Consider the following 57,671-nt stretch of genomic DNA (forward strand, 5'->3'; position numbering starts at 1 on the left):
GAATCCTTGGCGTGGCTGCGGTAGTTGACCATCTGGGCGACCACCCGGCAGGGGGTGGTGACCGGGGGCAGTGCCACCAGGTCGGCGACCGGCGTGCCGCTTTCGCCGGAGGCGGCGGCCTCGCGGACCGCCTCCCGGTCGGCGAGCAGCTCGGCGGTGGTGACAGCCTTGGTGTCGACGCGGACGGCGCGCTCGTCGCGTACGGTCCACCAGCCGTCCAGGGTGCGCAGAACGTTGGTGCTCATGAGCTCATCGCTTTCAGCAGGCCCAGCAGGCGGGCGGGGTCGAGTTCGTTTTCGCCGCGCAGGGCACGCATGACGTCGCGCAGCTTGGCGGGGGACGGGTTGGCGCCGAGGAAGTCACGGGTGACGGGCGGGCCCCACTGGGCCAGGCCGCTCGCCGACATCGGAGCCCAGCCGGGTTCGAGGTCGCAGGAGAACAGGTCGCCGTCGGCGAAGTGCTCCAGCATGAGGCGGTCGGGGTCGCGCCAGTAGTCGAAGAGCTGGCTGCCCTGGATGTGCCGGCCGATGCCCCAGCTGCGGCGGTAGCCGCGCTCGGCCAGGTACGCGCCGCCCGCGGCGATCGCGTCGAGGTCGGTGACCTGGTAGGCGGAGTGGACGTACCCGGTGCCGGGCCCCAGGTGCAGGGCGAGGGTGTGGTGGTCCACGGGCAGGCTGCCCTGGTCGCAGCGGATGAAGGCCATGGTCGGCCCGCGGCCGCGCTGCCCGTCCAGGAACAGGAAGTCGGACACGATCATCCCGAGGGTGTCCAGGTACCAGTCCAGGGCCCGCATGAACACCCGCGTCTCCAGCACCACGTGCCCGAGCCGCTGTATACGCGACGGTTCGCGGGGCGGTCGCTGGGCGGCGTTCGTACGGCGACGCCCGGTGCCGGTGTTGAGGATCAGCGGCTGCTGCTCGGGCAGAGCGGGCAGCGGCTCGGCGCAGTGCACGACCCGCACCGGGAGACCCGCGGGATCGAGCAGGGCGACCGACCGTCCGCCGCCGGGTACGTCGAGGTCGCGGACGTCACTGCCGGTCGCGCGGGCGAGCCGGTCCAGATCGGCCCGTTCGGCCGCGCGGAACGCCGGCCCGAGGAAGCGGGACGCCTGCCCGCGCCGGATGACCACGCACGGTGGGCCCGCGAAGGTACCGCGCAGCCACAGCTCCCGCTCGGTGCGGGCGGCGATCGCGAACCCGAAGTCCCGGGCGAACACCTCGGCCCGGTCCAGGTCCGGCTTCTCGAACTCCAGCCAGGCCAGGTCCGCCACCTTGATGACGGGGTTCCGGGACCGGCCGGGATGCTCACCGCGCAGGGCGCCGAGCTCACTGTGGAGATCTTGATGGGGCGTTCGGAGATCGGCCCTGTCAACGGGGGAGTGGGACATGGTGCCCTCCAAGCAACACTGCCGTAATGAGGAAATCATCAACTTTGCCGTTGCTCATCGTCAATAGAGCAGGCCCAAAGAACTGAGGAAATCATCAGTCGTGCGGGTGTCATCGGTCCGGTTGTTAGACTCGGTCGTATGCCGACGTCAGCCCCGCCCCGCAACCGCTTCGAACGGCGCCGCGCCGAGACCCGTCAGGCACTCATCCGTGCGGCCCGGCAGATCCTCGCGGAGACCGGGGACAACAGCGCCAGCATCCAGGCCATCGCCGAGCGGGCGGACGTCGGTTTCGGCTCCTTCTACAACCACTTCGAGTCCAAGACGGAGCTGTTCGACGCGGCAGTGACGGACGCCCTGGAGGAGTTCGGGCAGGTCATCGACGAGCGTGTGGAAAGGATCGAGGACCCCGCCGAGCTCGTCGCGGCAGGTTTCCGGCTCGCAGCCCGGATGGCGGACTCACACCCCGAGCTCATGCGAATCCTGCGCGACCGCGGCCTGGCCCACGTCCACTCCGACCGCGGCCTGTCCCCACGAGCGCTCCGCGACCTGGAGCGCGGCATCGCTTCGGGCCGCTTCACCGGCGCCGACCCGACCACGGCCCTGTCCGCTCTGGGCGGGACCCTGCTGTCCCTCGTGGCGCTGAGGCTGGCCCGCCCCGACCTCGACGGCGACGAGACCGCCTCCGACATGGCCGCCATGGTCCTGCGCATGCTCGGCCTCTCCGCGGACGAGGCGCACGAGGTCACCCGTCGCCCGCTGCCCGGCCTCGACTGACCGTCGACGGCTCCTCTCCTCTCCGCGCATTCTGGCTGGGTGAAAACCGTGGGCGCCGGTGCTCCCTCACGCACCGGCGCCCACTCACCCCTGCCCAGGGTGGCTGTTGTCCTGCTGACGGGGCGTCAGGGGACGAGGATGAGGCGGATCGGGTCGCCGATCTTGTTCTCCAGACGGCTGACCGCGTCGGCCGCGTCGACGAGCGGGATGTGGTCCGTGATGGAGGGGGCCAGATCGAGGCGTCCGCCCGCGGCGAGCCGCACCAGCTCGTAGACGCCTTCGGGCGTGCCGCCGTAGTGGCCGCGGACCTGCTTCTGCAGGTAGTTGAAGGTCAGTCCCTCGGTGATGGTCAGCGGTCTGGGGGTGATGCCGACCAGGATCAGGGAGCCGCCCAGGCCGAGGACGGAGGCGGCCTGCTCGCGGACGGTGGGTACGCCGGCGCAGTCGAAGGCGAAGTCGAGGCCGCGACCGCCGGTGGCCGCGCGGACCTGATCGGCGAAGTCCGGGGCGGCCGGGTCCAGGGCGAAGTCCGCGCCGAAGGCGAGAGCACGCTCACGCGCGCTGGGCAGCGGGTCGACGGCGATGACGGGCGCCGCGCCGACCAGACGGGCGAGGCGCACGTTGTGCGCGCCGACTCCGCCCACGCCCCAGATGCCGACGGACTGGGCGGGTCGGACGCCCGCGGTGGCGACGACGGCGGCGTAGGGCGTGGAGACCGCGTCGGGGATGATCGCGGCCTGGTCGAAGGGCAGGCTGTCGGGGATGGGGACGACGGTCTCCTCGGGGGTGACCATGTACTCGGCCCAGCCGCCGTCGTAGTCGATGCCGGCGGTGCGGACCTGGGTGCAGGGGCGATGGCGCACACAGCCCTCGCACTCGCCGCACGCCTTGCCCGCCTCCAGGGTGACGCGGGTGCCGACGGTCAGGCCCCGCTTGAGGCCGGGGCCGAGGGCGTGGACGACACCGGAGACCTCGTGGCCCACGGTGACCGTGTCGGAGTCCAGGAAGAGCGGAGGCAGGGAGCCGTCGAGGAGGTGGACGTCGGAGAGGCAGACGCCTGCGGCCTTCACCTCGATGAGGACCTCGCCAGGTCCGGGTACGGGGATGGGGACCTCCTCCACGGCGAACTTCTTGCTGTCCACGTGGAAGCGTCCGGCGAGCATGGTGTCCATGAGGATCTGCTTTCTGTGAGCGGCACCGATCATGGGGGTTCAGCGGTGCCCTGAGGTGTGCGAGGGCTTGTGGGGGCCGGGGGGCGTACGGCCGGCAGCGGGGGAGTGCCGCACGCCTCCCGGCGTCGGGAGGTCACACGCCTTGACGACGAGGGTCAGGCGAAGACGTCCTGCTGGTAGCGCTCGTCCGCTTCGAGCCGCGCGAGCCACTGCCGGGCGGACTCGTCGTCGCTGCCGGTCTTCTGACGGTGGATGGCGGCGAGGGCCTCGCGGACGGCGGGCGCCATACGGCGGCCGTCACCGCAGACGTAGAGGTACGCGCCGTCCTCGATGGCCTGCCACACCGTGTCGGCGGCATGTGCGATGGCGTTCTGCACGAACCGGGCCGGGTGGCCGGTCACCGCGGAGTAGGCGGTGTGGATCTGCGCGATGCCGGCCTGCTCCCAGTCCCGCATCTCCTGACGGTAGAGGTAGTCGTGCTCGGGGTGGCGGCAGCCGACGAAGACCTGCGCCAGGCCGACCTGGATGCCGTGCTCGTGCTGCCAGGCCCGCTCCTCCAGGAAGCCGCGCAGGGGCGCGATGCCGGTGCCGGGGCCGATGAGGATCAGCGGCGTGGCGGGGTCGGCGGGTGGGGCGAACGTCGGGGAGGGCACGCGGACGTAGCCGTAGACGACGTCCCCGGGCTCCAGGCCCGCGATGTAGGAGGAGCAGGTGCCGCGGTAGTGGCCGTCGCCGGACAGGGCCGGGCCCTCCAGCAGGCCGACGGTCAGGCGCACCTGCCGTGGGTTGGCCGACGGGGCGGAGGAGATGGAGTAGAAGCGCGGGCGGATGGGGCCCATCATCTCCAGGAACACGGCCAGCGGCAGTTCGACGGCCGGGAAGCGCTCCAGCAGGCCCAGCACCGAGACGCGCTTGCCGAGGATCTCCTTCTGGTAGCGCTCCTCGGCCTCCCCGGTGTCGGCGGTGTACGCCTGGAGCTGCGGCCGGGTCCACGGGCACTGGGTGTACCCGGCCAGGGTCTGGATCTGGGAGCGGGTGGCCACGTCCTGCAGTTCCAGGAACTCGGTGAGCAGGATCCCCGCGGTGACGGGGACGCCGACCGGCAGGTGCGTGCGGCCGCCTGCGGGCAGGTCCAGGCGCAGCACCTGGTCGTACGGGACACCGAGCCGCTTCAGCGCGCGGTTCACCAGGGCGGGCTCGTTCTTGGCGAAGACGGCCAGGTGGTTGCCGGTGTCGTAGGTGACGCCCTCGGGAAGCTCGAAGGTGATGGACCTCGCGGACGGGCGCGGCGGCTCGATCCGGAAGTCCCACAGGCCGGTCGCGTCGGCCACCAGCTCCTCGTTGGCCACCACCTTGAGCGGATGTGCCTGCCCGGAGACGATCGCGGGACGCACGTCGGACTCGGTGAGCAACTGGACCTCGTAGCGCGGGCCGCTCGCCTCGGAGGTGTCGGCGGCGTACTCCTCGGCCAGGGTGGCCCACAGCGTGTCCGTCCAGCGACTGGCCATGCCGTCGAAGTCACCTGCGGCGTCCGCGATGCCGCGCTCGACGACCGCAGTGGCGCCGGCGGCCAGCAGCCCTTCCTCGATCCGCTTGGGGAACGCCTGGTAGGTGGCCACCCACTGGGTGTTGCCGGCGCCCAGCAGCGCGAACCGCACGTTCGACAGTGAGCCCTCCGGCAGTCCGGCGGCGAGCAGGTCGTCGAAGTGCTGGGCGTTGTCGGGGGCTTTGCCGTTGTAGCTGGCGGCCACGACCACGAGCAGGCCCTCCGTGGGCAGGTTGTCACCGAGCTCGTCCAGGCTCATCAGCGTGGTGCCGAACCCGGAGCGCTCACCGCGGTCGGCGATGGTGCGCGCCAGGTCCTCGCACGAACCCAGGCTCGATCCGTAGGCGACGGTCAGATTCACCCCGACGCCGCTCACCGCGGTCTGCTGCCGCTCGTCGTCGCTCTGCTGGTCGACGGCGCCGAACACGGCCCGCTCGTGCTCCTGACGCCTGCGGATGACGAGTTCGAAGTCGCCGGGCTTGCGCGTCAGGGCTTCCCGCACGTCCATCCTGTAGTCGGTGGTGTCGGAGAACTTGAACTTCTGCAGCACCAGCGCCAGCGCCAGGCGGGCCTCGGTGAGGGCGAACTGGCGGCCGATGCACGCGCGCCGGCCGTTGCCGAACGGCTTGTAGGCGTGCTGGTGGTGCCGGGCGCGGTTCTCCGGCAGCCAGCGGTCGATGTCGAACTCGTGCGGCCTCTCCCATGCCTTGGGGTGGGTGTGCAGCGGCCCCATCAGCAGGTTCGTCTTCGTGCCCTGCTTCAGTTCGTACCGGCCTCCGATGACGGTGTCCTCCAGCGGCGCCTTCATGATCTGCGGGATGGGGGCCCACAGGCGCAGGGTCTCCTCCAGGATCCGCGGGATCACGTCCATTTTCATGATCGTGTCGTAGTCCGGGACCGTGTCACCGGGCATGAGGCGGTCCACCTCGGCGTACGCCTGTGCCAGCACGTGCGGGTTGCGCATCAGCGAGTACGTGGCGAACGACAGCAGACCGCTGGTGGTCTCGTGACCGGCGATCAGGAACGTCACCACCTGGTCGCGGACGTTGTCGTCGGTCAGCGGCCTGCCCGTCTCCGGGTCGGTGGCCTGGAGCATCAGGCCCAGCAGGTCGTCCTCGCCGTTGCTCCTGCCCTGACGACGCTCCTTGATCACGCTCTCGACCAGGTCCCGCATCAGCTGGATGTTCGTGCGGTATCGCTCGTCGTCGTCCGTGCGCTGGGCGGTCATCTCCGGTAGTTCCTGGGTGCGCCGCATCGACTCCACCAGCGCCTCCAACAGGGCGTTGAGGAAGGGGTGCAGCTCCTCCTCGGCGAAGGAGTCGAACCGGTAGCCGAAGCCGGACAGGGCGATGGTGTCCAGCGTCAGCCGGGTGTAGTCGTCGGTGATCCTGACCGGCTGCCCCTCCTTGCTCTCCCACTTGCCCACGAGGTTCTGGGCGACCTCCAGCATCTGTCCGTAGTAGTTCTTCATGGCGCGCTGGCTGAAGGCCGGCATGAGGATCCGGTGGGCCATGCCCCAGGCGTCACCGTCCTCCACCTCGTGGGCCGTGAACAGGCCCGCGCCCGTGTAGTCCCGGACGTGGCTCAGCGGCGCGAAGATCGGCTTCCCGAAGCGGGTCTCGTCGCTGACCTCGGTGACCAGGTCCGGGTCGTAGACGAAGACGTTCTCCTGGCCCGCGATGTCCAGGCTGAAGATGCCCTCGGGGAACTGCCTGGACAGCTCGCCGAAGAACGCGACCGGGTTGGTGTCCGGAAGCGGCGGTGCGGGCTTGAGGACCGGGATCCCGTGCGAGGGCCCGGTGGAGGCAAGGTCATCCGCGGCGTGCGTGGTCATGGACGTGCTCCTCTGCGTGGAGGGGAGGGGAGGGGAGGGGATGAGCAAGGGCGCGCTTGCGCTGAGCGGTGCCGCACTGCACCACAGAAACATACGTCGTATGGATTGGTACCATACGTCGTATGGAAACTCGACGCAACCCTGGGCCACGGGAGGGGTGCCGTGAGCGGAGTCATTTTCCGTACGCCGTATGGGCGCTGATACCGTACGAGGTATGGAAAAAAAGGTGAGACGTCCCCCGCGGGGAACGAGGAAGCGAGACGTGCCTCTGACCGAGGCCGGGATCTACGCCGCCGCCCTGCGGCTCATCGACGAGGACGGGGCCGAGGCGCTCACCATGCGCAAGCTGGCGACCGTGCTCGACGCGAACCCGATGTCGCTGTACCACCACGTGCCGAACAAGGAAGCCGTCCTGCGCGGCGTGACGAGGATGGTCGGAGCCCAGTTCCGCACCGTGACGCTTCAGGACGCTCCCTGGCAGGAGCGCCTCCGTCTGCTCGCCACGGACTTCCGGACGCTGGCGCACCGGCACCCCGAGCTGATGGCGTACTCGTTCAGCCACCAGCCCGACTTCATCCAGCCCGACGACCCGTTCTGGACGGCCCTCACCGCGATCGTGGCCGCTGCCGGTGTGCCGCTGTCAGAGGTCCCGGAGACCGCCGCACTGATCGTCGCCGTCGTCATCGGTGTCCTCAGCGCCGAACTCAACGGAGCGCTCCACCAGTGGGCGAACCTCAAACCCCCCGGCCCTGATGCCGACGGCGGAGACGGGCCCACGGGTGCGGGGACCGCGGGCCCTGATCGGGACCGCATGTTCCGTCTCGTGATGGACACGCTGATCACGGGCCTGGAAAGCCGGCTCACCGCAGGCCGCGACGGCCAGGACGCCGGCCGTCGCTGAGTTCGTGGACTTGAGGTGTTACGGACCGTGGCCGGACGGGATCGAACTTCGTCCGGGCCCTGTGGAGTGGCGTGCGCCTTGGCAAGGTGACGCACGCCGTACGCCGGCGGGTGGGCATCGGCGGCATCTCGTCGAGGCCGACGGTCCGGCCGGTGTCGGAACCGCCCATGGTTCCTTGACGTCGAGCGTGGATGGTCGGCGGTCAGGTACCGGCGACCGCGACGGAGGCCAGGCTGAGGGCGATGCGCTTGGCATCACACACGTCACTCGTCACAGACTTCATCGCGCCGCCCTGTGATGCGGCCTACGCTGGAGGTACGTGCCGCCCTCGAAGGAATCCGGGAGGTGCGCCGTGTCCCGCGCCCACTGCTTCCACCTCGAAGTGGACGGCCACTCGGTGACGGTCCAGACCCGCCCCGCCGCACGGGAGACCGAGCTGCTCGTGGACGGCAAGGTGGTCGGATACCAGCGGGCCCCCACACGACACCGCCCGTCCGTGACCGCACTCACCGCCGAACTCCCGGGTGACCCGCCGCAGCCGTTCGCCGTCACTGTCCACACCAGTGGAAGCGCCGCCGAGGATGCCTCGACGTGTGTGCTGGAGATGGCTGGACGCAGTCATGCCATGTCCGAATCGCCACTGATCCGACCCTGCACCACCCCTTCCGCAGCGGGCCGTACCCCGCTTCGGACGGCCCGCAGGCGGTTGCGCCGCACCCTGCGGAGGTGGGGTTGACGGATCAAGGCACGCACGGCGGCCGGGACCAGCGCACGGCGTGACGGAGTCAGGCCGGTGGCCGTGGGTTCAAGCTCCTGCACGGGGCGCCCGGCGAAGACGGGCTGTCCTGGTCGCCGTGCGGCAGGCGGGCCGACGGATCAGATCATGTGCGACGCCGTGTGACGTCGCGCGGCGCGGTGTACGGCGACCAAGGCGGCGTCGTCGCCCAGGCGGCCCCCGGTGTGCGTGAGCAGGTCACGGCGCAGGTGCCGGACCAGTGCGGTCGGAGGGCAGTGGGCCCAACGGGCGGCACGCTCGGCCAGCGGATAGAAGGCACCCGAGGTGTCGCGGGCCTCGATCACGCCGTCGGTGTACAGCAGCAGGGTGTCCCCGATGTCGAAGGGCACGGTGGTCTCGGCATACGGGTTGTGCGAGGTGAGGCGGACGCCCAAGGGAGGGGCCGCGTCGGCGGCGACCGGCCAAGGCTCCTGCCCCGGCCGCAGGAGCAGGGGTGGTGGGTGCCCGCAGTTGGTCACTCGGGCCAGGGGTTCGTCGTCGGGCAGGTCCAGGAAGAGCGCGGTGATGAAGTGCTCGCCCGTTTCGTCGTCGGTGGCGGAGAAGTCGGTGAGGTAGCGGTGGACGTGGTTGTCCAGGGTGGTGGCCAGGCCGGTCAGGCTGGGGTGGCCGGCGGCGGTGAGGCGGAAGGCGCTGAGCAGGAGAGCGGCTTCGCCGACCGCGGCCAGTCCTTTGCCGCGTACGTCACCGATCAGCAGGCGGGTGGTGTCGTCGGCGCGCGTGGCGGTGTAGAGGTCGCCGCCGATCTGGGTCTCCTCCTCGGCGGCCAGGTAGCGGCAAGCGATGTGCAGGGCTCCGATACGCTCCGGCAGCGGGCGCAGGAGGGCGCGTTGGGCTGCCTCGGACACCGACTGCGCGCGGGCCAGCAGGTGGCGGCGGCGTTCGCGGACCATGGTGATCAGCACGATCAGCACGGAGAGCACGGTCAGCGCGGCGATCTGGGCCAGATGGTTACTGGTGGTCAGCCCGCCGTGCAGGACAGCGATGAGGACCTGGGCGGCGACGGCGAGGGCACCGACCGCCGCGGTGGTCCTCGGCCCGGCGAAGGACGGCGCGAGAGCCGGAGCGATCACCAGGAGCGGCCCCAGGTGGATGCTGGTGGGGGAGTGGACGTCGACGACCGTGATCACCACGATCAGCGCAACCGGGATCGACACCAGCCATCGGTTCTGCTGGTCCTCGTCCACCCATCGCGCTCGCACGACCATGCATTTCACTGTGCGGTCATTTCATCCCGCCCGCATATCACGGTCGCTTCGGCCGTCCTCGGCTCGACATGCCGTGCAGCGCAAGCCGGACTAGGCTTCTTGAGCGAAGGCCGCAGTGAACGACACGTGCCGTGCGCTCCGTTCCGTATCGCTACGGTGACACCTGAAGACCGCGCCGCACCCCGCTTGTCGAGCCCGGCGACGCTTCGGGCGTGCTGCCGGCCGGTGCGGCGGCGACCTGCACGGTCGGCAGCGTCTTCGCCACGGAACACGGCGACGACAGTTCCTACAGCAGCGACCCCGGTGGCGGCGGCCACTGATCCTGGTATCCGCTGAGCGCGACGATGTGTGGTCCATCACGGGACGGCACGTCGCGGGCGCCTCCCGCCTCCTGAGGAGCGCGCCTGCCGGAAGGAGTCTGCCCATGCGAATCGTGCCGGTACGCGAGTTCCGGGCGAGCGGCCGGATCGTCATCGTGGGTGCGTCCCTGGCTGGACTGCGGGCCGCGGAGACTCTGCGCGAGGAGGGCTGCACCGGTTCCCCGACCGTCATCGGGGACGGACCGTACGAGCCCTGTGACCGTCCCCCGCTGTCCGAGCAGGTGCGTCCGGCCGATGGTGAGCAGGTGCCGTACGACCGGTTGCCGATCGCCACGGGCACCCGCGCGCGGCAGTGGCCGGACCCGGACGAGGCCGCCCCGCACGGGGTCCACACGATTCGCTCGCGGGACGACGCCGCACGGTTGCAGAAGGATCTGGCCGAGCCGCCGTCGCGGGTCCTGGTCATCGGGGCCGGATTCATCGGCTCCGAGGTGACCCCGGTCTGCCGGGAACCCGACATCCCGGTGACCGTCGTCGAGCGGGGTTCGGCGCCGCTGGTCGGTGCGCTGGGCGGGGTGATCGGGCAGATCGCCGAGGGATCGCTATGCGGGCTTTCCAACTGGTCGGGTGGCGTCATCCGCCGGAGCTGCGCGAGGTGCCGGTACCCGAGCCCGGACCGGGGCAGGTCCTGGTGAAGGTCGCGGGTGCGGGTGCGTGCCACTCCGATCCGCACATCATGGAGGCACCGGCGCCACCACCCGGGCTCGTCACCGAACTGCCCTTCACGCTCGGCCACGAGAACGCGGGATGGGTGGAGAGCCCGGGTCCGGGCGTCACCGGGTCCACGCTCGGGGACCCGGTGATCGTCTACGGCTCCTGGGGTTGCGGTGTGTGCGCCAACTGCCGCCAGGGCAGGGAGAACTACTGCCGGACGCTCGGGGGGCAGGGCCCGGGACCGGGAGGTGGTCACGACGGCGGAATGGCCGAGTACCTGCTCGTCCCGGCGCCGCGCCACCTCATTCCGCTCGGCACCCTCGACCCCCGCCGAGCCGCCCCGCTCAGCGACGCCGGACTGACCGGCTATCACGCCGTCAAACGGTCGCTGCACCTGTTGGGGCCGGGGTCGACCGCGGTCGTGATCGGGGCGGGCGGTCTGGGTCGGATGACCCTCCAGATCCTGCGCGCGCTCACCACGGCGACCACTGTCGTCGCCGTGGACACCGACGACCGCAAGCTGGAAACCGCCCGGCGCATGGGAGCCGACGAAGCGCTTGCCCCGGGCGACGAGGCGATCACGCGGATCAAGGACCTGACGGCAGCAGGGCGCCGAGCTCGTGCTGGACATGGTCGGGATCGACCCGACGCTGCGGATGGCCGCCCAGGTGGCCAGGGTGCTCGGCCACCTGACCATCGTCGGCCTCGGCGGCGGAGCCCTGCCCGTCAACTTCGCCGGCCCGCCGCACGAGTGCTCGGTCGCCTCGCCCTACTGGGGCACCCTCCCCGAACTGATGGAGGTGATCACCCTCGCCCAGCAGGAGAAGATCAGGACGCTGGTCGAGCAGTTCCCCTTGGAAGGCGCCCACGAGGCGTACCAGCTCCTGCACCTCGGCAAGATCCAAGGACGCGCCGTCATCACCCCCCACACATGAGTACCGACGTCAACGCGCCACAACGCAGTCGGGACCGGTCGGGTGACGACATGCACCGACGAGACAACGCTGCTCCACGGAGGAGGCAGACGTCATGACATCCCCCACCGATTCTGCGGGCCACGTTCCCCCGCGCGGCACCGAACCGGAAGAGAACCCCCTGGCCGAAGGCATGGCCGCCCTGGCGAACGTCGGCTGGCAGATCCTGCTCACGATGGGCCTCGCCACCATCGCCCTGGGCGTCGTCGCCCTGGTCTGGCCGGGCGCGACACTGCGCGTCGTCGGCATCCTCTTCGGCGTCTACCTACTGGCCACCGGCGTCTTCCAACTCGCCGCCGCCTTCGGCACCCACGTCCCACGGCACCTTCGCGTGCTGCACTTCATCACCGGCGCCGCGTCCATCCTGCTGGGACTGATCTGCTTCCGGGGCACCCTCGAGTCGCTCCTGCTGCTCGCCCTGTGGATCGGCTTCAGCTGGCTGCTGCGCGGCACCACGGAGACGGCCGCGGCGGCCTCCGCCCCGGCCATGCCGGGCCGCGGCTGGCATGTCGCCTTCGGGATCATCGGCGCTCTGGCCGGCATCGTGATGATCGTCATGCCGTTCGCCTCGATCGCCACACTCACCCTGGTGGTGGGCGTCATGGCCATCATCCTCGGCCTGACCGAAGTGGTCCGGGCCATCAGGACGCGCGTCGAGATCGGCCAGCTCGCTTCGGGTACGGCCACCCAGCGGCGCCCCCTGTTCCACGCGCGTCCGCGCCCCCAGCACTGACCGGCTGCAAACGGTGAACGGTGTTCTGGTCAGTCGGTGTGAGGACCCCGGGCCCGTCCGACAAGTGAGGCCGCCCGCCGGACGACGGCCCATCCCGGCGGCCGCCGTCCGGTGGGCGCGGCACCCGGTCGATGACGGGGCACCCAGACCCGCAGCCTCCGCGGACTGATCCGGCACCGTACGGGAGCGGGCAGGGTCACGGCTTCGCCGTCGAGCCCGACGGGGACGACCGGGGCGTCGGCGTGGACGACGACGTCGTCGGGTGTCGCGAGACGGGTCAGGCCATGCGTCGGCCCGCTTCGCAGCCTGGCGGCCGTCTCCGCGGGCGTCTCCGCCCTGGCGGCCAGTACTCCCAGGAGCCCGGAGTCGAGCTGCGCCCGCCTGCCGAGTCCGGCCGGGTCGTCGACCTGGTAGGGGTTGTTGCTCACCAGCACGGCATCCGGCCGGTCCACCGTGAGCGGTCCTGCGCGTACCACCAGCTCCGGACCCTCGTGGCGGGCCAGGAACTCCGGGAGGATCCTCACCATCGTGCCGATCTTGTCGTCCCGGTAGGCAGGATCCCGCACCAGGGCGGCATACGCTCCGAACGACACGTTGTTGACGAACGCCCGTTCGCCCGCGTAGCCGAGGTCCACGCGCAGCTCGACGCCGTCCGTGAGGGCCTCCAGCGCGGCCGAAGGGTCCTCACGGTCCAGGCCGAGATCCATGGCGAAGTGGTTGCGGGTACCCGCCGGAACGACGACGAAGGGCAGGCCGCTTTCCGCGGCCACCGCGGCGACGAGCGCCTGCGTGCCGTCCCCGCCGGCCACCCCCAGCAGATCCGCACCCTCCTCCACCGCGCGTCGGGCGACAGCCACCAGGTCCTGGGGCCGGGAGGGGTCGATCAGGAACACCTGAGCTCCGAACGCACGGGCTCGTTCCGCGATCCGGAAGCGGCCTGCCTTCCCTCCCCCCGAACGCGGATTCACGATCAGACAGGGATGCCGCGCGCCGGTCACCGGCCGTGACGCGCTCCCGGTCACGGTACGTACCGCCACGCCGTGTGCGTCGGCTGGGCGCACATCACCGCCGAGAGCAGGACCGGGGCGATCACACCCGCAACCGGTGCCCTCGCCCCCCACCGGGCCCACGGTCCGGCGATCGGACCTGCGGCCACCGTCACCATGACGCTCCTCCGACAGTCGCCGGCCTATGGCACCAGCGTGCGGCTCGGTCCGAGCGTCCGCACCTGGGACATACGAGCACCGCTTGGCCAACGACGATCCCGCGACCCGCGTGCGCCGTGGCGGAGGGGGCCGCTGTCCAGGACGTGACCGTCGCCGGCCGCCACAGGAGTAGGCGGACCCAGCCGGCGGATGCCTCCACCGTCTGCACGGATCGCCCCGAGGTGGCCGTGCAGGGATACGGCGGCACCGGCCGCCGGGGCCGCCGACTTGCCGCCAACCAGTGGCAGAGGGGGCGGTGGTGGGGGCGCAGGACACCAGGGCTCACCGGGCGGGGAGCTCACCTCGTTTCCGAGGGCGGGGGCTGGGCACCCAGTGCCCATGGCGTCGCGTCCGGTTCCGGTGCGAACCATCCTCGCCACCATCGGCCTGGTCCTCGCCACCTACGTCGTACTCGAACTGGTGGTGCATGCTCGCCGGGTCTTGATCTGGGCGGTCATCGCGTTGTTGCTGGCCGTCTCCCTTCATCCGGCGGTCGAGGCGCTGCGGCGACGGGTGCCGCGATGCCGACGGTCGGTGGCGACCTTGCTGGTCTTCCTGGCTGCCGCCGTGGCCGTCGGCGCGGTGGTCGCCCTGTTCGTGATCCCCCTGGCCCAGGAGGGAAGCCGGCTCGCCGGTCGTCTGCCCGCCATGATCAGGGACGCCCAGGCCGGTCGCGGGCCGGTCGGCAACCTGCTGGAGCGGACGCACGCGCTGCAGTACGTCCAGCGGCATCAGGCACAGATCCGCGCGTTCGCCACCGGACTGAGTACGCCCGTCTTGAAGTTCATCCGCGGTGCAGCGACCACGGCGACAGGCGCTCTCACCATCTTCGTCCTGGCCTATCTGATGGTCCTGGAGGGCCCCAAGGCCATAGACCGGTCCCTGGCCCTCGTGGACTCGGCGTCCGCGGCCCGTATACGCCGCGTCGGAGGCGCGTGCGCCCGTACCGTCAACGGCTACCTGACCGGAAACTTGCTGATCAGCTGTGTCTGCGGGGTCCTGACCTACCTCATGCTGCTCGTTTCCGGAGTGCCGTTCGCCGGCCTGCTGGCCCTCTTCGTCGCCTTGACGGACCTCATTCCCCTGGTGGGCGCCACCATAGGGGCCGTCGTCGCCTCCGCGGTGGCCTTCGTCCACTCCATGCCGGCCGGCATCGGCGCCATCGTCTTCTTCGTCGTCTATCAGCAGGCGGAGAACCACCTACTGCAACCGCTCATCCTGTCCCGGACGGTGAAACTCAACCCCCTCACCGTGCTGCTGGCCATCCTGATCGCCGCGGAAGTCGCCGGGATCCTCGGTGCCCTGCTGGCCATTCCGGTCACCGGCGTCCTTCAGGTCGTCCTCGGGGACGTCTGGGCCCACCGCAAGAGCCGGCGGCTTCGGTTGCCGATGAGCGCAGACAACAGCCCTGAGAACGCCGACGGGGCTGGCGGCCCCGAATGACCGCTCCGTGACACCCGGCCGCCGTCAGCGCCCGGCCGAGGTGCTGCGGCCGCGTGAGGTGCTTGACGATGAGCGCCCCTATCTATGATGATTTCATCATAAGTGGGCAGAATATCCGATTTGACCCCTGCCTTCCGTGTGCCGCTCAACCGGACAACGCCGTTCACCACCGCTGCACACAGAGCGCGACACGCCACGTGCGGACGCTCTCTTCACCACCGCACCGATGGGACGAACAGCGAATGACGAACACCGACCCCACACCCGCAGCCGAACCGGCGGGCGACCATGAGATGCCCGACGCCGCGATAGCCATGACCGACGCGGAGGGCACCGTGACGGGGTGGACACAGGCCGCGCAACAGCTCGTCGGGTACACCGCCGCGGAGGTGGTGGGCCGATCCGTCGCCCACATGCTGCCGCTCGAGGATCCCCGGAGGGCTTCCGCGTTCGCCGAGCAGTGCCGTACGCGGGGTGGCTGGTCGGGGACCGCGGCGGTCCGCCACCGCGACGGCCACACGCTCAGGATGACGCTGCGGGTCTCGCTGCTGCGGGGGCAGGACACCGGCATCCGGTGGCTGGTGTCCGTCACGGACATAGGTTCCCTGTCCTCGGGGACGGCCAACGGACCGGTGCGCGACTCGCTCCTGGTCCGCGCACCGATCGGCATCGTCGTCTACGACCCGCGGCTGCGCTGTGTCTGGGTGAACGACGCCATGGAGCGTCATGACGGCATGCCCCGGCACCAGCGCTTCGGACGCGGCCTGAAGGACTCGCTGCCCGCCGTCGAGGCCGAAGCACTCGAGGTGGTGATGCGGCAGGTGCTGGAGAGCGGAACCACGAGGGTGCACGAGTACCGGGCATGGCCGCCGGCCGACCGGCGCCGCGAGCACGCCTTCTCGGCCTCGTTCTTCTGCCTCCAGGGCGCGGACGGCACACCCCTGGGCGTGTGCTCCATGACGGTGGACGTCACCGGGAACACGCGGGCGCGCGAGCGCCTCGCCATCCTCAGCGAGGCCGGTACGCACATCGGGAGCACCCTCGACGTGATGCGGACCGGTCAGGAACTGGCCGAGCTCGCCGTGCCGCTGCTGGCCGACCACGCCCTCGTCGACCTGGTGGAGACGGTCCCGTCCGGCGTCGAGCCGCCGGCTCGCAGCGGCATGGCGAGAGGCCGCCCGCCGCTGCTGCGCCGTGCCGGTGTGGCCTCCGTCGACCTGGGTGCCCTCGAGTCGCCCTGGGTGCGCGAGGAAGTGGTCCACGCCCATCCGGACTCGCCGTTCACCGCCGCCGTACGCACGGGCCGGTCCCACCTGGAACCCGTGCTGGACACCCGTTCCGGCCCCTGGGTCGACCACGACCCGGTACGGGCGCAGAAGGTACGGGACAGCGGCGTCCACTCCTTGATGGTCGTACCCATCCGCGCGCGACGGCGCGTGCTGGGACTGGCGCTCTTCGGCCGCTCCGCGGAGCAGACGCCCTTCCAGGAGGACGACCTGCTCCTCGCCGAGGAACTGGTCACCCGGGCGGCACTCTGCCTCGACAACGCGCTCCAGTACGCCCGTGAACGCACCGCCGCCCTCACGCTGCAACGCGACCTGCTGCCCCGTCGAGTGCGGGGCGGTGCTGCCGTCGAGGTTGCCTCGCGCTACGTACCGGCCGACATGGACCACGGGGTGGGAGGCGACTGGTTCGACGTGATCGAGCTGTCCGGCGCCCGCGTGGCCCTGGTCGTCGGCGACGTGGTCGGACACGGCATCAACGCCGCGGTGACCATGGGAAGGCTGCGCACCGCCGTGCGCACCCTCGCGGACCTCGACCTGCCCCCCGACGAACTGCTGTCACACCTCGACGACACGGTCCGGCGGCTGAACGACGAGGACGCCGATGACTCCGGCCAGGCCCCGGCGCTGGTGGGCGCCACCTGTCTGTACGTCGTCTACGACCCGGTCACCCGACGGTGCACGATGGCGCGTGCCGGGCATCCTCCGCCCCTCGTCGTCGCCCCGCAGGGCGGGGTCACCGTCCCCGACCTGCCCCCCGGAGCTCCGCTCGGCCTCGGCCTCGGCCTGGTGCCCTTCGAGTCGGTGGAACTGGAGCTGGCCGAGGGCAGCACGCTCGCCTTCTACTCCGACGGCCTGGTCGAATCCCGCGACGAGGACATCGACGTCGGCCTGCGCCGCCTGGGCGCCGCCCTGGCCCAGCCGGGCCCCTCCCTGGAGGACGTGTGCTCTCGGGTGGTGGAGACCTTGCGGAGTCACACACCGGCCGACGACGTCACCTTGCTCCTTGCCCGCACCCGTGCGCTGGAGCCCGCCCGGGTTGCCTCCTGGGACCTGCCGAACGAACCGGTCAGCGTCACGACCGCCCGGCACCTGGCCGCCCGCCGGCTCAGGGAATGGGGTCTGGAGCCGCTCGTGACGTCCGTGGAGTCGATCGTCAGCGAACTGGTCGCCAACGCCGTCCGCCACGGCGACGGCCCCAGCCGTCTGCGGCTCATCCGGCACCGGGTGCTGACGTGTGAGGTCTCCGACAGCGTCACCGGCCGGCCGCGCCCCGGCCGTCCCCATGCGCTCGACGAGCACGGCCGGGGCCTCCACCTGGTCGCACAGCTCTCGCGGAGGTGGGGTACCCGCTCCGCGACGGACGGCAAGATCGTCTGGGCCGAACACGACCTGCCCTCCACGGCGGGCGCCTTGTGACCCGCCGGAGAGCCGGGGGACGGCAGTGAGTGTTCGCGCATACTCCGGGGCCTTGCCGAATCCAGGCGCCATCACGGTTCAGACCGCCCGAGCGGGCCGGTGCCAGCACGGACCCGTCCGTTCGGCGCGAGGGCGTCCTGGGTGTGGACACGCACGGCGAGGTGCATGTCGCCGCCGTGATCTCCCCGCTCGGGAGGATCCTGGGAACGGAGTCCTTTCCGGCGCCGGCGGCCGGCCACCGACAGATGCTTGTCTGGAAGTGAACCGGCCCGACCGCTCGGCCCCCCGGCTGCTGGGGAAGTCGGACCCGCTCGACGCTCAGGCTGCCGCGCGGATCGTGCTCAGCGGTCGTGCCCGGGCCCGGGCCAAGTCCGGCGACGGTCCGGTGCACAGCGCCCGGATCTTCGAGCTCGCCAAGGACTCCGCGGTCACCCCAGGCGATCAACCATGTGAGCATGCTCGCCGAGCGCGTTGAACAGCTCACCGGGCAGATCGATGAGCTGAACCGGCGCCTGACCCGGTTCGTCGAACGTCACGCCCCGCGACTGCTCGTACCGGTGGGCATGGGCCCGGACAGCGCCGTCACTCTCCTGATCACCACGGGAGACATCCCCGAGCCGGAACGTCCTCCTCGGCGGCAGCGCGGTCGGGCATGAGCTCGGCGACGGCCGTGCGGATCACGCCGCGGCTGACGCCGTGCTCGCGGGCGAGGGAGGCGATCGCGGCCCTCCAGGTAGGCGCAGGTCTGCAGCGGTCTGTACCGAGCGCAGCAGCTCGTCCGATGCCTCGTACCCCTCAGCGAGCTGAGCACGATGGTGCCGCACCAGCTCGTCGACACCCCCAGCTCCACCGAGGTGATGAGCGCCGTCCGCTCCGCCGCCCCGTGTCTCGGCGTCATGGCGGAGGCCGACCCTCACGACGTGCTGGCCGAGGACCTGCTGGCGGTCCTCACCCGGCGAGACCTCGACTCCTCGGAGCAACGACCTCGTCCAGCAGGAACGCGAACACCGCGCATCCTGGCCGGCCGCCGCCAACCGCCTCGGACCGGAGAAACGGCAGTCCGCCGAGTCCTCGCCCAGTGACGCGAGCATCAGCCGATAGTCGGGGAACTCCTCGGGCCCGGCAGTCGCACCAGCCCGCTGCGGCGGATATCGGCTACCGCGGCCCACATCTCATCACCGTCGACCGTGCCGGCCCCATGTCTGCCTCGGTGGTTCGGTCGGCACCAGGGGTCAGGGTGACCGCCTCATGACTCGCCTCGATACGCATGCCGGAAAGCACCGGCATGCCGGGCTCGCGTGCGGTCGCGGACAGGACCTGCTCGACCGCATCCGCCAGCAGCATCTGCGGGCCGGCGGGGTGCACGCCGAGGCCCTGCACAGGGATACCTCGGCAGGCCTAAAATGGTCGGCATCGGGCCGGACGGCGTCCGGCTTGCCGGCCTGCGCCCGCAGCAGGGGTCTGCTGCCCCGCCCAGCGCCCCGGTCGTAAGGCTCGATGGGTGGCTCGACAGCTCGCCCGTGGGCTGGGGCCGTTCTTCAAGGGCCGCAGAGCCCGTATCCACGGAAGGTTCGGAGCCGGCTGCCCCCGAGACGTCCCCTCTGGAGCCGGACAGCGACGGCAACTACGACCTCAAGCGCAAGTTCCGCGAAGCCCTGGCGCGCAAGCGCGGTGCGCAGGCGGATACCGCCGATGCTGCCAAGTCGGATGCGTCGAAGGTCCGTTCGGCGTACGGCCCGGCTGCCAGCCAGCGGTCGTTCAGGCGCGCTGTCCACTCGCGCGTGCCGTGCAGTGGCCCGCGACGTGCGCATGTCCGTGCGTGCGTTGTGGGCGGGGCGTAGCCGGCGGACTCGCCTGGGCAATGGCCCAGATGCGGTTGGCTCGGGTCGGTGGCGCCGCCGAACTGGAATTCCGGGATGAGGGCACGGCCTTGTCCGAGGGTGCGCGGCCGATGTTGCGCGCCTTGCGTGCCCCCGTACCGCTGTGGAAAAACGACTGCGGCTGTCGTCAGTTCCTCGCCGTCCGGGCCTGAGGCTCGTACGGCGGGCCACAGCACCGTCTCTCGTTCTCGCTGGTGAAGGTCGTCGAGGGTCAGGTACTGATCCGTCAGCCGCCGTTCCCTCGCACGGCGTTGCCGCACCAACGCCGCTGTTTCCACCGACCTGATCGACGGTCTGGTCCTTGATGGTCTTCGACATGGCCGCTCCCGTGCGTGCGCCGGAGACGGGCCGTGCCCTTACGCCGGGCGCGCCCCCAAAGCTTCCCGAAACGTTGCGCTTCGGCTGGGTCAAAACCTGTTCCCGCGAGCTGAGGTTTCAACGGGACAGGCAGACAGATTCTCTACCGCATTAAGTGGGGTGGGATTCTTCACCGTACACAGGCCGCTTCGGCGTGCTACTGTCGATCTCAGTTGCAGTTGTGGTTCCCAAAACTTCAAGTGCCCTCCGGCCGGCGCCTGTGCCACTGGAAGCGCTTTTGTTATCCGGTTTTTTTCCGGGCGGGGTGATCATCGCGGCGACACAGGGTCCGCGCAGTGCGGATCCCGATGCACTGCCCCAAAGGAGAAATGACATGGCTGCTGGTACCGTGAAGTGGTTCAACGCGGAAAAGGGCTTCGGCTTCATCGAGCAGGACGGTGGCGGCGCTGATGTGTTCGCCCACTACTCGAACATTGCCGCCCAGGGCTTCCGTGAGCTGCTGGAGGGTCAGAAGGTGACCTTCGACATCGCCCAGGGCCAGAAGGGCCCGACGGCCGAGAACATCGTCGTCGCCTGACGCTGACTGTCGCGTAATCGTAGCTGGGGCCCGCATCCTTCGGGGTGCGGGCCCCAGCTGCTCGCATTCTTCCGCAGTGGTTCTCCTGCGGACGACAGTCAGGAAACCCGCAGGCTCACCGCATACGGAGCATCCTTCAGGGGTGCACGAATCCCTTCATAACTTATCGCGGCGGACGCCCGAACATTGCGTCCGCTTCGCGCCACTCATTCCAGCGCCTGTGCTCGCACGGATTTTTCGTCGGCCAGATTCGCTTACGTATTCCACCGGTCCATTCTTGCAATTCTCTGAGCTGCTGATCGCTGCGGGAATTCCTTGATATGTGCCGCATCGAGGAAGGTTCCGCATGAACCGCACACGCACGAACGACCGCTTCGCTCGCACCCGTAACGGCAGTGCCGAATCCGGAAGGGGCGGCAGCCGATTCGGTTCGTCGGCCAGGAGCCGCTCCGGCGGTTACGGCCGCCGGCCCGCCGCGGCCCAGGGGGAGTTCGCGCTGCCCAAGACGATCACTCCCGCGCTCCCCGCCGTGGAGGGCTTCGCCGACCTCGACATGCCCGGTGCACTGCTGGGCGCGCTCAACTCGCAAGGCGTGACCGTACCCTTCCCGATCCAGGCCGCGACCCTGCCGAATTCCCTCGCCGGCCGGGACGTACTGGGCCGTGGCCGCACCGGCTCCGGCAAGACCCTCGCCTTCGGGCTGGCGCTGCTGGCCCGTACGGCCGGGCAGCGCGCCGAGGCGAGGCAGCCGCTGGGGCTGATCCTCGTACCTACGCGTGAGCTGACGCAGCAGGTCACCGACGCGCTCGCCCCGTACGCCCGCTCCGTGAGGCTGCGGCTGGCCACGGTGGTGGGCGGAATGCCGATCGGCCGACAGGCGAACGCGCTTCGCGCCGGCGCCGAGATCGTCGTCGCCACGCCGGGACGCCTCAAAGACCTCATCGACCGTGGCGACTGCCGACTGAACCAGGTTTCCATCACCGTCCTCGACGAGGCCGACCAGATGGCCGACATGGGCTTCATGCCGCAGGTCACCGCCCTCCTCGACCAGGTCCGCCCCGAAGGCCAGCGCATGCTGTTCTCCGCCACTCTCGACCGCAACGTCGACCTGCTCGTGCGCCGCTACCTCAGCGATCCCGTCGTGCACTCCGTCGACCCCTCGGCCGGCGCGGTCACAACGATGGAGCACCACGTGCTCCACATTCACGGCGCCGACAAGCACGCGGCAACCACCCAGATCGCCGCACGCGACGGTCGCGTGATCATGTTCCTCGACACCAAGCACGCCGTCGACGGCCTCACCGAACACCTCCTGAACAGCGGGGTACGGGCCGCCGCCCTGCACGGCGGGAAGTCACAGCCACAGCGCACCCGCACGCTGGCACAGTTCAAGACCGGACACGTCAACGTGCTGGTAGCGACCAACGTCGCGGCGCGCGGCATCCACGTCGACAACCTCGACCTCGTCGTCAACGTCGACCCGCCGACCGACCACAAGGACTATCTCCACCGCGGTGGCCGCACCGCCCGCGCAGGAGAGTCCGGCAGCGTCGTCACCCTGGTCACCCCCAACCAGCGCCGCGGCATGACCCGTCTCATGGCAGCGGCCGGCATCGTCCCGCAGACCACTCAGGTCCGCGTCGGCGAAGAGGCCCTGCACCGCATCACCGGCGCCCAGGCCCCCTCCGGCATCCCGGTCGTCATCACCGCACCGGTGGTCGAACGCCCCAAGAAGCGCGGCGCCACCTCACGCGGCCGACGCCGCCCCGTCTCGGCGGCCCGCCGCGCGCCCGTACGGCAGTCCAACGCCGGTGCGGCGGCATAGAACCTTCGTGTCAGGTAGCCCGCCCAACTTCGCAGGAGGCACCCTTTGACGCTGGACCAGACGCAGTTCCGCTCAACACGTACCAACGCCGTGCAGCCGGCGGCCGATCCCGCGGACGCGGCCGGACCGCAGGTCTGGGAGGACATGACCGTGGAGGTGGCACTGTCCGTGATGGCCGCCGCCCGTACACGTCAGCTGGTCGTCTGCGACGAGGACGGTACGTGCACCGGCCTGGTCACCCGGGACCGGCTCACGGCCGTTCGTGACGGTTCCGGATACACGGACAGGATCCGCCTGCGGGACATCGAAGACGTCATCGGGCCATTCGCGTCGCCGCCGGCCACCAGGGCCGAAGCCGAACATGCGATGCGCCGCCGCCGGATCGGGGCCGCGCCCGTGACCGACGAACACGGCAACGCTCCAAGCGCCCTCGTCCTTTCCCGCTGAACCGCCCTCACCCCACCCGGCCTAGTCTTCTCGTCTCCCTGGAGGCATCATGCGCTGTGTCATCGCCCGCTTCCCGTTCGACCTGACCAAGAGCGGCGTGGTGGAATCGATGAAGGGCGTCAGACCCGAGCCGGTCACCGGTGAGTTCGTCATCATCGGACGACGCCACTACCCCGCCAAGCAGGTCGGCCAGGTCGTCACCCGCCAGGACCGGCGCGATTTCAGCACCGGCGAAGTCCTCAGGGCCATGACCCGACTCGGCTTCACCTGCCGCACCCGCCCTACCGCCGCATCCGCGCCCCTGGCCGGCCCGTACGGGCCGGCTTCCACCACGCTCGGCGCTCCCCCTGTCCGCCTGACGTACGGACAGGTGTGAGCCGAACCGAGCAGTGAGGCCCCACCGGCATGGGCGAATTCGAGGGGGCGTAGCAACGCTGCGGTGAGTTGATCAAGCCGCGAGCAGGTTAGACAGACGCTCGGCTGGGGTCTCCCGGTCGAGCGTTCTGCCTGGGCGGCTGTTGAGTTCGGTGGCGGCGGCGTCCAGGTCCTCGCGGGTGTGGCGCGATAGGTCGGTGCCCTGGGGAGCAGCAACATGACGGCCACGGGCATCAAAAACGCGGACAGCCCGGTGTACCGGCTGGAGCCTGCGGACAAGGGCGCCTGACCTCGGGTTCGTGAGCCAGGCGCTTGTGACCATCAGGCGGCGACGAGCTCCCGCTCGCGGTCCGGCGTCCTGACCGCGGGCTTCTTGTTCGGCAGCGAGAGCCGGAAGACCTTGCGCCACGCGGAGAACACCTGCTTGGGCAGTGGCCCGGTGACGTACTCCAGCTCGTACTTCTCGAACAGTGCGCGCACCTTCACCGCGACCTCGGCGTACCGGTTGCTCGGCAGGTCCGGGAACAGGTGGTGCTCGATCTGGTGCGACAGGTTGCCGGTCATGAAGTGCATGGCCCTGCTGCCGCTGATGTTCGCCGAGCCCATCATCTGGCGCAGGTACCACTGGCCGCGCGTCTCGCCCTTGATCGACCGGCGCTCGAAGACCTGCACGCCCTCGGGGAAGTGCCCGCACATGATCACCGAGTGGGACCAGATGTTGCGGACCAGGTTCGCGGTGAACGTGGCGGCGAGCGTGGGCAGGAACGAAGGGCCCGACAGCAGCGGGTGGATCACGTAGTCCTTGAGCACCTGCTTGCGGATCTTGCGGCCCACGGCCTTGGCCCGCGCGCGGAACTCCGGGTTCTTGCGGCGGCGCTTGTGCAGATTCTTGCCGAGCTCCAGGTCGTAGGCGGCGATGCCGTACTCGAAGAAGCAGGCGTTGATGAAGTTCCACAGCGGCTGGCCGAGGTGGAACGGGTGCCACTTCTGGTCCTCGTCGACGCGCATGATGCCGTAGCCGAGGTCGTTGTCCTTGCCGATCACGTTGGTGTAGGTGTGGTGCAGCTCGTTGTGCGAGTGCTTCCACTGGTCGGCCGGCGAGACGTGATCCCACTCCCAGGTGGTGGAGTGGATCTTGGGGTCGCGCATCCAGTCCCACTGGCCGTGCAGGATGTTGTGGCCGATCTCCATGTTGTCCATGATCTTCGCCACGGACAGACCGGCGGTGCCGAGCAGCCACGCGGGCGGGAACATCGAGAACAGCAGCACGCCCCTGCTGACCAGCTCGAGCTTGCGCTGCGCCGAGATGATCCTGCGGATGTAGGCGGCGTCTTTCTCGCCGCGGCCGGCGATCACCTCGTCGCGGATGGCGTCCAGCTCACGGCCGAGCTCCTCGATCTGCTCCGCCGTCAGGTGGGCGGTGGGGTCGATGGCGGTCAAGGTGCTCCTACCGGTCGATGTCACAGGGGCCCGCCGCGGCGGACACACAGGTCTGGATGAGGACGCCCGGCTCGGCCTCGGTGATCTCGCCGGTGCGCAGGTCTCGGACGGCGCCCGCCTTGAGCGGCGTGACGCAGCCGAAGCAGATGCCCATGCGGCACCCGGAGGGCATGAGCACGCCGGCCTCCTCGCCGACGTCCAGCAACGGCGTAGCGCCGTCCGCGTCGACGGTTTTGCCGGTGGCGCTGAACGTGACCTCGCCGCCGTCGCCGGCGACGACGATGCCGGGGCGGAAGCGCTCGGTGTGCAGGCGCTCTTGTACGCCGTGCTCGGCCCAGTGCTCCTCGGCGGCGTCGAGCAGCCCCGCGGGCCCGCAGGCCCAGGTCTCGCGCTCGGCCCAGTCGGGCACGAGTTCGTCCAGACGAGCGATGTCGAGCGTTCCGTCTGTGGCGGTGTGCACCTCGATGAGCCGCAGCTTCTTGTCCACGACCAGATCGTGCAGTTCGTTGCGGAAGATCACGTCCTGCGGCCGTGGCGCGCAGTGAACCATGACGACGTCGTCGAACTCGATGTCGCGCAGCATGCCCATCACGGGCGTGATCCCGCTGCCGGCCGTCAGGTAGAGCACCTTGGCGGGCTTGGCCTGCGGCAGCACGAAGTCACCGGTCGCCTGGTCGAGCTGGATCAGCGTGCCCGGTTTCGCCCTGCGGACCAGGTGGTTGCTGACCTTGCCGTCCGGGATCGCCTTCACGGTGATCGTGACGCGGCCGTCCCGGCGGTTCGTCGGCGAGGTGATGGAGTAGGCACGCCACATACGCACCCCGTCGACGTCGACCCCGATCCGCACGTACTGACCGGCTGTGTGGCCGCGCCAACCCCGTCCCGGCCTGATCACGACAGTCGCGGCGTCATCCGTCTCGGGGTGCACGGCCTCGATGCGCCCCCGCAGGTCAGCGCCCGCACGCAGTGGGCTGACCAGGTCGAGGTAGTCCGACGGCAGCAGCGGCGTCGTGACCATCTCCAGCAGTTTCCACGCCCTGCTGCGGAGGGCTGCACTTGTCATGACTCCAGCTTGCTGCGCCTCAAGGCGTAAAGTCCTGACCGAAGGACGTAAATCTGGTCGGCTGAATTGTTCGCAGGGAACAAAGACGTGAGCCATGCAATCCGGAGGGCCAGCGAACTGGCCCTGGATGAGACGACGGTCACCGCACTGAGGGCTGCGCTGAAGACCACCGCCGACGAGGTCGTCCAGGCGATCATCGACGAAGTCCCCTCCTACGCCAACGCCCTGTCGGGCCATATGGGCGCCACCATCCGCCGAGCCGTCCGCACCGCCTTGGGGAACTACCTGGACCTCGCGAGCGGGAACGCCACAGGCGGCGACGGCGGCGACGCAGCCTACGAGCTGGGCCGCGGCGAGGTGCGCGACGGCCGTTCGATGGACGCCCTGCTCAGCGCCTACCGCGTCGGCGCCCGCGTGGCCTGGCGATGCCTGGCAGCGGGTGCCGTGTCCGCAGGTCTGCCCGCCGCCGAGGTGGCCAAGTTCGCCGAGCTGACCTTCGCCTACATCGACGAGCTCTCCGCCGCGAGCGCCGCGGGCCACGCCGACGAACTGGCCGCCCGGGGCAGGGCCCACGAGCGCCACCTGGAACAGCTGGCCCGCGACCTCCTCGCCGGCGCGAGCCCGGACGTGTTGCTGGCCTCTGCTCAACGGGCCGGGTGGCAGCCTCCGGATTCGCTGACGGCGGTCCTGCTGCCCGCCGCCCAGGCCCGGCCTGCCTACCGCGCGCTCGACCCGAGCACCCTCGTCCTCGACGATCTGCCGGACGCCACCGGTGTGCTGCTCGTCCCCGATGCCGACCGATCACATCTCTTGCGGCAGCTGACCGACCGCACCGCAGTGGTCGGCCCGGCCCGGCCATGGACTCGTGCGTCCGCCTCGTACGCACGAGCCGTACGCGCGCGCTCCCTCTCCTCTGATATCCGCGACACCGAGGACCACCTGCCCGAGCTGGTGCTGAGCGCCGACGTGGACGCGTTCGCGGACTTGCGTGCCCGAGCCCTTGCACCGTTGCGGACCTTGCCTGTCGCGACCGCGCGGCGGCTGGAGGAGACGTTGCGGGCGTGGCTGCTGCACCAGGGCAGGCGGGACGAGGTGGCGGCGGCGTTGTTCGTCCATCCCCAGACAGTCCGGTACCGGATGTCGCAGCTGCGGGAGCTGTTTCCGGATCTCGCATCGCCACACCGGGTCCTTGAACTGACGCTGGCGGTCGGTCTTCGGACCAGCTGACGCGTACTTCGACCGTCCACGAACTCCCGGCGGATCCCGGCATCGTGCTCGGTGTCCGCCTGGACGTCCTTGCAGCCGGGGACGGTTCGGGTGAGCGACGCGATCAAGGCGCAGCAGGCCGGCTGACAGGGAGCGTTCCACCACGAGTCGCCCACCTGCCGATCCGTCAGGCCCGCGTCTCGCACGACCAGCCACACCCGGTCGCGAATGAGCGGGAGTTGGCCGAGGAGGACGCCGGTCACGTCGAGCAGGGTGTCGGCGAAGGCTGGAGCGACCGGGTTGCAAGGGCGGACTGTCGGCCGTGACGCCCGTTTGACTCCCTGGGCACCCACATGCATGGCGATGGGCCAGGAAATGGGACCTGACCTCGGTTTGTCCGAAGAACGCGTTGGTCCAGGGGCGGCGCAGTGCCGCAGATGGCATCCTCGCGGCCGTACCGCCCGGTTCGTGCCGCGTGCTGGTGCTGACTGCGGGGACGTGAGCAGCGCCGGGTCGGATCCCGCAGATTGATCAGGACGCGATCTGCGCCTTGGAGCCACATCGCATACTGCAGTGATCTCGTGGTGTCCTCGTCACCTGACGGGGCTGGTCCGGTACGGCCCGTGTCAGGACCAGGCGATCTCGCCACGGCGGGAGACGAAGCGTCCGGTGCCGGCGCCGGGCTCCTCGGTGGCGAGGGCGACGATCGCGTCCGTGCCCTCGGTGACGGTTTGAGGGCCGCTGTGACCGTTGAGGTCGGTCGCGGTGTAGCCGGGGTCGGCGGCGTTGACGCGGATGCCCTTGAGTCCCTTGGCGTACTGCGTGGTCAGCATCGTCAGCGCCGCCTTCGAGGAGGTGTACAGCGGCGCGATGACGTGTGACTCGGGGCGGTCGGGGTCGTGGGTGAGGGCGAGGGAGCCCATGCCGCTGCTGACGTTGACGATCACAGGGTCGTCCGAGCGGCGCAGCAGCGGCAAGAACGCGGTGGTGGTGCGGACGACTCCGATGACGTTGACGTCGAGGACGGCGAGAGCGTCGGCGGCGGTGAGGTCACCGGGATCGCCGACGGGGCCGTGCACACCGGCGTTGTTGATCAGGACGTCGATCCTGCCCTCATGTTCGGCGACGTTCGCGGCTGCGGCGACCACGGACGCGTCGTCGGTCACGTCGATGGGGACGTAGCGTGCGCCGAGCGCGGTGGCGGTCTCCTCGCCCTGCTCACGGTTGCGGGCTCCGACGAGCACGGTGTGGCCGCACTCGATCAGGCGGCGGGCGGTCTCGCGGCCGAGCCCCTTGTTGGCTCCGGTGATGAAGGTGATCGTCATGCGTTCGATATTTGCCTCGACGAGGGAGGCGGGCCAGGGACGCTCCGACGGTAGGACGACCAGTACCACCCTTGCGCCCACACGAACGGCCGGGGATGCAGGAGGATGGAGATCATGTCGACGACCCCTGGAACGAGACTGGGCGCGATGATCCGCACGTGGCGGGACCGGCTGCCCCCATCGGCCGCCGGGCTGCCGGTGGCCCACGGGCGCCGGGCTGCCGGGCTGCGGCGCGAAGAACTGGCTGACCTCGCCGGGGTATCGGTCGACTACATCGTGCGCCTGGAGCAGGGGCGGGCTACGACACCCTCAGCGTCGGTGGTGGCGTCCCTTGCGCGCGCCCTTCAGCTGTCCACCGCCGAGCGCGACCACCTGTACCGGCTGGCCCAGCTCCTACCGCCGGTGGGCGGGGCGATCTCTGACCATCTTCCGCCCGGCATGCAGCGGGTGCTCGCCCGCCTCGCAGACGTGGCGGTTGCCGTGTTCGCGGCGGACTGGCAACTGGTGTGGTGGAACCGTGGGTGGGCGGCCCTGCTGGGCGACCCTGCCGCCTCGCCGCCTCGGCTGCGCAACTTCGCCCGCGACAGGTTCCCGGTGGACGCCGGCCCCGCCCACCTCGCGCTGTGGCCGGTGACCGAGGCAGACCGCGACGCCACCGATGCCGCCGTCGTCTCCGACCTTCGCCGCGCTACCGGCCGTTTCCCTCAGGACAGTCGCTTGGCCACGCTGATCCGCGAACTGAACGCAGGGAACATGAAGTTCGCCGAGCTATGGGCGACTGGAGAGGTGGCCGCGCACCGCGAGGACCACAAGACAATCGACCACCCGTCGGTGGGCCCGGTCATGGTCGACTGCGACGTCCTGACCGACGGCGACTCCGAACTCAAGATCGTCATCATGACCGCCGTGCCCGGCAGCGAGGACGAGACCAAGCTCCAGCTCACCACGGTCACCGGTCCACCGGCCACCACGCGCCCGGACCCGTACTGACGGAACTGCGGCTCATCGAAGTGGTGGAGGTCGTCGTGGCGGACTTCGACCCGGTGCTGCCGGCGGCGAGGGCCTCGGACACCGGCAGCGTCTGCAAGCACGGCTTGGAGATTGTGATGGCCGTCGCGCAGGGCATCGATTCCAAAGGGTCGGCGATCGTAGGCGGCCTGCGTGCAGCGGGTGTGACCTTTCCGGCCGGCCTTCTGCGTGGGCGCGCACCAACGTGACGTCCGTTTCCTGTCAGTAACCGCCCGTGCATCGATCCAGCATGGGCTCATGACCGGATGCACCGGGCTCCCCATTGACACAGTCGTCCTGAAGGAACTGCGAGTCGTCGGCGACGCGGGCCGTCCCTGCGTCGCGTACCTCGCGACCGGCCGGGCTCGCTCCGAGCGCGGCGAAGGTCGATTGGGCCGATTCCGATCGGTGCCGTACAGTTCACCGTACCGACGCGGGGTGGAGCAGCTCGGTAGCTCGCTGGGCTCATAACCCAGAGGTCGCAGGTTCAAATCCTGTCCCCGCTACTCGAACGTGAAGGCCCGGCATCCGCCGGGCCTTCACTGCGTGGGTGTCGATTCGGACCTGACTCTCGGCGAACAGGGCACCGCTGTCGCAGAAGGCATCGACGCACTGGGCTGCACCGACGCCGTACGCCGTCTCAGCCACCGTGCTCACGGAATCGCGACTGACACGAGAAGGAGTGCGCCTCGTGTCGGCAGGCATCTCGCTCACAGCTGCGCTTCGCCGTCGGGGCGGGGTGCGGGAACGGCCAGGACGGCGGTGTCGTCGTCCATCCCGGTGCCGAAGGCGTCGAGGGGGCTGTAGCGCACTCACCCAGCACGCGCCGGCACCGTCGAACTCCCGCCGGGTGACTTCCGCGGGATCTGCGGTCACCCGGCAGACACGGATGGTTCACCGGGCAGCAGGGGTAACCCGGCAGATGGCTGCCACCGGGTGCGCAGAGCACCGGTCGGCGACGGCCCGGAGCCACCCGCGCTGGAGGAATCTCGCGAACGGCGACTCGACCATCCCATCCTGGGAGACGCGCTTCCCCGCGGTCACGGCGAGCATCACAGCCGCCCGGCACTGGGTCCGCGACTGCGTGGACGGTTTCGGCGGCCCGCTGCGCCGGCACGGGATGATCGAGACCGCCGAATCCGCTACGACGACGCCCCGGTGGGCCTGCGGCTGATTCGGGATCAACGTGTGATCCGCGAGGTCTCCGATCCCGGCCAGACGCAGGCGCATCTGCGATGGGCCCGGTGGACGGACCAAGGCGGCCGCGGTGTCCGTCAGCGAAGCCCGCACCGGGCGTATGGCGGCTGCACTGGTCGGAAAGCAGCCGTGCGGAGGCCCGTCCGCTCCAGAACCTGTATAGGCCACCGCCGTTGCGGAGGCGCGCCTGCACACCCAAGCGCACGGAGGTTGAAAGACAAGCTCAGTGCGTCAGTGCACCGCGCGATCGACTCGCGACGGCCGGGCGGTGGGTGCCGCGGCCGTGCTGGAGCGCAGTGAGATCGGGGGCGTCAACAGGATGTGCCGAGGCGGAGTGTCCGGCGAGGCGATACGTTCCACCAGCAGGGAAACGGCCTTCTCGCCCATCTCCTGGGCCGGTACGTCCGCCGCCGTGAGCGGCGGATGGAAGTCCTCGGCCCATGTCCTGGCCGCCACTCCGGTGATGGAGAAGTCGTACGGCACTTCGAGGCCTGTGTCCGCCAGCGCACGCTGGATGCCGGGCAGGGCGGCCTCGTTGATGGTGGTGACGGCGGTGAGGTCCGGATGGCTGCGCAGGAGCGCCTCGACGCATTCCTTGCCGGAGCGGGCATCGTCCCCGCAAGACACTTCGATGCCGTCGAGACCGCGTTCGGTCAGAGCCGTCTCGAAGCCCTCCCTGGCCCTGCGCGCGGGGCCGTAGCCGGCCGCGAGGAGTTCCGGGGAACGGGTGACCAGAGCCACCCGGCGGTGCCCCAGATCGGCGAGGTGCCGCACGCAGTGCTGGATCAAGCCGGCGTAATCGACGTCGATCCAGGACATCTGCTGGTCGCCGGCTGTGTGCCCGATACCGACGAAGGGCAGCCCGGCCTTCTGCAGGCGGCCCACGCGAGGGTCCTCCAGGCGGATCTCCATCAGAATCACGCCGTCCACCCGGTACTCCGAGACCAGGCGCTCGAAGGAACGGTCGTGATCCCCGCCGGAGGAGGACAGCAGCACGTCCAGGTCCACCCGGGCGGCGGCGTCGACCACGCTGGCGACGAAGTCCAGCTGCATGTGCGTGAGCCGGTTGCCGGCCGGTGGGATCACGAGACCGATCGTCCGGGTCCGGCCCTCCTTGAGAGCCCTCGCCGCCGCGTTGGGGCGATATCCCAATTCGTCGATGACGTCTTGGATCCGTCTGCGGGTGCTGGGCGCGACGTGCCGCTTGCCGCTGAGCGCATACGACACAGTGCTACGTGACACGCCGGCGCGCCGGGCGATCTCCCCTATGTTCATGCGACTCCCCAAGAACCTGCCGGCCGGCCGGAAGGATACCTCGCGCGAATCGGCTCGCCGGCGGGGCATGGAGTGGCGGGGAGGGGCGGAGCCGTCGCGGAGCCCGTCGCCGATCCAGCTGCCGGCGAGGTGCCCGCCTCGCCTCGTGTCGGTGCCGTCAGCGTGATCGCCGTTGTCGGTGGAGTCATGGCGGCCGTGGCCAAGCGGCCGGGTCTCGTCTCATCGCGTCTTCCTCGGCTTCGGCGCCACTTCGCTGTGGACGTGCGGCGCAAGGGTGATGAGTCCGCGGCGGCGGGCCGTGCATACGGCGGCGCAGCCACCCCCGAGGGACTCGTCATGGGTGGTGCCGGACGAGCGCCCTGGTGCCAGGCAGATGGCCCGCGCGCCGAGGGCCAGGGCGGCGGCCGAAGAATGCCCGAGTGTCATGAGTACGCGGGGAACTGCGTCGGGCTGCCGGGCACAGACACGCGTTCCGCGTCTCACGCGGTGTGGGAGGGCAGACAGCGAATACGTAGCGAATCGATTCCATGCAAGCGCTTCGATGGGAGGCTACGACCGGCGGAGGGTGGGGTCAATGGCGTGCCCCAAGACCAGGGCGGTTCCGACGCACGTCCGAGGCCCGCCGCTTCGGCCCGTGCCATCGCACCGGCCTCTCATCACCCGGGGTTCGGTGGCTGCGTCCCCGCTCAGTGACGTGATGGTGGTCGCCCGGGTGATCCGGGCCCGGCCGTCGGGCGCACCCACGCGATCCGCCGCGCCGCGCGGGCGGGAGGCGCATCACCACTTGCCCGCCGCCTCGCCGAACTTGCTCACGGGCGCCGGTCGATGGCCGATCCGCAGGAATCGGCCATCGAATCGATTCCACGACAAGAGTCGAGGAGAAGGCTCCGCACCCTTGACAGCCCTGCGGAATCGGGAGCACCGTCTCCCCCCGAAACCTCTCTGCAATCTCACTGCACGAACGGCATGTGCAAGCGCATCCGCATATGTCAGCGCCACCTACAAAACCCGGACTGGGTTACGCCGGCACAGTAGGGAGATCAGATGGGAACCACACGTACGAGACGCCACCTGCTGTCCGGGCGCGGTGGCGTCCAATGGCTGCTCGCGGCACTACGGCGCCGCGGCAGGCCGGAAAATGTGCGGGATCAGGCACTTGTGCAGCAATGGGAGCGCTCCCACCGCTCCCTGCCGAGAACGTTCGCCCGGGCGGGGGCCGCGGCCGTGCTCGTCGTCGGCGCGCTGGCCGGTGCCACGGCCACGGCGGAGACGGCCCGGGCCGCCACGTCCGGGCCGTGTGATCTCTACGCGGCGGGCGGTACGCCCTGTGTGGCGGCGCACAGTACGACGCGGGCGTTGTACGCCTCATACACCGGGCCGCTCTACCAGGTCCGGCGTGCCTCGGACAACACCACCCGGGATGTCGGCGTTCTGAGTGCGGGCGGGTACGCCGACGCCGCCGCCCAGGACTCGTTCTGCGCGGGGACGACCTGCCTGATCACGATCCTCTACGACCAGTCCGGCCGCGGCAACCATCTCACCCAGGCGCCCGGCGGCGGTGCCGCCGGCGGTCCCGACAACCTCGCGAACGCGACCGCCGCGCCCACCACGGTGGGCGGTCACAAGGCCTACGGCGTCTTCGTGGCGCCCGGCACGGGGTACCGCAACAACCACACAAACGGCATCGCGACCGGGGACAACCCCGAAGGCATGTATGCGATCTTCGACGGCACGCACTACAACGGCGGCTGCTGCTTCGACTACGGCAACGCCGAGACGTCCAACAACGACGACGGCAACGGCACCATGGAGGCCATCTACTTCGGCAACATCAAGGTCTGGGGCTATGGTGCGGGCAACGGCCCCTGGATCATGGCCGACCTGGAGAACGGCCTGTTCTCCGGAGTGAACCAGCACTACAACGCGGGCGACCCGACCATCAACCACCGGTATACGACCGCCATCATCAAGGGTGGCCCGAACCACTGGGCGATCCGTGGGGGCAACGCGCAGTCCGGCGGCCTGTCCACCTTCTACGACGGACCACGTCCCAACGTCGCGGGCTACAACCCGATGCGGAAGCAGGGCGCCATCATCCTGGGCATCGGTGGCGACAACAGCAAGGGCGCCCAAGGCACCTTCTACGAGGGCGTGATGACCTCCGGCTACCCGTCGGACGCCACCGAGAACGCGGTTCAGGCCAACATCACCGCGGCCGGATACAGCAATGCGTCCGGCGGGACGAGCACCGGCGCGCTGCACGCGGTGGGCGCGGGCAAGTGCCTCGACGTGCCGAACTCGTCCACCACGGCCGGCACACAGCCGCAGATCTGGGACTGCAGCGGCACCGCCAACCAGACCTGGACCCGCACGTCCTCCAACCAGCTGACCGTCTACAGCGGCAGCAGTCAGATGTGCCTGGACGCGTACAACAACCAGACCTCCGCCGGCACCAAGGTGGAGACCTGGCCATGCAACGGCGGCGCCAACCAGCAGTGGCAGCTGAACTCCAACGGCACGATCACCGGCACCCAGTCCGGACTCTGCCTCGATGTCACCGGCGCCTCCACCGCCAACGGCGCCCTGGCCGAACTCTGGACCTGCAACGGCGGCTCCAACCAGCAGTGGAACCTCAGCTGACCTGACCCCGCTCCGGCCCCTGGTGGCTTCGCCACTGGGGCGCCACACGGCCCCGATGCCACCCGAAGGATGACATGCCCAGAGCAGTACCGTTCCGGCCCCGCTGGGCCACCCCCGCGGCGCTGCTCGCCTTGCAGGCCGGCAGCGTGGTCACGGTCGGGACCGCGAGCGCCCCACCGGCCGCAGACCAGGCGGCCACCGCCGCCCTGTACGTGGCGCCAGGTGCGGCTCCCCGTGGCAACGGCAGCGCCCAGCAGCCGTTCGCGGCCATCGAGCAGACGCAGCAGCCCGCGCACCAGACCACCGCGCTGTACCTCGACGAGGGCGCCCGCTGTCTGACGGTGTCCCACAACGTGGTGCAGGACGCGGGCAACTGTGCGCTCACCAACGCGAACGCGAACCATCACACGGACGACAGCACCTTCTCCGGCAACGGGTACAACGGCGGCAACACCTACGTGGCCACCGGTCCGCCGCACAACAACGTCCTCACCGGGAATGTCCAGCTCAGCGGCACCAACTGGCCGCAGGACGCCAGGGACGTCATCCAGCGGGCCGGCGTCCAGTCCACAGGCGGCGGCTTCCCCACGGGCTACCGCCGGCTGGTGATCGGCAGCAACAACTTGTGCCTGGACGTCTACGGCGGCGGCAGCAACACCGGCCAGCAACTCGGCCAATGGCCGTGCAAGAACGCCGCCGGCTCCAACCAGGACTTCACTCCGCACTGACCGGCTCGTTCCCCACGCCCGCTGTCCCGCACCAGTGAGGAAAAAAAGATGAAGAAGCTCTTGGCAGCCTTGGTCGCGGTGCTGTTGGCCGCGCTCGGTATGGGCGCGGCATGGCCCGCGGCGGCCGCCACCGGTACCTCGGCGTCCGCCGCCGCGCCCGCCACCCTGCGGCTGATGCCGTTGGGCGACTCGATCACCTGGGGCGTCGGCAGCGCGTCCGGGAACAGCTACCGGAGCTTTTTGTGGAACCGGCTGGCCGCCGAGGGGCACACCCAGGACTTCGTCGGCTCGGGTCGCAACGGCACCATGTCCGACCCGGACAACGAGGGCCACAGCGGCTGGCGGATCGACCAGATAGCCGGCATCGCGGACTCCGTGCTGGCCCGCTTCCGGCCGAATGTCGTCACCCTGGAGATCGGCACCAACGATCTGAACGGCAACTACCAGATCCCGACCGCCGCCGACCGGATGCGTGCGCTGATCGACCAGATCACCAACGCCGCACCCGACGCCACCGTCCTCGTCGGCACCGTGATCATCTCCACCAGCGGTACGGAGGAGGCCAACCGGCCCGCGTTCAACGCCAAGCTGCCCGGCATCGTCCAGGCCGAGCAGGCGGCCGGCAAGCACGTCCGCCTGGTCGACATGAGCGCCCTGACCACCGCGGACCTGTCCGACTCGCTGCACCCCAACGACAACGGCTTCAGCAAGATGGCGGCGGCATTCGACGCGGGTGTCCAGGCCGCGGACGCCGCCGGCTGGATCCAGCCGCCGGTCTCCGTGGGCGGCGGGCAGGTGCGCTCCGGCATCGCGGGGAAGTGCCTGGACGTCAACGGCGGCAGCAGCGCCAACGGTACCGCCGCGCAGATCTGGACCTGCAACGGCTCCACCGGGCAGCAGTGGTCCGCGCGCTCCGACGGCACCCTGCGGGCGCTCGGCAAGTGCCTCGACGCCACCGGCCGCGGCACCGCCAACGGCACCAAGATCGAGATCTGGGACTGCAACGGCGGCACCAACCAGCAATGGCAGGCCTACAACGGCGGCTACCGCAACCCGGTCTCCGGCCGCTGCCTCGACGATCCCAACTCGTCCACCGCCGACGGCACGCAGCTGGTCCTGTGGGACTGCAGCGGCGGCGCCAACCAGCAGTGGACCGCGCTACCGGTCTCATGACCCCCGGACCCCACCCACAAGGAGATTGGCGCTGGTTCCGGCATGCCCTCACGGCGGTCTGACTGAGAGAGACATGGGATGGGTTGCGCTCAGACCGGGAGTGATATGCGTGTTGACAGGTGAAGTGCCTTGTGAAATCACTATGAAACATGGGATGTCTGAGCGTGTTTCGCAAAGTTGGAGCGCTCCCAGACCCTCGCCCTCCACGTACCCGAGGAACACCATGCAGCCTTCATCGGTTTCGTTCCGGAGCTCCCGCTTAACGACGGCCGCCGCCGTCTGCGTGACGGCGCTGCTGGCCATGCTGCTGTCGATCGCGCCGGCGCGGTCGGCATCGGCGCCGGCGCCCCTGGTGAGTGCGGCGTCGGGGCGGTGCCTCGATGTCAAGGGCGGTGTCGACACGGCGGGCACGGCGCTGGACGTCTGGGACTGCAACGGTCAGGCGAACCAGGCGTTCGAGTTCACGTCGGCGGGTGAGCTGAGGACGATGGGCGGCACCCGGTGCGTGGACGCCTACGGCGACCGGACCGCTCCGGGAACCGCGGTGATCATCTGGTCCTGCAACGGGCAGCAGAACCAGCAGTGGCGGCAGAACGCCGACGGCTCCATCACCGGCGTCCGGTCCGGCCTGTGCCTGGACGTCAACGGGGCGGGTACGGCCAACGGCACCGCGGTCATCCTGTGGACCTGCAACGGCCAGAGCAACCAGAAGTGGAGCACGCCGTCGACTGCGCCGCCCGACGGATCGGGCCCGTGCGACATCTACGCGGCGGGCGGTACGCCGTGCGTGGCCGCGCACAGCACGGTGCGGGCCCTGCTGGGCTCGTACAACGGCAACCTTTACCAGGTCAGGCGCTCCTCGGACAACGCGACCAGGAACATCGGTGTGCTTGCGGCCGGCGGCTTCGCCGACGCGGCGGCGCAGGACGCGTTCTGCGCGGGCACCTCGTGTGTGATCACGGTCGTCTACGACCAGTCCGGACACGGAAACGACCTGTGGTACCAGGGTTCGGCCCAGGTCCCGGGATCGAGCCAGAGCAGCCCCGCCAAGGCGACCTCCGAGTCGCTGACCGCCGGGGGCACCAAGGCGTACTCGCTCTACATCAATCCCGGGAACAGCTACTGGCGGGACGGTCACCTGACGGGCGTGCCGACCGGCAGCGCGCCCGAAGGGGCGTACATGGTGACCAGCGGCACCCACGTCAACGGCGGCTGCTGCTTCGACTACGGCAACAGCGAGACGACGAGGAGCGCCGACGCCGCCGGGGCGATGGACGCGATCAACTTCAGCACCCAGTGCTGGTTCGGCGGCTGTTCGGGCAGCGGCCCCTGGGTGCAGGCCGATCTCGAATGGGGCCTGTACTCCGGAGGCAGCCAGTCCTGGAACCCCAGCCAGCGGGCGTTCACCGGCAAATTCGTCACCGCGATGCTGAAGAACAACGGGACGTCGAGATTCGCCCTCAAGGGCGCCAACGCGCAGTCCGGCAGCCTGACCACCTTGTGGGACGGCGGCCTGCCGAACGGATACAGCCCGATGAGGAAACAGGGTGCCATCGTCCTGGGAAGCGGCGGTGACTGCTGCAAGCCCGGCGGCGGCGCCAACCTGAGCGCCGGCACCTTCTACGAGGGGGCCATCGTCGCCGGCTACCCCTCCGACGTGACGGACAACGCGGTGCAGGCCAACGTCACCGCGGCCGGCTACCGCTGAGGTCCGCCTCCGTGCCGGAGGAGGCCGGTCTCCTCCAGCACACCCAACCCACGGCCACGAGAGACCCGCCCAGGAGAGTCATTGACATGGTCATTATTAGACGACTTCTGTCCCTCCTCCCGCGACCGCTCCTGCGCAGGGCGGTGGCGCTCACCTCGGTCGCGCTGCTCACCGCGGGGGCCTCCGTCGTCTCAGCCGGCACCGCGCAGCCCGCCGCCGCGCTGGACAACGGGCTTGCGCGGACCCCGCAAATGGGCTTCAACGACTGGAACGCGTACGGCTGCAACGTCTCCGAGTCGCTGATCAAGTCCACCGCGCAGGCGATGCATACGAACGGCATGCAGGCGGCGGGCTACGAGTACGTCAACATCGACGACTGCTGGATGACCCACAGCCGCGATTCCGCCGGCCGCCTGGTGCCGGATCCGGTCAAGTTCCCCGACGGCATCAAGGGCACCGCGGACTATGTGCACTCGCTGGGGCTGAAGCTGGGGATCTACGAGGACGCGGGCACCGCGACCTGCGCCGGGTATCCGGGCAGCCTGGGGCACGAGACCACGGACGCGCAGACGTTCGCGTCCTGGGGCGTGGATTACTTGAAGTACGACAACTGCAACAACAACGGGGTGTCCGCGCAGTCCCGGTACACCGCGATGCGGGACGCCCTGGCGGCCACCGACCGGCCGATCCTCTACAGCCTGTGCAACTGGGGCCAGGACAACGTGTGGACCTGGGGCGCGAACGTGGGCAACAGCTGGCGTACCACCGGGGACATCAGCGCGAACTTCGCCAGCATGCTGTCGATCTTCCACAGCAATGTGGGACTCGCCTCCTACGCGGGCCCGGGCCACTGGAACGACCCGGACATGCTGGAGGTCGGCAACGGCTCGATGACGGCCACCGAGAGCCGCAGCGAGTTCAGCCTGTGGGCGGAGATGGCCGCGCCGCTGATCGCCGGCACCAACATCCCCCAGGCCAGTGCGGACACCCTGGCCACGCTGACCAACTCCCGGGTGATCGCGGTCGACCAGGACCCCTTGGGGAAGCAGGGCACCCTGGTGTCGTCCGCGGGCGGCCTGGACGTGCTGGCCAAGCCGCTGGCGGGCGGGGACGTGTCGGTGGTGCTGTTCAACGAGACGGGCTCGACCGCGACCATCTCCACCACGGCGGCGGCGATCGGCAAGACCGGGGCGTCCGGTTACGCCCTGACCGACCTGTGGTCGGGAGCGACCTCGACCACCTCGGGCACGATCAGCGCCTCGGTGCCGGCGCACGGGACGGTGATGTACCGGGTCGCGGGCGGCACCAGCGGCGGCGGCACGGACGTGACGGGCGAGCTGCGCGCGGTGGGCGCGGACAAGTGCCTGGACGTGCCGAACTCGAGCACGGTCGCCGGCACCCAGGTGCAGATCTGGAGCTGCACCGGCAGAACCAACCAGCGATGGACGCACTCCACGTCCAGCCAGCTCACCGTCTACTCCGGCAGCAGCCAGATGTGCCTGGACGCGTACAACAACCAGACCGCGCCCGGAACGAAGGTGGTGACCTGGCCCTGCAACGGTCAACGGAACCAGCAGTGGACGCTGAATTCGAACGGCACGATCACCGGCGTCCAGTCCGGCCTGTGCCTGGACGTCACGGGAGCGGCCACCGCCGACGGGACCCTCGCCGAGCTGTGGACCTGCAACGGCGGCAGCAACCAGAAGTGGACGCTGGCATGAGGCCCCCCGCGCTCCCCCCACGATGCGCAGCCATGATCATGGTTGCCCTGGCGATGATCGTGGCCGCGTTCAGCACACCGGCGCTCGCGGCCGACGCTTCGCTTCCGTGCGACATCTATGCCGCGGGCGGTACGCCGTGTGTGACGGCGCACGCCACGACCAGGGCGCTCTTCGCGTCGTACGACGGGCCGCTGTACCAGATCCAGCGGGCCTCCGATCACAGCTACCGCGACATCGGGGTGCTCAGTCCCGGCGGCTACGCGGACGCCGCGTCCCAGGTGTCGTTCTGCTCGGGCACGTCGTGCACGATCACGAAGATCTACGACCAGACCGCCCGGCACAACGACCTGCCGATCTCCTGGGGCGGCTACTGGAAGGGGCCAGGACCCAACGGCTCCGACATCGGGGCGGACGCCATGGCCCTGCCCGTGACCGCCGGCGGCCACCAGGTCTTCGGGGTCAAGGTCACCCAAGGTGTCGGCTACCGGCACGACAACGCGAGCGGGGTCCCCACCGGTTCCCAGCCCGGCGGCATCTACATGGTGACGTCGTCGAACTACACGAACCAGTGGTGCTGCTTCGACTACGGCCTCGGCGAGAACACCCACACCGACACCGGCAACGCCACCATGAACGCCGTCTACTGGGGCAATGCCTGCTGGTTCGGCGGCTGCACCGGCAGCGGCCCGTGGGTCGAGGCCGACCTGGAGAACGGCATGTTCCACACCAACACCGGCTCCAACAAAAACCCCGACAACAGCGGCGTGCACTACCCCTTCGTCAGCGCGTGGGAGAAGAACAACGGCACCAGCAACTTCGCCCTGAAATACGGCAACGCCACCAGCGGCGGCCTGACCACCACCTTCTCCGGCCCCTTGCCGAACGGCTACTCACCGATGAAGGTCGACAGCTCGGTCCTGCTCGGGACGGGGGGAGACAACAGCGTCTCGGGCGTCGGCGAGTTCTTCGAAGGCGCGATGACGTCGGGCTATCCCTCCGACGCCACCGAGAACGCCGTCCAAGCCGCCATCACCGCGGCCGGCTACGGGGGCGGAGGCAGCAGCGGCACGACCGGTGCGGTGCACGCGGTGGGTGCGGGCAAGTGCCTGGACGTGCCGAACTCGTCCACCACGAGCGGTACCCAGCCGCAGATCTGGACCTGCGGCGGCGGCGCCAACCAGACCTGGACCCGTACGTCCGCCAACCAGCTGACCGTCTACAGCGGCGGCAGCCGGCTGTGCCTGGACGCCTACAACCGGGGCACCAGCCCCGGCACCAAGGTCATCACCTGGACCTGCAACGGCCAGAACAACCAGCAGTGGAACGTCAACGCCAACGGCACCATCACCAGCGCCCAGTCCGGCCTCTGCCTGGACGTGACCGGCGCTTCCACCGCCAACGGGGCCCTGGTCGACCTCTGGACCTGCAACGGCGGATCCAACCAGCAATGGTCGATGAGCTGACCCGGAGGATCGCATGAGGACGAGAGCAAGGCACGGCCGTCTGGTACTCGCGATCGGCATCGTCTTGGCGTTCGTGCTGCAGCTGCTCGCGACGGCCGAGAGCCGGGCCGCCGCGGGCGAGGCGCTGAGCGTGAACCTGGCGTCGAATCGGGGCCCGTCGACCGGCGTGGGCGAGGGGTTCCTCTACGGGTTCACGGCGGACGGCAGCCAGCCGGCGGACCAGTTCGTCAAGCCGCTGGGGATCAACGCGTTCCGCGGCGGCGGCTGGTTCTCCGGCGGCTGGATCAAGGACGGCTACCAGAACGGCTCCGCCACCCGGGCAGACCTCGACTCGATCATCGCGCAGGGAAAACGGCTCACCCAGGCGCCCTATCACGCGCAGTACCAGGTGCTGGTCAGCGACATCTACGGCGCCAACGGCGGCCAGCCGTCGAACACCAGGTACCCGTGCGACAACGGCGACTGCTCCAACTGGATCAATTTCATCGACTCCACGGTGGGAGCGCTGCAGGCTTCGGGGCTGACATTCGCGTACGACATCTGGAACGAGCCGGACATCTCCTACTTCTGGACCCGGGGCGTGAACAGCGCCCAGTACTTCCAGATGTGGGACACCGCGTACCGCGAGATCCGGCGCCTCGCACCCTCGGCGAAGATCGTGGGGCCGTCCTTCGCCTTCACCCCGCAGCGTAATCCGGGCCAATGGCAGACCTGGCTCGCGCACGTAAAGGCGGCCGGGACGGTGCCGGACATGATCGCCAACCACAATGAGGGCGATGTCGACGACCCGGTCACCGTCTCGCAGTCCCTCAACAGCAGTCTGAACGCGGCGGGCATCGGTCCGCTGCCGCTGTCCTCGAACGAATACCAGCCGGCCGACCGGCAGACCGCCGGGGTGACGGCGTGGTACCTGGCGCGGTTCGCGCAGTCCGGGTACACCAACGCGATGCGCGGCAACTGGGTGTGCTGCATGACCCCGAACCTGACCGGGGTCCTGGCCCAGAGCGGGGGAAGCTGGCAGCCGACCGGCAACTGGTGGGCGCTGCGGGACTACGCCGACATGACCGGCACCCTCGTGGAGACCTCCGGCCAGGTCGGCTCCACCGCAATCTCGGCCTCCCTGGACTCCGTCAACAAGCGCGCCGTGGCGATGATCGGCGACGCGAACGGCTACACCGGCTCCGCGTCCGTGGCCTTCGACGGGCTGGCGTCCGTGCCCTGGCTGGCGGACGCCGGCAGCGTGCACGTCACCGTGCACCGCATCCCGGACCAGGCGCCGCTCACCGCGCCGCAGACCGTGTACGACCAGAACGTCAGCACCTCGGGCGGCTCGGTCACGGTGCCGCTGGCGTTCCAGGCCTCGCACGACGCGTTCGCGGTCTATCTGACACCCGCCACGTCCGGCGCCGGCTTCCCGGGCGGATACCACCAGCTCGTGGTCGCCGACAACAGCCTGTGCCTGGACGTATACGGCAACTCCGGCAGCGCGGGCGCCGCGATCGACCAGTGGACCTGCAATGGGCAGAGCAACCAGCAGTTCCAGTTCGTGCCGGCCTCGGGCGGCTACGGCGAACTGCGGGCCCAGAACTCGGGCCTCGACGTGGCGGTGGCCGGCGGCTCCACGACGGCGGGCACCCCGGACATCGTCCAGCAGGCCACCGGCACGGCGGCAAGCAGCCTCTGGCTGCCCGTACGGCAGTCCGACGGCTCCTACGAGTTCCAGAACAAGAACAGCGGCCTGTGCCTGGACGTCTACGGCGCCTCCAGCACTGCGGGCCAGCAACTCGACCAGTGGCCGTGCAAGAACGCACCCGGCACCAACCAGAACTTCCTCCTCCGCTGACCACCGCACCGGCAACGGGGCATCTCTGACCTGCGAAAGGAATCCATCGTGTCAGCATTCCGCCGGTTACTCCGGCGCCTGCGCGTGCCGACGGCCGTGTTCACGGGCCTCGTCCTGGCCGCCGGCGGCATCGTGGGCACGACCGCCACGTCGGCCCAGGCCGCCACCTCGATCACCATCAACGGCGCGTCGGGCGGCCGCACCTTCGACGGCGTCGGCGCGATCAGCGGCGGGGGCGGCAACAGCAGACTCCTGATCGACTATCCCGAACCCCAGCGCGGCCAGGTCCTGGACTACCTGTTCAAACCCGGCTACGGCGCCTCCCTCCAGATCCTCAAAGCCGAGGTCGGCGGCGACACCAACTCCACCTCGGGGGCCGAGCCGAGCCACCAGCACACCCGGTCCGACCTGAACTGCAACCGGGGCTACGAGTGGTGGCTGATGGAGCAGGCCAAGGCGCGCAATCCGGACATCAAGCTGTACGGACTCGCCTGGGGCGCACCCGGCTGGATCGGCAACGGCAACTTCTGGTCCACCGACATGATCAACTATCTGGTCTCGTGGCTCGGCTGCGCCAGACAGCATGGGCTGACCATCGACTACCTCGGCGGGTGGAACGAGCGCGGCTACAACGTCTCCTGGTACCAGCAACTGCGCAGCACGCTCAACTCCAACGGCTACGGCAACGTCAAGATCGTCGCAGCCGACTCGGACTGGGCGGTGGCCAGCGACATCAACTCCAACGCCGCGTTCCGCGCGTCGGTGGACATCATCGGCACGCACTACCCCTGCGGCTACCGTTCCGCACAGACCAACTGCTCCGTGCCGTCGGCCGCCACCTCGTCCGGCAAGCAGCTGTGGGCGAGCGAGAACGGCTCGGACGACTACAACGCGGGCGCGACGGCCGTGGCCCGCGGCATCAACCGCGGATACATCGACGGCCGGATGACCGCGTATCTCAACTGGCCTGTGGTCGCCGCGCTCACGCCCAACCTGCCCTACCCCACCATGGGGCTCGCCCTGGCACCGGAGCCGTGGTCCGGCTACTACGCGATCGGCAAGAACGCCTGGGTGATGGCGCAGACTAGCCAGTTCACCGCCCCGGGGTGGCACTACCTCGACGACTCCAGCGGCTATATCGGCGGCAACCGGAACAACGGCAGCTACGTATCCCTGAAGTCCACGAACAACTCCGACTACTCCACGGTCATCGAGACGATGGACGCCGGCGGTGCCCAGACCCTGAACTTCAACGTCGCCGGAGGGCTGGCCTCGACCGAGACCGTCCACGTCTGGTCGACCGACGTCCGGTCCAACAACACGTCCGACCACTTCGTGCACGCCACGGACATCACCCCGTCCGGCGGCGCCTTCAGCCTGACCGTGCAGCCCGGCCGCGTGTACACCCTCACCACCACGACCGGACAGGGCAAGGGCACCGCCACCGGTCCCGCCCGGGGCACGTTCGGCCTGCCGTACAGCGACTCCTTCGACAGCTACGCCACCGGCACCGAGGCCAAGTACCTCATGGACTGGCAGGGCGCCTTCGAGGTGGCCGGCTGCGGCGGCGGCCGCTCCGGCAAATGCGTACGCCAGATGAGCCCGCAGAAGCCGATCACCTGGGACGTGCTGTCCGATCCGCACGCCCTGCTCGGCGACGTGGGCTGGAGCAACTACACCGTCTCCTCCGACGTGCTGCTCGAACAGTCCGGATACGCCGAGCTGATCGGACGCGCGAACGCGCAGGACTACAGCAGCACCGGCCAGCTGAACGCCTACCACCTGCGGGTGAGCGACACCGGCGCGTGGTCGATCCAGCGCTCGAACACCAACGGCAACGTCACCGCCCTGGCCCAGGGCACGACCGCGGCCCTGGGCACCAACCGGTGGCACACCCTGGGCCTGACCTTCTCCGGCAGCAGCATCACCGCCGTCATCGACGGTACGAAGGTCGGTTCCGTGAACGACAACACCTATGCCGGCGGCCAGGTCGGCTACGCGACCAGCCAGACCGAGACGGCGCAGTTCGACAACCTGTCCCTCACCCCCGGGTCCGGCGGATCCGGCGGCATAACGGCCCCGATCACCGGGACCGGTTCCGGCCGGTGCGTGGACGTGCCGAACCAGTCGCAGACGAACGGCACCCAGGTGGAGCTGTGGGACTGCAACGGCGGCAGCAACCAGCAGTGGACGAGGACCGCGGCAGACGAGCTGCGGGTCTACGGCAGCTCCTGCCTGGACGCCTCGGGCCAGGGCACCAGCCCCGGCACCAAGGTGGACATCTGGTCCTGCGGCGGCGGCGCCAACCAGAAGTGGACGATCCACGACAACGGCACGATCACCGGAGTCCAGTCCGGCCTGTGCCTGGACGCCACCGGCGGCGGAACGGCGAACGGCACCTTGCTGCAGCTGTGGACCTGCAACGGCGGCAGCAATCAGAAGTGGACGCACGGCTGACCTCCTGAATCCACCCGCGCCACTCACGCAGAGAGGCCCCGTATGACTTCCTCTTCCCTTCCGATCAGCCGGCGTCGGCTGATCGCGACGGCGGGCGCGGCCACGGCCTTCGGCCTGCTGCGCTTCGCCCCCGAGGCCGCCGCCACCGACGGCCCGCAGAGCTACACCGCGAGCTGGTCCTCGGTCGACCAGCACCCCCCGGCCCCGGCCTGGTTCCAGGACGCCAAGTTCGGCATCTACTACCACTGGGGCGTCTTCAGCGTCCCCGCGTACGGGAACGAGTGGTATCCGCGCAACATGTACGTCGGCGGCTCGAACGAGAACAAGCACCACATCGCCACCTACGGCGACCCGTCGGCCTGGCCGTACCACAACTTCATCGACGGCGCCCGCGACAAGGCCGGGAACTTCGTCCAGTTCGCCCCCAAACTCGCCTCCCAGGGCGGCAGGTGGGACCCGGACGCCTGGGCGCAGCTGTTCAAGTCCGCGGGCGCGAAGTTCGCCGGCCCGGTCGCCGAACACCACGACGGCTTCTCCATGTGGGACAGCCACGCCAGCCCGTGGAACTCCGTCCAGCGCGGCCCGAAGCTCGACCTCGTCGGGCTGCACGCGAAGGCCATCCGCGGCCAGGGGCTGAAGTTCATGGCCTCGCTGCACCACGCGTACCACTTCACCGGCTACTACGACCACGTGCCGTACCAGTCCGACCCGACGCTGCGCATCCTCTACGGCCAGCAGGGTGCCGCCGCGGAGAACCAGCTCTGGTACCAGAAGCTGATCGAGGTCGTCGACGGCTACCAGCCGGACCTGGTCTGGCAGGACTTCAACCTGGGTCAGGTGCAGGAGTCCTACCGGCTCCAGTTCCTCGCGCACTACTACAACCAGGCGGTCGCCCGGAACAAGGACGTGGCCGCGACCTACAAGGACGGCTTCAACAACAAGGGCGAGGTCTTCGACATCGAGCGCGGCGGCCCGGCCGGGCTGCTCACCCCGTACTGGCTGACCGACGACAGCATCTCCTCCTCCAGCTGGTGCTACACGGTGGGCATCGGCTACTACTCGACGCAGGCCCTGCTGCACGCGCTGATCGACCGTGTCAGCAAGGGCGGCAGCATGCTGCTGAACATCGCCCCGATGGCCGACGGCACCATCCCCTCCGGGCAGCAGTCGATCCTGCTCGCCATGGGTGACTGGCTCGGCCGCTTCGGAGAAGCGATCTACGGCACCCGCTCCTGGACCAGCTACGGCGAGGGCCCCACCCAGATGGGCGGAGGCTCGTTCAGCGGCCCGGTGGCCGGCACGGCGAAGGACATCCGGTTCACCCGCAGCCAGGACAACAAGGTCCTGTACGCCACCGCGCTGGGCTGGCAGGGCGGCACCATGACCATCGCCACGCTGAGCTCGAACCGGATCAACCTCAGCAGCCTGACCGGCGCACAACTGCTGGACAACACCGCAGGCACGTACATCAGCCTGCCCGCACCGACCCAGGACACCTCCGGCCTGCACCTGGCCATGCCCTCGTCGGGCGCGCCGTTCAGCGCCCTGGCGTACACGATCAAGCTCACCTTCTCCGGCCAGATCCCCGTCCTGAACGGCGCGGGCGTTCCCACCAGCTGGGCCGAGATCACCAATGTGGCCAGCGGGCTGGCACTCGACAGCGGGGGCAACGTCGCCTCCGGCTCCAACCTCAAGCAGTGGACCTACGACGGGAGCAGCAACTTGCAGTGGCAGCTGATCGACCTCGGCAACGGCTACTACCGGATCATGAACCGCACCAATGGCATGGCCGCCGACAGCTGGGGCGACGCCGCCAACGGCGCTCCCGCCCGGCAGAGCGCGTGGAACGGCGGCAACAACCAGCAGTGGTCGCTCAAGAGCCTCGGCAACAACCGCTACCAGATCGTCAACCGCGGCACCGGCACCGCCCTCGACGGCGCGGGAAGCACCACGTCCGGCTCGACGACGGTGATGTGGACGCCGAATTCCAGCACCAACAACGCGTGGACCATCGCCGGCGTCTGAGCCGCCTGCGCCCTCGACGGAGAAGGAGAAGGAGAGAGAAGCAGTGAAGAAGAAAAGGTATCTCTTAATGCCCCTTGTGGCCGCGGCACTACTCGTCATGTCCGGTGCCGGTACGGCGCTGGGCCGCAGTCCCGACGCAGGCACGTCGCCCACCAGTGCCAGTGCCGCCGCCGCCAGTGACGGATGCGGCAAGGCTCCGGCGCTGAACAGTGGCACGCACACCATCTCGAGCAGCGGCCAGAGCCGCAGCTACATCCTCAGGGTCCCGGCGAACTACGACAGTACCCGCGCCTACCGGCTGGTCTTCGGATTCCACTGGGTGGGCGGCACCGCCAACGATGTCGATTCGGGCGGAACCGACGGATACAACTGGTCCTATTACGGCCTCAGGCGGCTGGCGGACAGTGCGAACAACGGCACGATCTTCGTGGCGCCCCAGGGCATCAACAACGGCTGGGCCAATTCCGGCGGCCAGGACGTGACCTTCGTCGACGACATGGTCCGGCAGATCGAGGCAGGCCTGTGCGTCGACACGGCGCAGCTGTTCGCCGGCGGCTTCAGCTACGGCGGGGCGATGACGTACGCCCTGGCCTGTTCCCGGGCGACGGTCTTCCGCGCGGTCGCGGTCTACTCCGGCGCGAACCTCAGCGGCTGCGGCGGCGGCACCCAGCCCATCGCGTACATGGGGCTCCACGGCATCAATGACAACGTCCTGCCCATCTCGTCGGGACGGGCGCTGCGCGACACGTTCGTACGGAACGACGGCTGCACTCCGCAGAACCCGCCCGAGCCGTCGTCCGGCAGCCACACGCACATCATCACGGCCTACTCGGGCTGCTCGTCCGGGCATCCCGTCGTATGGGCCGCGTTCGACGGGGGGCACGACCCCGGCCCCATCGACAGCGGCGGCAGCGGCTGGCGGACCTGGACGTCGGGAGAGGTGTGGAAGTTCTTCACCCAGTTCGACTCGACCACCCCGCCCCCGCCCACCGGCCGGCAGATCGTCGGCGGGCAGTCGGGCCGCTGCATCGACATCCCCAACTCCACCACGGCCAACGGCACCCAGGCGCAGCTGTGGGACTGCCACGGCGGCACCAACCAGCGGTGGACCTACACCGCCTCCAAGCAACTCATGATCTACGGCAGCAAGTGCCTGGACGCCTCCGGGCGGGGGACCGGCAACGGCACTGCCGCGATCATCTGGGACTGCAACGGGCAGACGAACCAGCAGTGGAACGTCAACGCCAACGGCACGATCACAGGAGTGCAGTCGGGGTTGTGTCTTGAGGCCGGCGACGCGAGCACCGCCAACGGAACGAAGATCCAACTGTGGAGTTGCTCGGGCGCATCGAACCAGCAGTGGGATCTGAGTGGGCGTTAGGTCCGTTTCTGTTGGCGGCCTCGTCCCTGAGACGGCGGGCCATGTTCGCGGCTCCTGGGAAAGGATGACGACCGGGGGCCCGAACGGTCCCGCGGCCCTGGGCAGACAGCCGGTCAGCGGCCGTCTCGGTGCGCGTGCGCTTCCGCGAGGAGGAGGTAGCTGCTGGCGGTCCAGGTGTAGGCGCGGTCGCGCAGGCCTGTTCCGGTGAGGGCGTCGAAGTTCTCGGCGAAGCCGTGGGCCTCGCACAGGGCGCGGAAGCGGGCGCTGATGTCGTCGGCCAGCCGGTGGTGCCCGGCGCGGCGCAGGCCGTCCTCAACGAGGACGGTGGCGGGAGCCCAGATCGGGCCGCGCCAGTAGCCGTCGGCGAGGTAGTGCGGCGACGTGGTCAGCTCGGTGGCCAGGCCGTGCGACGTCAGGTGGGCCTTGATGCGGTCGGCCAGCGCACTGACCACCTCGTCGGGCAGGTGCTCGCCCAGCACGACGGGCATCAGGTCGAGGAGGCTGGTGCTGCTCCAGGTGTCCCCGGTGCCGACTCCTCGGGCGACGAACCGGTCGCCGGTCCAGAGCTGGTCAAGCAGGGCCGTCTGCATCTCCTCGGCCGTACGCGTCCACCGGTTCGCCTCGTCCGGGCGGCCCAACTCCGTGGCCAGACTGACGAGTTCACGCAGCTGGAGAACGAGGAAGGCGGCCAGGTCAGCGGTGACGACCACCCGTTCGGGGTCGAAGGTGGTGGCGTTGTCCCAGCCGCTGTCGTTGCCGTGCTGGTAGTAGGGCAGTTCGGCCCCGGGGGCACGCCTCGCCGTCAGCCAGAAGTCCGTCCAGCGCTCCAACCGATCATACGTAAAGGCCAGTTCCGCCTGGCTGGGAGGCGTCGGCAGCCGACGGCGCAGGTGGCCGAAGGCCCAGCCGTGGATGGGCGGCTTGACGAAGTTGTGCAGGACCTCGGAGTGGGTGACGGAGTCGGGCAGAGCACCGGCGGCGTCCTGGTGGTCGAAGGGCAGGTGGAACTGGTCCAGGGCCAGTTCCGGTGAACCTGGCGCCAGAGCAAGGGCGTTGAAGCAGTGGTCCCAGCTCCAGACCTTGTCCATCCAGTGCTTGGACATGAGGACTCCAGGTCGGGTGACCAGGCCGGTCGGCCGCACGGTCGCCGACCAGACGACGTAGGCGGCGAGTTCGGCGGCCGGGGTGGCGGCCGAGCGCCATGGGGCGACCGCGTCGACGAAGTCCGCGAACGCGCCCCGTGCGGACTCCACGATGTCGTCGAAGGCGGCCGAGGACGCGTACGGCGGTCGCGCGGTGTCGAGTTCCTCGACCGCGATCTCCCAGGTTCCGTCCGCCTCCGTCCTCGCGGCGACACCGCGGTCGGCGCTGCCCAGTGCCTGGGCTCCGGCAGCCTCGGCGAGTGTTCCGTTCAGCACGGTGACGCGGTACCGGCGTCCCGTCTCGTACGAGGTGAACACGTGCGCGTCCGCCGCCGGGTCGTGGAAGAAGTACGTCCCGCTGAACGGGGTCAGCGTGTGCGCGGCGGCGAAGACGCCGATGCCCAGCCCGTTTCCCCGCAGTCGTACGGTGTCCGGCGACTCGTAGACGAGGTCGATGCGTCCGCTGTCGCCGATCCAGCTGAGCAGGTCCGGTGTCGCCTCGACACGGGTCTCGGCACGGTCGCCCGTCGCGTTGAGGGGGACCAGACGCAGGACGCCGTGCATGCCGTTCTGGTGCGAGACGAGGTGGAGGTCCTCGGCGTACGTCTTCTCCGCGATCACGGGGGATATGTCGAACCAGGATCCGTATGTGCTGAACGGGATGTCGTGGACGGAGAATGCCGGGCCGGGTCGGGCGGCGGTCATGTGGCGTGACTCGTTTCTGGAGCGGGAGACGGCGGCCGGTCGACGCGCGAGAGGGTCGGCCGGCGGGGCAAGGGTGGGCGGCTCAGTCCTTGACGGCGCCGGCGGTCACGCCTGCGGCGACATAGCGCTGGGCGAGGACGAGGATGACCGCGGCCGGCAGGGAGGCGACGACGGCGGTGGCCATGATGGCGTTCCACTGCTGGTTGTTGTTGCCGATGTAGTGGTAGATGCCGAGGGTGATCGGCTCGTGGGCACCGCCGTTGACGAGGGTGCTGGCGAAGACGAAGTCGGACCAGGACCACAGGAACGCGAACAGGGACACCGTGACGACGGCGTTGCGGCTGATCGGCAGGACGATGGACCAGAAGGTGCGCAGCGGCCCGGCGCCGTCGGTCGTCGCGGCCTGGAGCAGTTCGCCGGGGATGCCGGACATGAACGCGGTGAAGATGAGGACGCCGAAGGGGACGGCGAGGGTGGAGTCGGCGACGATCAGGCCGGGTACGGACTGGAGCAGGCCGAGTTGGAGGTAGATGGCGTAGAAGCCCATCGCCATGATGATGCCGGGGATCATCTGGGCGGCCAGCAGGACGAAGTTGAGGATGCCGCCGCCGCGTGGGCGCAGTTTGGCCAGTGCGTAGCCGGCGGGTGCGGACAGGGCGACGGTCAGGACGACGGTGCCCAGGCCGATGACGAGGCTGGTGCCGAGGTAGGGCAGCTGCTCGTCGAGGACGGTGCGGTAGCCGGCCAGGGTGCCGTGGATCGGCAGCAGGTCCGGCGGGCTCTTACGCATGTCCTGGTCGCGGGTGAGCGACACGTTGAGCATCCAGTAGACCGGGAAGAGCATGATCCCGGTCAGCACAACGCCGATCGTGGTCTTTCCCCACGTACGCCTGCGGCTTCGGCTCATCACAGCGACTGCTTTCTCTGTACCCGGACGTAGACCAGACCGAAGACCAGGGCGGCGACCACGAGCAGGTTCCCGACGGCCGCGCCCGGGCCGAAGGCGGGCAGGAGGTTGCCGAAGCCGAGCTGGTAGGACCAGGTGGCGAAGGTGGTGGACGAGTCCGCCGGGCCGCCCTTGGTCATGATCCAGATGATGTCGAAGACCTTGAGCGTGTAGATCAGCCCGAGCAGCAGGGTGATTGCGGAGACCGGGCGCAGCAGGGGGAAGGTGACGCGCCAGAAGCGCTGCCAGGCGTTCGCGCCGTCGATGGCGGCGGCCTCGTACAGGCTCGTGGGGATGGACTGCAGGCCGCTGTAGAGCACGACCAGGTTGAACGGGACGCCGATCCAGATGTTCGCGATGATCACCGAGGTCAGCGCCCAGGAGGGTGAGGTCAGCCAGTTCACCGGCCCGATGCCGATGGCGTGCAGGGCGGCGTTGACGATGCCCGATTCGCTGTTGAGCATCCACGACCAGGTGGAGGCCGAGACGATCAGCGGCAGCAGCCACGGTACGAGGAACAGGGCACGCAGAGTGGCCGACAGCCGGAAGTTCTGGTTGAAGAAGACCGCGAGGGCGAGCCCGATGGCGTACTGGAAGACCAGGCATACGGCGGTGAAGACCGCGGTGTGGAGCAAGGCGGGGGCGAAGGTCGGGTCGTCGAAGACCTTGCGGTAGTTCGCCAGGCCCGTGAAGGGCGCGTCGCCCTGGACGAAGGAGCGGACAGTGTAGTTGCGCAGGCTCAGGTCGAGGTTGCGGTAGAGCGGATAGGCATAGAAGAGGGTGAGATAAAGGGTCACCGGGGCGAGGAAGGCCCAGGCGGCCCACTGTGTGGAGGTGGGCCGGCGGCGTTTCGGGCCGGGGCCCGGGGGCGGGGCGACGGTGGCCGCCCCGTGCCGGACGCCCGCGGACCGGTGGTCCGGCGGATGTGTCGTCTGCTTCATCGCACTCACGTCACTTGGCGGCGGCCTGCGCCGAAGTGAGCGCGTCCTTTGGCGACTTGGACCCGCTGAGAGCGGACTGGACGGCCTTCCACATCTGCTCGGAGATCTTGGGGTACTTGGTGCCCAGGTCGTCACTGGTGCGGCCCTTGGCCGCCTTGGCCGCGTCGACCCACGGCTTCAGATCGGCGTTCGCGGCCACCTGCTTGTCCTGGACCTCGCTGGTGGGGGCCACGTAGGACAGGGTGGTGTCGGTGTTGTATAGGTTGTGGGTGCTGGTCAGGCAGGTGACCAGCTTCTGGGAGGTGGCGTAGCGGCCCGTGTCCTGCTGGACCGGGATGGTGACGAACTCGCCACCGGTCGGGGCCGCGGCGTTGCCGCCGTCGGTGCCGGGGATGGGCAGGACGCCGTAGTCGAAGCCGGCCTTCTTGGCGTTGGCGAGCTGCCAGGTGCCGTTCTCGCTGAACGCGTAGTCACCGCTGGCGAACTCCTGCCAGCTGGTGGTCTGGGTGTTGTTGAGCACCGAGTTCGGGGCGTAGCCGTTCTTCTGCCAGTCCTTCCACAGGGAGAGGGCGGACACGGCCTGGGAGGAATCGAGCTGGGTGAGCTTCGCGCCCGCGCCCCAGAACCACGGCAGGAACTGGAAGCTGCCCTCCTCGGTGCCGATCGCCGAGAACGTGATGCCCTTCTTGCCCGCCTTCTTGACCTTCTCCAGTGCCGCCGTCAGCGAATTCCAGTCCTTGACCGAGGAGATGTCCACCCCGGCCTCCTTCAGCACCTTCTTGTTGTAGTAGAGGGCGAGGGTGTTGGCGCCGATGGGCGTGCCGTAGGTCTTGCCGCCCGACTGGCCGGCCGCGAGCAGGTTGGGGTCCACCTTCGAGGTGTCCAGCTTGTTGTCGTCGGTCGTGGTGAGCACGCCCGCCTCAGCGAGGGTCGACACCACCGGGTTGTCGACGATGAGGAGATCCGGGGAGTTGCCCTGCTGGGCCGCCAGAAGCGTTTTGTTGCCCAGGTCGCTGGTGTCGAAGGCGATCCGCTTGATCTTCACTCCGGCCTTGGTGCCGCACTGGTCCAGCAGCTTCGCCCAGTCCGAGGTCTTGTCGAACTGCGGGTACGGGTCCCAGATGGTGTACGTGCCGCTGCCGGCACCCTTGGTGTCGGTGCTGCCCGAGCTGGAGGAGCAGGCGGTGGCCGTGACGGCCACGGCGAGCGCGGCGATGGCTGCGGCGGTCAGCCGGCGCTGTCTGGAGGAGCTGTTCATCGCGAGGGTTCCTTTGTCTCTGGGCATGCCGGTGCCGAGGGCACGTGGTGGTGAAGGCATGGGACGGTGAAGAACAGTTCGGGCGTTCGGTGAAGTGAAGTCTGGAGAGCTGTGCGGGTGCGGGCAGGGCTTGGTGGTGATCAGGGCGTGGTACCGGTCCCGGCGGGCCCGGTGCTGGCCCGCAGCGAGATCGGGGGCGCGAGGAGGTGGTGCCGGGGCGGCGCTTCGGGGTGGTCCAGCCGCTCCACCAGCAGGTCGACGGCGCGTCGGCCCATCTCCGCCGCCGGTACGTCGGCGGCGGTGAGCTGCGGGGTCACCGTCTCCGCCCACCGGCTGGCGACGACCCCGGTGACGGAGAAGTCGCGCGGCACATGGCGGCCCGCCCGGGCGAGCCCTCGGTAGAGGCCGCCCAGCGCGGCCTCGTTCAGCGTGACCAGGGCCGTCGTGGCCGGGTCGTCGTGCAGGACCCGCTCCAGGCATTCCTGACCCGACGCAGCATCGTCCCCGCAGCAGTACGTCCGTACCGTCAGGCCGCGCTCGGCCGCGGCTTTGGTGAAGCCGTCCAGGCCGCGGTGCGCGGACTCGTATCCGGCCCGCAGCAGCTGCTCGGGGCGGTTGACGAAGGCGACCCTCGTGTGGCCGAGGTCCGCCAGGTGGTGCACGCAGGCCGCCGCGAGCGCGGTGTGGTCCAGGCCCACCCACCAGCCGCCCTCCGGGTGGGCGGTACGGCCGATGGCGACGGAGGGGAAGCCGAGGTCGGCGAGGTGGGCGACCCGGTCGTCCTCCAGCCTGATCTCCATCAGGATCGCGCCGTCGACCCGTCGCTCTCCCAGCAGCCGCTGGAACGAGTGGTCGCTGTCCACGCCGCTCGGTGAGAGCAGTACGTCGTAGTCGTAGGCCGCGGCGGCCTCCACCACACTGCCGATGAAGTCCAGCTGCATGCCGGTGTAGTGGTTGCCGGCCGGCGGGAAGACAAGGCCGATCGTGTTGGTCCGGCCGTTGGCGAGGGCACGGGCGCTGGCGTTCGGGCGGTAGCCCAGTTCGTCGATGACCTGCTGGATCTTCCGGCGCGTGTCGTCCGACACCGGTCGTTTGCCGCTCAGGGCGTAGGACACGGTGCTCCGCGAGACACCGGCCCGCCGGGCGATCTCACCGATGTGCACGGCGACTCCTTGCTCGAACCGGTTCGATGCCCCGGGCGGGACATCGCGTTCAATCGCGTGGATCCTGGGGTGAGGAAAGAACGTCCACCGGCTGTCGAACCGGTTCGCGTGAAAGTGAAGTTAGGAACAAGCCGGGCGGCTGTCAATGCTCGAAACGCCACTTGTTGTAACAGCCCGGAAATCCGGGTACTCCGCCCCGCCCGCTCCCGTCAGGGGTATTGCGGGCGGGATTTCGCCGATGGATAATTTCCTGCGAACCGGTTCGACGAAGCGATCCTTCCGGCAGCCGCATGGCCTGCCTTCTCTGGCCTGCACTTGTTCGAACCCGTCCCACAGAGCGTGCAAGCCGGCCCTCACTCACTGGTAACGGCATGCAGACGAGTAACCGGCCGAGGCGGGCTTGTCGGACCCCGCTACTCAAGGGGGGCGCCGGTCCCGGAGCGGGCCGGGTCGTCCGTGACGTGCCGCAGCCGGTGAGCACTACCACCTTGCGTAACGTCTCCCTGTCGGCCCGCTCAGGCAGGTTGAGTATCGGTTCGGCCGAAGTCATCCGGCAGTGATCGATTCACGCCGCTGTACCGGGCAGCGCAGCACCTCCTCAAACACCCACGAGCGCCGCACCCAGGGGGCAAGACCCCGCGTGAGATCATCCGACGCCTCAGGCGATACGCCGCCCGCGAGGTCTTCAACCTGGTCAGACCGGTTTCCCGCGCACCCGCTTTATAGGGGCGCCCGTGAGACGTGAGAGGGTCTGACGCGTGAGTGAGACACCCCCGAACACCCTGCAATACCGCTTCGACGGGCCAGAAGACGCTCCGGTCCTGATCCTGGGTCCCTCACTGGGTACCACCTGGCACATGTGGGACCGCCAGGTGCCGGAGCTGGCCAAGCAGTGGCGGGTCTTCCGGTTCGATCTGCCCGGTCACGGCGGCGCCCCGGCGCACCCGGCCGGATCGGTCGCCGAGCTCAGCGCCCGGCTGCTGGCGACGCTGGACGCGCTCGGCGTGCAGCGGTTCGGTTACGCGGGCTGCGCGCTGGGCGGTGCGATCGGCATCGAGCTGGCCCTGCGCCACCCCGCGCGGCTCGCCTCCCTCGCCGTGGTCGCGGCCTCGCCCCGGTTCGGCACCGCCGACGAGTTCCGCCAGCGCGGGGTGGTCGTGCGCACCAACGGGCTCGACCCGATCGCCCGGACCGCACCCGACCGCTGGTTCACCGGCGGGTTCGCCGCCGCGCAGCCCGCGATCACCGAGTGGGCCGTGCAGATGGTCCGCACCACCGACCCCGGCTGCTACATCGCCGCCTGCGAGGCCCTGGCCGCCTTCGACGTACGGCCCGAGCTGGGCCGGGTGGGGGTGCCGACGCTGGTGCTGGTCGGCTCCGACGACCAGGTCACCGGCCCGGCCGAGGCCCGCACCCTGGTCGCCGGCATCCCGGACGCCCGGCTCGCGGTCGTCCCCGGCGCCTCCCACCTCGTGCCGGTCGAGCAGCCGGCCGCCGTCACCGACCTGCTCGTCCACCACTTCACCACCGCCTGGCAGCAGCCCTACGACACCGGCCAGACCGCCCTGCCGGGCATGCCGGCCGTCCCGGTCCCGGTCCCGGCCGCCGCGCCGCAGCCCGCACCGGTCGCCGAGATCGCCCCGGCCGCCGTACCGGAGCGGCCCGACGGACAGCCGGACCGGTACCGGACCGGGCTGAAGGTCCGCCGCGAGGTGCTGGGCGACGCCCACGTGGACCGGGCGCTGGCACAGGCCGGCGAGTTCTCCGGGGAGTTCCAGGAGTTCGTGACCCGCTACGCCTGGGGCGAGATCTGGGACCGGCCCGGCCTGGACCGCCGTACCCGCAGCTGCGTCACGCTCACCGCGCTGGTCGCGGGCGGCCACCTGGAGGAGCTGGCCTTCCACACCCGGGCGGCCCTGCGCAACGGGCTCACCCCCGACGAGATCAAGGAAGTGCTGCTCCAGACGGCCGTCTACTGCGGGGTCCCGGCCGCGAACAGTGCGTTCCGGGTGGCCCAGCAGGTGATCCGGGAGGAGACCACGCCCGCCGAGTAGCGCTCCGGGCGGCCGCAGACGGCAGGATGGGGAGACATGAAGCTCACGAAGAAGTCCCATGCCTGCGTCCGCCTGGAGAAAGAGGGGCAGACGCTCGTCATCGACCCGGGCGGGTTCTCCGAGGAGGACGCCGCCCTCGGCGCGGACGCGATCCTGGTCACGCACGAGCACCCGGACCACTTCGACGAGTTCCGGCTGCGGGCCGCCATGGAGAACAACCCGGCCGCCCGCATCTGGACGCTGAAGTCGGTCGCCGACCAGGTCGAGGCGGCCTTCCCGGGCCGGGTGCACACCGTCGGCCACGGCGACACCTTCACCGCCGCCGGCTTCGACGTCCAGGTCCACGGCGAGCTGCACGCGGTGATCCACCCGGACATCCCGCGCATCACCAACGTCGGCTATCTGATCGACGGCGGGAAGGTCTTCCACCCCGGCGACGCCCTCACCGTGCCCGGTGAGGCGGTCGAGACACTGCTGCTGCCGGTGATGGCCCCCTGGAACAAGATCTCGGAAGTGATCGACTACGTCCGCGAGGTGGGCCCGCGGCGCGCCTACGACGTCCACGACGCCCTGCTCACCGACCTCGCCCTGCCGCTCTACGAGGGCCACCTCGGCCGCCTGGGCGGCACCGAGCACCAGCGGCTGCACCCCGGGGCCTGGACCGAGGTCTGAGCGCGCGGA

At 69.7% G+C, this 57,671-nt stretch carries 40 protein-coding genes, 1 tRNA gene and 5 pseudogenes (1 of these 46 running past the window's edge); 29 read left to right on the plus strand and 17 right to left on the minus strand.

The genetic code is table 11. The features are described 5' to 3' along the window. Window positions 1-245, minus strand: the beginning of a protein-coding gene (locus AB0946_RS29785; protein ID WP_366763758.1) for a fumarylacetoacetate hydrolase family protein. Its footprint begins 694 nt before the window's first position; 245 of the gene's 939 nt are visible here — the first part of the coding sequence; the start codon lies at window positions 243-245; its stop codon lies beyond the left edge, outside the window. After that, window positions 242-1,387 carry a VOC family protein gene (locus AB0946_RS29790; protein WP_366763759.1) on the minus strand — a complete coding sequence of 382 codons (1,146 nt, stop codon included), beginning with the start codon at window positions 1,385-1,387 and terminating at the stop codon, window positions 242-244. The genes AB0946_RS29785 and AB0946_RS29790 overlap by 4 nt, the downstream gene beginning before the upstream one ends. 138 nt (window positions 1,388-1,525) lie before the next feature. Between AB0946_RS29790 and AB0946_RS29795 the strand changes: the two genes are divergently transcribed. Beyond that, window positions 1,526-2,161 (plus strand): TetR/AcrR family transcriptional regulator, encoded by a 636-nt coding sequence (locus AB0946_RS29795; protein ID WP_366763760.1) that lies wholly within the window; start codon window positions 1,526-1,528, stop codon window positions 2,159-2,161. Window positions 2,162-2,286: 125 nt separating this feature from the next. On the opposite strand, the gene AB0946_RS29800 is transcribed toward AB0946_RS29795, so the two are convergent. Together AB0946_RS29800 and AB0946_RS29805 are read right to left on the minus strand one after the other, a co-directional pair. Further along, window positions 2,287-3,333: a zinc-binding dehydrogenase gene (locus AB0946_RS29800; protein WP_366763761.1), complete on the minus strand. Its 1,047-nt coding sequence runs from the start codon at window positions 3,331-3,333 to the stop codon at window positions 2,287-2,289. Between the two features lie 155 nt (window positions 3,334-3,488). Beyond that, window positions 3,489-6,713 carry a cytochrome P450 gene (locus AB0946_RS29805; RefSeq protein ID WP_366763762.1) on the minus strand — a complete coding sequence of 1,075 codons (3,225 nt, stop codon included), beginning with the start codon at window positions 6,711-6,713 and terminating at the stop codon, window positions 3,489-3,491. Between the two features lie 262 nt (window positions 6,714-6,975). On the opposite strand from AB0946_RS29805, the gene AB0946_RS29810 reads away from it, so the two are divergent. Then, window positions 6,976-7,614, plus strand: a complete 639-nt coding sequence (locus AB0946_RS29810; RefSeq protein WP_366763763.1) for a TetR family transcriptional regulator — start codon at window positions 6,976-6,978, stop codon at window positions 7,612-7,614. Window positions 7,615-8,490: 876 nt separating this feature from the next. Here AB0946_RS29810 and AB0946_RS29815 read toward each other — a convergent pair. Then, window positions 8,491-9,615, minus strand: coding sequence for a PP2C family protein-serine/threonine phosphatase (locus AB0946_RS29815; RefSeq protein WP_366763764.1), 1,125 nt, complete (start codon window positions 9,613-9,615; stop codon window positions 8,491-8,493). A gap of 424 nt (window positions 9,616-10,039) precedes the next feature. Here AB0946_RS29815 and AB0946_RS29820 point away from each other — a divergent pair. From AB0946_RS29820 to AB0946_RS29830, 3 genes and pseudogenes are all read left to right on the plus strand, one after another. Beyond that, window positions 10,040-10,528: pseudogene (locus AB0946_RS29820) on the plus strand (FAD-dependent oxidoreductase); the annotation flags it as partial. Between the two features lie 11 nt (window positions 10,529-10,539). Further along, a pseudogene (locus AB0946_RS29825) lies at window positions 10,540-11,584 on the plus strand (NAD(P)-dependent alcohol dehydrogenase). A 94-nt stretch (window positions 11,585-11,678) separates the two neighbouring features. Then, on the plus strand, window positions 11,679-12,356 hold the full coding sequence (locus tag AB0946_RS29830) for an HdeD family acid-resistance protein (RefSeq protein WP_366763765.1): 678 nt from the start codon (window positions 11,679-11,681) through the stop codon (window positions 12,354-12,356). Between the two features lie 29 nt (window positions 12,357-12,385). Here the strand turns inward: AB0946_RS29830 and AB0946_RS29835 are convergent, their stop codons facing one another. Beyond that, window positions 12,386-13,378 (minus strand): diacylglycerol kinase family protein, encoded by a 993-nt coding sequence (locus AB0946_RS29835; RefSeq protein ID WP_366763832.1) that lies wholly within the window; start codon window positions 13,376-13,378, stop codon window positions 12,386-12,388. Window positions 13,379-13,900: 522 nt separating this feature from the next. Here AB0946_RS29835 and AB0946_RS29840 point away from each other — a divergent pair. The 3 genes from AB0946_RS29840 to AB0946_RS29850 all read left to right on the plus strand — a co-directional run bounded on the left by AB0946_RS29840 (window position 13,901) and on the right by AB0946_RS29850 (window position 18,362). After that, complete coding sequence (locus AB0946_RS29840) at window positions 13,901-15,004, plus strand: AI-2E family transporter (RefSeq protein WP_366763766.1); 1,104 nt, start codon at window positions 13,901-13,903, stop codon at window positions 15,002-15,004. 242 nt (window positions 15,005-15,246) lie between these two features. Next, window positions 15,247-17,706: a SpoIIE family protein phosphatase gene (locus tag AB0946_RS29845; protein WP_366763767.1), complete on the plus strand. Its 2,460-nt coding sequence runs from the start codon at window positions 15,247-15,249 to the stop codon at window positions 17,704-17,706. A gap of 455 nt (window positions 17,707-18,161) precedes the next feature. After that, a complete protein-coding gene (locus AB0946_RS29850; RefSeq protein ID WP_366763768.1) occupies window positions 18,162-18,362 on the plus strand; it encodes a hypothetical protein in 201 nt (66 codons plus the stop codon). Between the two features lie 414 nt (window positions 18,363-18,776). On the opposite strand, the pseudogene AB0946_RS29855 reads toward AB0946_RS29850, so the two are convergent. Beyond that, a pseudogene (locus AB0946_RS29855) lies at window positions 18,777-19,059 on the minus strand (transcriptional regulator); the annotation flags it as partial. 167 nt (window positions 19,060-19,226) lie between these two features. On the opposite strand from AB0946_RS29855, the pseudogene AB0946_RS29860 reads away from it, so the two are divergent. The 5 genes and pseudogenes from AB0946_RS29860 to AB0946_RS29880 all read left to right on the plus strand — a co-directional run. Continuing rightward, window positions 19,227-19,472 (plus strand): annotated as a pseudogene (locus AB0946_RS29860) (DUF5302 domain-containing protein); the annotation flags it as partial. An 805-nt stretch (window positions 19,473-20,277) separates the two neighbouring features. Continuing rightward, window positions 20,278-20,481, plus strand: a complete 204-nt coding sequence (locus AB0946_RS29865) for a cold-shock protein (protein ID WP_086699230.1) — start codon at window positions 20,278-20,280, stop codon at window positions 20,479-20,481. Window positions 20,482-20,827: 346 nt separating this feature from the next. Further along, entirely contained in the window at window positions 20,828-22,306 is a 1,479-nt protein-coding gene (locus tag AB0946_RS29870) for a DEAD/DEAH box helicase (RefSeq protein ID WP_366763769.1), read from the plus strand. Window positions 22,307-22,351: 45 nt separating this feature from the next. Continuing rightward, complete coding sequence (locus tag AB0946_RS29875; protein WP_366763770.1) at window positions 22,352-22,753, plus strand: CBS domain-containing protein; 402 nt, start codon at window positions 22,352-22,354, stop codon at window positions 22,751-22,753. 49 nt (window positions 22,754-22,802) lie between these two features. Continuing rightward, a complete protein-coding gene (locus AB0946_RS29880; RefSeq protein WP_366763771.1) occupies window positions 22,803-23,129 on the plus strand; it encodes an SCO5918 family protein in 327 nt (108 codons plus the stop codon). Between the two features lie 72 nt (window positions 23,130-23,201). Here AB0946_RS29880 and AB0946_RS29885 read toward each other — a convergent pair. The 3 genes and pseudogenes from AB0946_RS29885 to AB0946_RS29895 form a co-directional block, all read right to left on the minus strand. Further along, window positions 23,202-23,336: pseudogene (locus AB0946_RS29885) on the minus strand (IS30 family transposase); the annotation flags it as partial. 113 nt (window positions 23,337-23,449) lie between these two features. Further along, on the minus strand, window positions 23,450-24,568 hold the full coding sequence (locus tag AB0946_RS29890) for an acyl-CoA desaturase (protein WP_366763772.1): 1,119 nt from the start codon (window positions 24,566-24,568) through the stop codon (window positions 23,450-23,452). Window positions 24,569-24,575: 7 nt separating this feature from the next. Then, entirely contained in the window at window positions 24,576-25,631 is a 1,056-nt protein-coding gene (locus tag AB0946_RS29895) for a ferredoxin reductase (RefSeq protein WP_366763773.1), read from the minus strand. A gap of 87 nt (window positions 25,632-25,718) precedes the next feature. On the opposite strand from AB0946_RS29895, the gene AB0946_RS29900 reads away from it, so the two are divergent. Continuing rightward, complete coding sequence (locus AB0946_RS29900; RefSeq protein ID WP_366763774.1) at window positions 25,719-26,858, plus strand: helix-turn-helix domain-containing protein; 1,140 nt, start codon at window positions 25,719-25,721, stop codon at window positions 26,856-26,858. 605 nt (window positions 26,859-27,463) lie between these two features. Here the strand turns inward: AB0946_RS29900 and AB0946_RS29905 are convergent. Continuing rightward, on the minus strand, window positions 27,464-28,162 hold the full coding sequence (locus AB0946_RS29905) for an SDR family NAD(P)-dependent oxidoreductase (protein WP_366763775.1): 699 nt from the start codon (window positions 28,160-28,162) through the stop codon (window positions 27,464-27,466). Between the two features lie 105 nt (window positions 28,163-28,267). On the opposite strand from AB0946_RS29905, the gene AB0946_RS29910 reads away from it, so the two are divergent. The 3 genes from AB0946_RS29910 to AB0946_RS29920 all read left to right on the plus strand — a co-directional run bounded on the left by AB0946_RS29910 (window position 28,268) and on the right by AB0946_RS29920 (window position 29,676). Next, window positions 28,268-29,152 carry a helix-turn-helix transcriptional regulator gene (locus AB0946_RS29910; RefSeq protein ID WP_366763776.1) on the plus strand — a complete coding sequence of 295 codons (885 nt, stop codon included), beginning with the start codon at window positions 28,268-28,270 and terminating at the stop codon, window positions 29,150-29,152. Between the two features lie 35 nt (window positions 29,153-29,187). Beyond that, window positions 29,188-29,379, plus strand: coding sequence for a hypothetical protein (locus AB0946_RS29915; protein WP_366763777.1), 192 nt, complete (start codon window positions 29,188-29,190; stop codon window positions 29,377-29,379). Window positions 29,380-29,602: 223 nt separating this feature from the next. Continuing rightward, window positions 29,603-29,676, plus strand: a tRNA-Met gene (locus AB0946_RS29920). Window positions 29,677-30,598: 922 nt separating this feature from the next. Here the strand turns inward: AB0946_RS29920 and AB0946_RS29925 are convergent. Further along, complete coding sequence (locus AB0946_RS29925; protein WP_366763778.1) at window positions 30,599-31,642, minus strand: LacI family DNA-binding transcriptional regulator; 1,044 nt, start codon at window positions 31,640-31,642, stop codon at window positions 30,599-30,601. Between the two features lie 1,044 nt (window positions 31,643-32,686). Between AB0946_RS29925 and AB0946_RS29930 the strand changes: the two genes are divergently transcribed. From AB0946_RS29930 to AB0946_RS29975, 10 genes are all read left to right on the plus strand, one after another. Then, window positions 32,687-34,282 (plus strand): arabinofuranosidase catalytic domain-containing protein, encoded by a 1,596-nt coding sequence (locus AB0946_RS29930; protein WP_366763779.1) that lies wholly within the window; start codon window positions 32,687-32,689, stop codon window positions 34,280-34,282. A 74-nt stretch (window positions 34,283-34,356) separates the two neighbouring features. Continuing rightward, window positions 34,357-35,010 carry a hypothetical protein gene (locus AB0946_RS29935; protein WP_366763780.1) on the plus strand — a complete coding sequence of 218 codons (654 nt, stop codon included), beginning with the start codon at window positions 34,357-34,359 and terminating at the stop codon, window positions 35,008-35,010. A gap of 48 nt (window positions 35,011-35,058) precedes the next feature. After that, window positions 35,059-36,183, plus strand: coding sequence for a ricin-type beta-trefoil lectin domain protein (locus AB0946_RS29940; RefSeq protein ID WP_366763781.1), 1,125 nt, complete (start codon window positions 35,059-35,061; stop codon window positions 36,181-36,183). A 301-nt stretch (window positions 36,184-36,484) separates the two neighbouring features. Next, window positions 36,485-37,891 (plus strand): lectin, encoded by a 1,407-nt coding sequence (locus AB0946_RS29945; RefSeq protein ID WP_366763833.1) that lies wholly within the window; start codon window positions 36,485-36,487, stop codon window positions 37,889-37,891. 86 nt (window positions 37,892-37,977) lie between these two features. Continuing rightward, window positions 37,978-39,612, plus strand: a complete 1,635-nt coding sequence (locus AB0946_RS29950) for a ricin-type beta-trefoil lectin domain protein (protein ID WP_366763782.1) — start codon at window positions 37,978-37,980, stop codon at window positions 39,610-39,612. A gap of 32 nt (window positions 39,613-39,644) precedes the next feature. Continuing rightward, window positions 39,645-41,075, plus strand: a complete 1,431-nt coding sequence (locus AB0946_RS29955; RefSeq protein ID WP_366763783.1) for an arabinofuranosidase catalytic domain-containing protein — start codon at window positions 39,645-39,647, stop codon at window positions 41,073-41,075. A gap of 13 nt (window positions 41,076-41,088) precedes the next feature. Continuing rightward, window positions 41,089-42,918, plus strand: a complete 1,830-nt coding sequence (locus AB0946_RS29960; protein WP_366763784.1) for an RICIN domain-containing protein — start codon at window positions 41,089-41,091, stop codon at window positions 42,916-42,918. A gap of 48 nt (window positions 42,919-42,966) precedes the next feature. Continuing rightward, the gene (locus AB0946_RS29965) at window positions 42,967-45,375 is read left to right on the plus strand and encodes a ricin-type beta-trefoil lectin domain protein (RefSeq protein ID WP_366763785.1); all 2,409 of its coding nucleotides are present in this window, start codon (window positions 42,967-42,969) and stop codon (window positions 45,373-45,375) included. 42 nt (window positions 45,376-45,417) lie between these two features. Next, entirely contained in the window at window positions 45,418-47,400 is a 1,983-nt protein-coding gene (locus AB0946_RS29970) for an alpha-L-fucosidase (RefSeq protein WP_366763786.1), read from the plus strand. 67 nt (window positions 47,401-47,467) lie between these two features. Further along, the gene (locus tag AB0946_RS29975) at window positions 47,468-48,781 is read left to right on the plus strand and encodes a ricin-type beta-trefoil lectin domain protein (RefSeq protein ID WP_366763787.1); all 1,314 of its coding nucleotides are present in this window, start codon (window positions 47,468-47,470) and stop codon (window positions 48,779-48,781) included. Between the two features lie 113 nt (window positions 48,782-48,894). Here AB0946_RS29975 and AB0946_RS29980 read toward each other — a convergent pair whose 3' ends face one another. The 5 genes from AB0946_RS29980 to AB0946_RS30000 form a co-directional block, all read right to left on the minus strand. After that, a complete protein-coding gene (locus AB0946_RS29980) occupies window positions 48,895-50,628 on the minus strand; it encodes a trehalase family glycosidase (RefSeq protein WP_366763788.1) in 1,734 nt (577 codons plus the stop codon). An 82-nt stretch (window positions 50,629-50,710) separates the two neighbouring features. After that, entirely contained in the window at window positions 50,711-51,535 is an 825-nt protein-coding gene (locus AB0946_RS29985; protein ID WP_366763789.1) for a carbohydrate ABC transporter permease, read from the minus strand. Then, complete coding sequence (locus AB0946_RS29990) at window positions 51,535-52,515, minus strand: sugar ABC transporter permease (RefSeq protein ID WP_366763790.1); 981 nt, start codon at window positions 52,513-52,515, stop codon at window positions 51,535-51,537. Before AB0946_RS29990 ends, AB0946_RS29985 begins: the two co-directional genes overlap by 1 nt. 10 nt (window positions 52,516-52,525) lie before the next feature. After that, on the minus strand, window positions 52,526-53,773 hold the full coding sequence (locus AB0946_RS29995) for a sugar ABC transporter substrate-binding protein (RefSeq protein WP_366763791.1): 1,248 nt from the start codon (window positions 53,771-53,773) through the stop codon (window positions 52,526-52,528). 140 nt (window positions 53,774-53,913) lie between these two features. Beyond that, window positions 53,914-54,936, minus strand: a complete 1,023-nt coding sequence (locus AB0946_RS30000; protein WP_366763792.1) for a LacI family DNA-binding transcriptional regulator — start codon at window positions 54,934-54,936, stop codon at window positions 53,914-53,916. 758 nt (window positions 54,937-55,694) lie between these two features. Here AB0946_RS30000 and pcaC point away from each other — a divergent pair. Together pcaC and AB0946_RS30010 are read left to right on the plus strand one after the other, a co-directional pair. Then, a complete protein-coding gene (gene pcaC / locus AB0946_RS30005; protein WP_366763793.1) occupies window positions 55,695-56,990 on the plus strand; it encodes a 4-carboxymuconolactone decarboxylase in 1,296 nt (431 codons plus the stop codon). A gap of 36 nt (window positions 56,991-57,026) precedes the next feature. Further along, the gene (locus AB0946_RS30010) at window positions 57,027-57,662 is read left to right on the plus strand and encodes an MBL fold metallo-hydrolase (protein ID WP_366763794.1); all 636 of its coding nucleotides are present in this window, start codon (window positions 57,027-57,029) and stop codon (window positions 57,660-57,662) included. Window positions 57,663-57,671 lie beyond the last annotated feature (9 nt).

It is taken from the genome of Streptomyces sp. NPDC046870 (assembly GCF_040704595.1).
In the GTDB taxonomy this organism is placed as follows: Bacteria; Actinomycetota; Actinomycetes; order Streptomycetales; family Streptomycetaceae; genus Streptomyces; species Streptomyces argyrophylli.

Excerpts from the sequence above, each read along its gene's own strand:
- AB0946_RS29790 (WP_366763759.1), bottom strand. The coding sequence starts at position 1,387 with ATGTCCCACTCCCCCGTTGACAGGGCCGATCTCCGAACGCCCCATCAA.
- AB0946_RS29795 (WP_366763760.1), top strand. The coding sequence starts at position 1,526 with ATGCCGACGTCAGCCCCGCCCCGCAACCGCTTCGAACGGCGCCGCGCC.
- AB0946_RS29800 (WP_366763761.1), bottom strand. The coding sequence starts at position 3,333 with ATGGACACCATGCTCGCCGGACGCTTCCACGTGGACAGCAAGAAGTTC.
- AB0946_RS29805 (WP_366763762.1), bottom strand. The coding sequence starts at position 6,713 with ATGACCACGCACGCCGCGGATGACCTTGCCTCCACCGGGCCCTCGCAC.
- AB0946_RS29815 (WP_366763764.1), bottom strand. The coding sequence starts at position 9,615 with ATGGTCGTGCGAGCGCGATGGGTGGACGAGGACCAGCAGAACCGATGG.
- AB0946_RS29830 (WP_366763765.1), top strand. The coding sequence starts at position 11,679 with ATGACATCCCCCACCGATTCTGCGGGCCACGTTCCCCCGCGCGGCACC.
- AB0946_RS29840 (WP_366763766.1), top strand. The coding sequence starts at position 13,901 with ATGGCGTCGCGTCCGGTTCCGGTGCGAACCATCCTCGCCACCATCGGC.
- AB0946_RS29845 (WP_366763767.1), top strand. The coding sequence starts at position 15,247 with ATGACGAACACCGACCCCACACCCGCAGCCGAACCGGCGGGCGACCAT.
- AB0946_RS29850 (WP_366763768.1), top strand. The coding sequence starts at position 18,162 with ATGCTCGCCGAGCGCGTTGAACAGCTCACCGGGCAGATCGATGAGCTG.
- AB0946_RS29865 (WP_086699230.1), top strand. The coding sequence starts at position 20,278 with ATGGCTGCTGGTACCGTGAAGTGGTTCAACGCGGAAAAGGGCTTCGGC.
- AB0946_RS29870 (WP_366763769.1), top strand. The coding sequence starts at position 20,828 with ATGAACCGCACACGCACGAACGACCGCTTCGCTCGCACCCGTAACGGC.
- AB0946_RS29880 (WP_366763771.1), top strand. The coding sequence starts at position 22,803 with ATGCGCTGTGTCATCGCCCGCTTCCCGTTCGACCTGACCAAGAGCGGC.
- AB0946_RS29895 (WP_366763773.1), bottom strand. The coding sequence starts at position 25,631 with ATGACAAGTGCAGCCCTCCGCAGCAGGGCGTGGAAACTGCTGGAGATG.
- AB0946_RS29905 (WP_366763775.1), bottom strand. The coding sequence starts at position 28,162 with ATGACGATCACCTTCATCACCGGAGCCAACAAGGGGCTCGGCCGCGAG.
- AB0946_RS29910 (WP_366763776.1), top strand. The coding sequence starts at position 28,268 with ATGGAGATCATGTCGACGACCCCTGGAACGAGACTGGGCGCGATGATC.
- AB0946_RS29925 (WP_366763778.1), bottom strand. The coding sequence starts at position 31,642 with ATGAACATAGGGGAGATCGCCCGGCGCGCCGGCGTGTCACGTAGCACT.
- AB0946_RS29930 (WP_366763779.1), top strand. The coding sequence starts at position 32,687 with ATGGGAACCACACGTACGAGACGCCACCTGCTGTCCGGGCGCGGTGGC.
- AB0946_RS29935 (WP_366763780.1), top strand. The coding sequence starts at position 34,357 with ATGCCCAGAGCAGTACCGTTCCGGCCCCGCTGGGCCACCCCCGCGGCG.
- AB0946_RS29940 (WP_366763781.1), top strand. The coding sequence starts at position 35,059 with ATGAAGAAGCTCTTGGCAGCCTTGGTCGCGGTGCTGTTGGCCGCGCTC.
- AB0946_RS29945 (WP_366763833.1), top strand. The coding sequence starts at position 36,485 with ATGCTGCTGTCGATCGCGCCGGCGCGGTCGGCATCGGCGCCGGCGCCC.
- AB0946_RS29950 (WP_366763782.1), top strand. The coding sequence starts at position 37,978 with ATGGTCATTATTAGACGACTTCTGTCCCTCCTCCCGCGACCGCTCCTG.
- AB0946_RS29955 (WP_366763783.1), top strand. The coding sequence starts at position 39,645 with ATGATCATGGTTGCCCTGGCGATGATCGTGGCCGCGTTCAGCACACCG.
- AB0946_RS29960 (WP_366763784.1), top strand. The coding sequence starts at position 41,089 with ATGAGGACGAGAGCAAGGCACGGCCGTCTGGTACTCGCGATCGGCATC.
- AB0946_RS29970 (WP_366763786.1), top strand. The coding sequence starts at position 45,418 with ATGACTTCCTCTTCCCTTCCGATCAGCCGGCGTCGGCTGATCGCGACG.
- AB0946_RS29975 (WP_366763787.1), top strand. The coding sequence starts at position 47,468 with ATGCCCCTTGTGGCCGCGGCACTACTCGTCATGTCCGGTGCCGGTACG.
- AB0946_RS29980 (WP_366763788.1), bottom strand. The coding sequence starts at position 50,628 with ATGACCGCCGCCCGACCCGGCCCGGCATTCTCCGTCCACGACATCCCG.
- AB0946_RS29985 (WP_366763789.1), bottom strand. The coding sequence starts at position 51,535 with ATGAGCCGAAGCCGCAGGCGTACGTGGGGAAAGACCACGATCGGCGTT.
- AB0946_RS29990 (WP_366763790.1), bottom strand. The coding sequence starts at position 52,515 with ATGAAGCAGACGACACATCCGCCGGACCACCGGTCCGCGGGCGTCCGG.
- AB0946_RS29995 (WP_366763791.1), bottom strand. The coding sequence starts at position 53,773 with ATGAACAGCTCCTCCAGACAGCGCCGGCTGACCGCCGCAGCCATCGCC.
- AB0946_RS30010 (WP_366763794.1), top strand. The coding sequence starts at position 57,027 with ATGAAGCTCACGAAGAAGTCCCATGCCTGCGTCCGCCTGGAGAAAGAG.